Here is a 57282-nt window from a genome sequence, read left to right on the forward strand (position 1 = left end):
CGGCGCACAGCTCCGGGCTTTGCCGTGATGGGGCGTGATTCTGCGCGACGACACGACAAAACCTGTCGCGAACGATCCAGCGCCAGGCAACCAATTGTCTGTTCCTTGATCTGAGCAGGCCGTGGCCAATTGCCATGACCTGCCCGTGCCGCCATTCTATGGCGGCAAGCCTAGACAAGGACGTTTCCTTTGCCGTTCGCCACCACCCGCGCCACCCTTAGCCGCCAATGGGCACTTCTGCGCCAGTTGCCCAGCCGCTCCCCCGGGACCACCAGCGCAGAACTGGTGTGGCGCCTGCGTGACGTGGGCTTCAACGTCAGCAAGCGCACCGTCGAGCGCGACCTCAACGAGCTGTCGCTGATCTTCCCGCTGGAACGCAACGACAAGAGCATCCCGTTTGGCTGGCACTGGTCGGCCAATGCCGGCAGCGAGCTGCGCGGCAATTTCGACCTGCAGGGGTATTTGCGCAGCGATACGTTGCAACCGGCCCAGGATGAGGGCGTGGAACTGCAAGCCTGGGTCAGCGACCCGCTGGCGCGGCAACTGCGCGAAGCGCCGCTGACCGGCGATATGCAACTGACGGCGCTGGAGCAGGGGCACCGGCTAAGGGCAACAGTGATCGATGGCTGGCCGTTGCGCTGGTGGCTGCTGAGCCAGGGGGAAGGGTTGGTGGTGGAGTTGCCACTGGCGTTGCGTGAGGAAATTGGCCGGACCCTGGCCAATGCGGCGGCGCAGTACCAGGTGTAGTGGCCTGTAGCGGCCCTATCGCGGGGCAAGCCCGCTCCCACGGTATTCGTAGGAGCGGGCTTGCCCCGCGATAGGGCCGGCCCAGGACGACTACCGCTGCATGCCCCAACGCCGCACGGTCAGCCGCTCCAGGGTATTGAACACCAGCCCCTCCACCAGCAACCCAATCAGGATCACCACGGCCAACCCGGCAAACACTTTGTCGGTATACAGCTCGTTGCGGTTCTGGAAGATGTACCAGCCCAACCCGCCCTTGCCGCTGCTGGCGCCAAACACCAACTCGGCGGCGATCAAGGTGCGCCAGGCGAAGGCCCAGCCGATCTTCAGCCCCGACAGGATCGACGGCAGCGCCGCCGGCACCAGGATATGCAGCACCAGGCGCAAGCCGCGCAGGCCGTAATTGCGCCCGGCCATGCGCAGGGTTTCGGACACGCCGAGAAAGCCCGCGTAAGTGTTCAGCGCCAGCGCCCACAGCACCGAATGCACCAGCACGAAGATCAGGCTGTTGTCGCCCAGCCCGAACCACAGCAGCGCCAGCGGCAGCAGGGCGATGGCCGGCAGCGGGTTGAACATCGAGGTCAGGGTGCCCAGCAAGTCGCGCCCCAGTTGGGTCGACACCGCCAGGCTGGTCAGGCCGAAGGCCAGGACGATCCCCAGTACGTAGCCCTTGAGCAGCACCACCAGCGACACGCCGACCTTGGCGAATATCTCGCCGCTGAGCAGCCCCTCCGCCAACGCCGTAGCCGTCTGCACAAAGCTCGGCAGCAGCAGGTCGTTGTCGGTGAAGCACGCCACCAGCTCCCACACCACGGCCAGCAGCACCAGGATCATCGCCTTGCGCAGCCAGCCCTGCTGCCACAGGCGCTGGGCCAGCGGCAGATCACGTTCCAGCGGCACCCCGGGCAGGGGCTGCAACTGCACTTCGTATTCCTGGCGAACAGCTGTCGTCGTCATGCCAAGGCTCCTGTTCAGTAGGCGATGCGGATGTCGTTGAAGCCAAGGTCGCTGGCCTGTGCCGGCGCCTCGTCTTCGTCGAACAGCAAGCGGTGGATGCGCCGGGCACTGGCCTGGAAGTCGCTGCCGCCCAGGCTGCCGAGATCGTACTGGTGGCTGTGCACTTCGGCCCGCACCCGGCCCGGGTGCGGCGACAGCAGCAGGATGCGGTTGCCCACCACCAGCGCTTCTTCGATGGAGTGGGTGACGAACAGCAAGGTGAAGCGCACTTCCTCCCACAGCAGCAGCAACTCTTCCTGCATCTTGCGCCGGGTCAGGGCATCGAGCGCGGCAAAGGGCTCGTCCATCAGCAGGATCTTCGGCTGGGTCGCCAGCGCCCGGGCAATCGCCACCCGGGCCTTCATGCCGCCGGACAGGGTGTGTGGATAGGCATCGGCGAACGCCGCCAGGCCGACCTTTTCCAGATAGTGCAAGGCGCGCTCCTCGGCCTCGGCGCGCTTGAGCTGGCCGGACACCAGCAGCGGGAACATCACGTTCTGCTTCACCGTCTTCCACGGCGGCAGCTGATCAAACTCCTGGAACACCACGATACGGTCCGGCCCGGGGCCGCGTACCGGCTGGCCTTGCAAAAGGATCTGCCCTTCACGGGGCTCGATGAACCCGGCCACGGCCTTGAGCAAGGTGGACTTGCCGCAGCCGGAGGGGCCGAGCAGCACGAAGCGGTCGGCGCGGTCGACTTCGAAACTGACCTGGTGGGTGGCCCGCACCACGCGCTGCGCGGTGCGGTATTCGAGGCTCAGGTTGTCCACCGCCAGCAGCGGTGGGGTGGCGACACGGCTCAGGTTGCTGGCCGTGTGGCCTGGCAATGGGGCGGTCATGGTCGGTCAGCTCCCCTGCAACGGGCGTTCATCCTGGAAGAAGTAGTCCTTCCACGACGCCGGCTTGTTCTTGATCGCACCGACGCGGTAGAGGAAGTCGGCCAGCTTGTAGGTGTTCTTCGGGGTCACGGTGAATTCGTACTGCGGGTTGTCGATCAGCTTGATCAGCGCGTCGCGGTCGATTTTGGCCTTGGTCACGCGGATGTAGGTGTCGGCGGCGGCCGCCTTGTCCTTCTGGGCAAAGTCGGCGGCTTCGGCCAGGGCATCGACGAAGGCTTTGTAGGTCTTGGGGTTGTCCTTGCGGAATTTCTCGGTAGCGAACAGCAGGGTCGGCGAGTTGGGGCCGAGCAGGTCATAGCTGTTGAGCACCACGTGGACATTCTTGTTGGCCAGCACCTGGTCCTGGAACGGCGGGTTAGAGAAGTGCCCGTTGAGCTCGGTGCCGCCAGCCAGCAATGCGGCGGTGGCATCCGGGTGCGGCACGGCCAGGGTGTACTTGTCGAGGCGGTTGTACTCCTTGTCGCCCCACTGCTGCGCGGCGGCATATTGCAGGAAGCGCGATTGCACCGAAACACCCACCGCCGGCACGGCGATACGGTCCTTTTCGCTGATGTCGGCGATGGTCTTCACGTTGGGGTTGCTGCTGACCAGGTAGTACGGGAAGTTGCCCAGCGAGGCCACGGCCTTGACGTTCTGCCGGCCTTTGGTGCGGTCCCACACGGTGAGCAGCGGGCCGACGCCGGCGCCGGCGATATCCACCGAGCCGGACAGCAATGCGTCGTTGATCGCCGCGCCGCCCGAGAGCTGGGCCCAATCGACGGCGATGTCGATGCCCTGCTCCTTGCCGTGCTTTTCGATCAGTTGCTGGTCACGTACCACGTTGAGCAGCAGGTAGACGATGCCGAACTGCTCGGCGATGCGGATCTTGCCCTCGGCGTGGGCCACGGTCGGCGCCGCGAGGCTGCCTACAACCAGACTGGCGCCCAGGCCGATGCTTGCCGCCAGGCGGCTGATGGATTTGCGCATGATGTTTTTCCTCAGTCGTCAGTACGGGGCGTCGCCCTGGATGGTGGTGCGGTACAGCTTGCGCCGCAGGTGCGCGGGGCAGCCGGTGGCCAGGTGGATCAGCGAGCGGTTGTCCCAGAACACCAGGTCATGGGGCTGCCACTGATGGCGGTAGATGTTCTGTTCGAGCACGCTCAGGGCGTACAGCTGCTGCAGCACGTCGCGGCTTTCGTCATCGGGCAGGCCGACGATGCGGGTGGTGAAGCCTTCGCTGACGAACAGCGCCTGGCGCCCGTTCTCCGGGTGGGTGCGCACCACCGGGTGGATGACTTCCTGCACCTGGGCCAACTGCTCGGCGCTCAAGGTCGGGCGCCAGTTGCCTTCGAACTTGGTCTCGGCATAACGCGCGGTGTAGGAGTGGGCGGCGTCACGGCCCTTGATGACCTTGCGCAGGGCATCGGGCACGGCGTCCCAGGCCTTGTGCATGTCGGCGAACAGGGTGTCGCCGCCCTCGCTGGGCAGCTCCTGGGCATGCAGCATCGAACCCAGGCTCGGCAGTTCCTTGTACGACAGGTCCGAATGCCAGAACTTGCCGGCATCGCCCAGGCCGATGTTGGCACCGCCCTCGATGATGTTGGACACGATCAGGATCTCGGGGTGGCCGGCCAGCAGGAACTGTTTGAGCACGTGGATCTGCAGTTCGCCGAAGCGGCGGCTGAAGGCGATCTGTTGCTCGGGGGTGATGCGCTGGTCGCGGAACACCAGTACGTGGTGGTCCAGGTGGGCGCGATGGATTCGGTTGAAATCCTCGGCGTTGACCGGTCGGGTCAGGTCGAGGCCGACGATCTCGGCGCCGACGGCACCTGTGAACGGGCGGATTTCGAAGGTTTGCGGCAAGGCGCTGTCGATGGTCGACAAGGCGTTCGAGGCGGCTGGCATTGTTCACTCCCACGCAAGTGCGCGACTTCCAAGGCGCGCAACGATCAGAAACGCACGGGGATTGCCCGTGTGGGTTCGAGTCGTGCGGCGCGCCGATTGGTCGGCAGGTACGCAGTGGCAGTGACTATAAAGTCATAAGAACAATAATTTAAATACCTTTAATGCATATGCATATGAGGCTGTGCCGTGCCCGCGGGCCAACACGCCCGGCGAACTTTGCCTATGCTGCTGGCTACCCAAAGGAATCTTGATGACGAGGGACGACGCCATGTTCTACGTGCAACGCGACGCCGACGGCCAGTTGCTGCGGGTAGAAGCAGCCCCCTATCACGGCTACACGGAAATGCTGTCCGCCGACCAGGCGGAAGTCCAGGCATGGCTCGCCGAGGACGCCGTCGAGAACAGCCTGCAGCAGCTCAAGCAGAGCGACCTGGACATGATCCGGGTGCTGGAGGACCTGATCGAGGTGCTGACCGCCAAGGGCGTGTTCAGCATCACCGACCTGCCCCCAGGCGCCCAGGCCAAGCTGCTGAGCCGCTCCAGCGCGCGCAAGGCCCTGGGTGGCCTGAACAACCTGATCGAGGAGGATGAGCACGGCGGGCTGATCTGAGGCTTGCCAGCGCCCTGCCCGGCGCTGGGCTCAACGCCAGGGCGCCGGCCGCCCCACCCGTTGCCCCTGAATGCCCTGTACGCCCATCTCGCACAGCACCTTCAACTCCCCCTGGGTTTCCACCTGTTCGGCTATCAGTGGCAGGTCGATGCTGTGTGCCGCCCGTTGGATGGCCTCGATGAACAGGCGCTTGTGCTGCTCGTGGTCGATGTTGCGGATGTAACCACCGTCGACCTTGAGATAGGCCAGGCCCAGGTTGGCCAGGTTGCCGATCATGCTGAAGCGCCCGCCAAAACGCTGCAGGGCCAGGCTGAAACCCAGGCCGTGCAGGCGCCGGGTGAACTGCTCCAGCACGGCCTGTTCGGGCAACTGCTCTTCGCCAATTTCGAAGGTCAGCCGCGGCCCCAGTGCGCGGTGCTGGCCCAACAGCGCGTAGACGCGCTGCAAGGCCTGGGCATCGGCCAGGGTCGCGGCTGACAGGTTCAGCGCCAGCGCCGCGTGGTGCCGTGGCAGATGCTTGAGTACCCGCTCCAGCATCAGCGCATCGAGCCGCGCCATCCAGCCGAAGCGCTCCAGCCAGGGCAGGAAGCACCCGGCGGCCAACGGCTCGCCCTGGCCGTCCTGCAGCCGTGAGGTCACTTTGAAATGCAGGATGCGTTGCGGTGCCTGGCAGTCCACCACAGGCTGGAAGAACAGCTCGAACTGCCCTTTGCTCAGGGCCTGGTCGAGGCGGCTGTGCCAGGCTTGCTGGCTGCCGACGGCCTGGGCTGCCGGCCCCTGTTCCAGGCATATCCAGCTCGGCGTGGCTTGGCTCTCGGCCCGGGCAAGGGCCTCATCGGCCTGGGTGAGCAGGGCCTGTGGCTCATCACCCGGGGCATAGCTGACCAGGCCGATACAGGCCACCGGGGCAACATCGCTGGCACCGGTCTCGTGCAGGCTTTGCAGGCTGGCTTCCAGGGCCTGGGCCAGCTCGATCGCCTCGTCATGCACCAGGCCCGGCGCCAGCACGGCGAACTCGCCCCCGCGGCTGCGGGCGATCAGGTCATGGGTTTGCGGGTAGCGGGCGCAGGCCCGACGCAGCTGTTCGCCCACCGCCTGCAGCAACTGGTCGCTGCGCTGGCCACCCAGGCGCGCGTTGAGGCCGGTGAGATCCTGCACGCGCAACAGCAGCAGGTAACCGGCGCGGGCCTCCTCCAGGTTGCTGACCTGGGCACTGAGCTGCATCTCGAAGTATTGGCGGTTGGCCAGGCCCGTGAGGCTGTCCTGGTAAGCCTCATTGCGCAACTGCTCGCTGCGCTCGGCCTGCTCGCGGAACAAGGCTTCGAGCTTTTCGACCATCTGGTTCATCGCCTGCACCACCCGGCGCAGCTCAGGCGTGCGCGGCAGTTCTGGCAGGCTGAGGAATTCGCGCCGGGCAATGGCGTGGGACTGCGCCACCATGTAATCCAGCGGCCGCAGCTGGCGGCGCAGCAGCAGCGCGCCAAGCACCGCACTCAGCACGCCGCACAGCAACAGCCAGCCCAGGCTGCCCAGGGCGCTCTGCCAGAGCTTGGCCAGGGCGAACATCGGATGGCTGATCACCTCGACCCGCGCCGCCTGCTGCCAGCCACGGCTGACGATCGCATCGCCACCGGCCGGTTCCAGGTTGGCCAGCCGGATGAACCAGGCCGGCACACCTGCGCTGTCGGGTACGGCGTGGCGCTCGACCAGCACGGCGTTGGTGCCCTGCTCGATGACCTTGATGCTGGCGTAATAACCGCTGTCGAAGATCGAACTGACCATCAGCTCGACCATTGCCGGGTCGTCGATGTTCGGCGTCAGCGCCAGCGCCAAGGCGGTCGCGGCATCCTGGGCATGGGCGCGCAGCTGGTTGATGTACTGGCTGCGCGAGCTCTCCAGGCTGACCATGAAACTGCCGCTGAAGGCGACCACCAGGAGCAGGCAAATGGCAAGCAGCAATTGTTTGAACAGTGACATCTGTGCTCCTTCAGTAAACCGGCTCGGCCGGGAAGCCCTCGGCCTGCATTTTCTTCAGCAACCCCTGCCAGCGCGACAGGCGCTTGGTATCGCCGACCTTCTTGTTGCCGCCCGCCCCCGTCAGCCACAAGCCCTCGCCGTTGAAAGCGTACACCGGCAACAGGTCAGTACGCTGGCTGGCCGGCTTGATCGCGTCCATCAGGCTGTCGAGCACCAGTGGCTGGGCCTGTGGGCTTGAATAATAGGTCAGGACCATGTGTGCCCGGTTCTGCCGCAGGGCCTTGACGTAAGTGATGCGCAGTTTGTCGGCGGGAATGCCCAGGCGCCGCAGGCTGAAGTACTTGGCGATGGCGTAGTCCTCGCAGTCGCCGGCCCCCTTGATCAGCGACTGGACCGGCGTGGCCCAATAGTCGATTTCGCGCCACAGGTCGATGTCCTCGACATAGCGCAGCTGCGTGTTGAAGAACAGGTTGACCGCTTGTAGCTGGCTCAACTCGCTGCCCTGCTGGTGGCTCGCCAGCAGGCGCTGCCAGGCGTCGATGCGCCCCTTGCCGGCGCCAAGGGGCCCGTAGAGGGCCTGGGCACGGCTGCTGATCTGCGCGAAGTCCCAGTCCGCCTGCGTAGCGCCCAGCAACAAGCAGCCCAGCAGTGCGGCAGCACCGATTCGGCGTACAGTCCTTGTAATGGCCCAAGGTATCGCCACTGCGAACACCCGTTCAGAATCAGTTGGAAGCCGCGATGGTGCGGGCAGGTATGGCAAAAGACAATGGCAGGTTGTGGCCCGTTTGCCAGCCGTCGGCAAACCTGCTTCGTACGGGCTGCGGTCTTTTCGCCGACTTCCCAAGGCCTGCGACTTGCTTCACGATAGCCGCGTTTCTTCACCGGCTGCAGGCCTCGCCAAGCAAGCGGTTTGACAAGACCCCCGTTCCCTCACTAGGGTTATTGGATCCAATTTTCATGTTGCCGAGGCAAAACCCGCGTGGCTGAGAAACCCAAACTCCTGAGCACCGTGCTGGGCAGCGAGCAAGTCCCTGCGCACCTGGCCCGCAGTGTGATCGAAGAACGCCTGCGCAGCGCCATCCTCGATGGCCGCCTGCCCCCAGGCACCGCCTTGCGCCAACAGGAACTGGCCTCGTTGTTCGGCGTCAGCCGAATGCCGGTACGCGAAGCCTTGCGCCAGCTCGAAGCGCAGTCGCTGCTGCAGGTGGTGATGCACAAGGGCGCGGTGGTCGCACCGCTGATCGGCGAGGACGCCGTGGACACCTATGCCCTGCGCGTCATCCTCGAGACCGAGGCCCTGCGCCAGTCGATCCCGCGGCTCGACGCCGATGACATTGCCCTGGCCCGCAGTTACATCCAACAGCTGGAAAACGAAGCCCGCCACGCCGAGATCGGCCGCCTCAACCGGCTGTTCCACATGACGCTCTACAGCAAGGCGGGGAACCAGAAGCTGCTGCGCCTGATTGAAATCGAGCTCAATGAAGAAGAACGCTTCCTGCGCTTCCACCTGTCGTCCATGGGGCTCGGCAAGCTCACCCAGGACGACCACATCGCCCTGACCGATGCCGCCAGCGACAAACTGGTGGACGAAGCCGTCAGGCTGCTGGAAGCGCACCTGAACAATGCCGCCCGGACCATCAGGAAATACCTCGACAGGCAAACTGCCGGCTGATCCAGCGGCAGGTGTCCGGCAAGAGGAACGCCCGTGCACGAGCACACTCCACAGGCAGGGACTCCTGCGCAACTGCCCAGCATTCGCCTGATCTGCCTGGCCAGCGATCGCCAGCAGCTTATCCAGTACCGCACCTGGTCCCGTGCCTTGAGCGACCCCATCGAACTGGTCGCCGTCGACATCAGCGCCACCGTGCCCGCTGATGAACTGGCCGCCCCACAGTCCCTCCCTTCGCTGGCCCGGACCCTGGCCAGCCGCCTGCAACCCTTCCTGGCTCACCCCCACGCCCTGTTTGCCCAGGATCACGCCGCACACCTGGCGCTGGCCCTGACCTACCTGGCACAGCGCAGCAACCCTGGGCAAACCCGACGTTTGTTTGTTTCCAGCTGTGACAGCCCTGACGCCACCGAAGGTGGCCTAACCGAGCACCTCCAGGTGCCGGTGACCGCGTTCTATCCCCCCGACACGCTGACCGCCATGCTTGGCTGGCAGCGCCTTGCCCGCCGGGAGCTCGAGCTTGTCGAGCTGCCGGCCCACAGCCGGCCTGGCGAGCAACGCCTGATCAGCATCCTCAATGCCCACCTTGGGCTTCTCTGTTTCGCCTGACCCCACCTGTTTTCACGCCCGTTATCACGGCACCTGCAGCGCCCGGTCCATCGCAGACCATGGCGGTGCCAGCCTTTTGAGCACACTCTACACACTGCAGCGGCCGCTGATCTTCAGCGGACCTGGCCGTCTGCAGCCACTTCCACCCGCAGAAGGAGCCTGCCACCGGGGCCAGGACCGCAGCACGATCAGCCGCCCCTTAACAGTTCAACGTCTTCAACACCCATTCATCAGTGCTCCGAGTGAAGCATTCACTCCTTGTTTGTTTTTCTGATAGTTAATTATCGGAAGGAGCACCTTATTGCCAAATTAAAACTTTCAAATAAGTTTTAACGCACTCGCTCAACTTGCAAATAATCAAACTTCAAAATAATTAAAAAAACAATTGCAGCAAACTTTGTCATTGCTTTAAGTTCTGTCTCACCCCGTGCAACAGTGCGGCGGAAACCGTGAACAGAAGCCCGCAACACCCCATGCGGCCTAGGCTTATTGATCTGCAGCGAAACTTTATTCGGGGCACTTGCTCGCCCTGAATATAGTGAGCACGGACAACTTGCCACACTTAAACCAACATCCAATGGAGCCTCCATGAGCACATTGAAGCGCACACTCGACCATAAAAAACATGCACTTTCCCAACACCCGCTGTTCTCCGAAATCGACTCGTTGGCAACCTTGCGACGGTTCATGGAAACCCATGTATTCGCGGTATGGGACTTCATGTCGCTGACCAAGCGCCTGCAGCAGGAACTGACCTGCGTCAGCCTGCCCTGGCTCCCCCCTGCCGACCCGGCCGCTGCACGGCTGATCAACGAGATCGTGCTCGGCGAGGAGTCGGACGACCGCCTCGACCACGGCCACTACAGCCATTTCGAGCTGTACTTGGACGCCATGCGCGAAGTCGGCGCCAGCACCCAGGCCATCGAGCGCTTCATCAGCCTGCAACAGCAAGGCGTCGATGCGCTCAGCGCCCTGGTGCGTTGCGAAGCCAGCGACGCCGCGCAGCGCTTCGTCCGCGATACCCTCGAAGTGGCCCTGCATGCGCCTGCCCACCGCGTGGCCGCGGCCTTCCTGCATGGCCGGGAAAGCGTCATCCCGACCATGTTCCAGCAGATCCTCGACGAGTGGGGCATCGGCAGCGAACAGGCCCCGACCTTCCGTTACTACCTGCAGCGCCATATCGAAGTCGACTCCGAGGACCATGGCCCCGCCGCGGAGCAGCTGCTGGCCCGCCTGGTCGAGCATGACCCGGTGCGCCAGGAGGAGGTGCATGCCGCCGCCATCGCCGCCGTGGACAGCCGCATGGCCCTGTGGGATCGCCTGCGCGCCGCGCTGCAGGCGCCGGTCGCCGAGGTCAACCCATGAACGCCGTGGACTACCGCTCCTTCGCCGACGCCTGGGAGGCACGCGCAACCATCCGCACCCGCCCCCGGCGCCGGCTGGAGGACGACCAGCGGTTGATCTACCCGCTGAGCCGCCAGCCGCTGGTGCTGGGTGCCACCTTCCAGCGCGAATGCCCGCAGCTGCGCGACTTCGTGCTGGTGCAGAGCCTCTACAAGTTCATCAACGACGTGGTGATCTTCGAGACCGAGATCGTCGACCGGACCGCCCGGCGCATCGCCAAGGATCGCTTCGCCGTGCGCTTCCCGTTCGCCTGCCGCTACGACGCGATGACCGTGGTGGTCGACGAGGACTACCACGCCCTGGTGGCCATGGACTTCCTGCAGCAGACCATCGCCCTGACCGGCATCGCACCGATCGCCCTGCCCCAGGAGATCGAACTCAGCCGGGCGATCCCGGCGGCGCTGGAGCAGGTGCCCGAAGCGCTGCGCGACGCGTTGGAGCTAGTGTGCGTGGGCATCGCCGAGAACACCCTGACCGACGATGTCGCGGCGTTCGCCCGGGATGATTCGGTCAAGCCGTCGGTCAAGGGGCTGATGGCCGACCACCTGCTCGACGAAGGCCGCCATTCGAGCTTCTGGGCCCGCCTCACGCGGATCTACTGGCAGGCCGCGCCAGAGGCCGAACGGCAAGCGATCGCCAAGGTGCTGCCGGTGTTCCTCGGCCAGTACCTGACCAACGACATCCAGCAGGCCTTCGACTTCGCCCTGATCGCCGCGCTGCCGGTGGACGAGGCGGTGCGCGAGGCCCTGCGCGAGGAGGCTCGGGGCCTGGCCTACCCGATCAACCACCAGCACCCGCTGCTGGGCAACATCCTGCGTTTCCTGCGCAGCAGCTCGATGCTCGAATCGGCCTGCGTGCAGGACGCGCTGCGCGACTACCTGCCCTGAGGAACCGATCATGAGACGCCTCGACATACTCCTGGTGGGCACCAGCCCCGCCATCGGCGCCTTTGCCCGCCTGCTCGACGAACATGGCCATGGCACCACCACGGCGGACAGCCCGCAGGCCCTGCGCCAGCAACTGTCGCCCGCCACCGGGCTGGTGGTGGAGGACGGCAGCCTGGCCCTGGCCAGCGGCGACTGGCAGGCGCTGGGCAGCACGCCATTGCTCAGGCTGCGCCTGGGCGCCCGCTTGGGCGAAACCTTGCCGCACCTGGAAACCCTGTGCTGGTGCGGCAGTGCCAGCGCCCAACGCCTGATCGAGCGGCTGCCGGTGCCAGCGCCGGAATCGGGCAATGGCCAGCAACTGTACCAAGACAGCTTGCAGGCCTTGTGCGATCAACTGGCCCTGCACGTCACCCGCTTTGCCCGCAACCCGCAGCACCTGCAGGAGGCGCCAGCGGTCAGCCCCGGCGCCAGCGAACACGAGCACGGCCTGGGCTGGCTGGAGGCGTTGGCCTACCGGCATCCGTTCAACCGTGCGCTGCGTGCCGACCTGCTGGAGCAGGCCCAGGGCAGCCTGGTCGGGCAGCTGGAGCGGAGCCTGCGCCGGCACGCCGCATCCCCGGCATTGCATGACGCTGGCCAGCGCCATAGCTATCGCCAGCTGCACGCCCGCACAGCCGCCATCCAGCAAGCCCTGCTACCGCTGCTGGCCGGCGCCCACGCGTCCCCGCCGGTGGTGGCGGTCTGCATGGGCAAGTCGCCCGAGCTCTACGCCAGCCTGCTGGCGGTGCTGGGTTGCGCCGCCATCTACCTGCCGCTGGACCCGGCCACGCCAGCGGCGCGGCGCCAACGCATCCTCGACGATGCCGGCGCCTGCGTGCTGCTGCATGACGGCCAACTGCCTGCCGCCATCGCCCACCTGGACGTGCGTGACATAGCGCCCTTGGAGGGCCCTGAGCTGCCAAGCCTGGTACTGGGCGAAGCGCACGTCGGGCAACCCTGCGTGGCGATCTACACCTCCGGCACCACCGGCCAGCCGAAGGGCGTGCTGCTCAGCCAGGGCAACCTGACGCATTTCATGGCCTGGTACCGCGAGCACGTGGCGCTGGATCGGCACAGCCGGGTACTGCAGTTTTCCACCATCGGCTTCGACGCCTCCTTGCTGGACATCCTGCCGACCTTCGCCTGCGGTGCCGAACTGGTGCTGCCTGGCGAAGACCAGCGCCGCGACCCGCGGCAACTGCTGGCACTTATCCACAGCCATGAAATCACCCATGCGTTCCTGCCGCCGGCCCTGTTGAGCATCCTGCCGCGCGACGGACACCTGGGCCTGCAGCACCTGATCACCGGGGGCGATGTCTGCGAACCCGAAGTGATCGCACGGCTGGCCGGGCAGTGCCGGATGCACAACATCTACGGCCCGACGGAAACCACGGTGCTGGCCACCACGCGGGTAATGGCGGCGGATGACAGCAACCGCAACCTCGGGCTGCCGATCGCCAACACCCAGGTGCTGATCCTCGATGAAGCCCTGCGCCCGGTGCTGGAGCAGGCCCCCGGCGAGCTGTACATCGCCGGGCCCGGCGTTGGCTTGGGTTACCTGAACAATCCGCTGCTGACGGCCGAGCGCTTTGTCGAACTGGGCTTGCCCGATGGCCGCTCGCTCAGGGCCTACCGGACCGGCGATATCGGCAAATGGACCGCCCAGGGCATCGAGCTGTGCGGGCGACGCGACAACCAGGTGAAGATCCGCGGCTTTCGCGTGGAGCCCGAGGAGATCGAGCACTGCCTGCGCGACGCCCGCCTGTTCGCCCAGGTGGCGGTGGTGATCGACCCCCAGCGGCGGGTGCTGGCCTTCCTCGCCCACCCGCAAAGCGCCGAGGCCCTGGCGCTGCTGCGCGAGCACGCCGAAAGCAGCCTGCCCGACTACATGCGCCCGATGTTCTACCAGGTGCTGGAGCAGATGCCCTACACCGCCAATGGCAAGGTTGACCGCCAGGCGCTGCTGCTGCGGCCACTGGCCTTGCCGGCGCAGCAGCGCCTGCAACCGCAGACCGCCACCGAGCATCAGTTGCGCGAGGCGTGGAGCGAATTGCTGGAACTGCCCGAGGCCGATATCGCCATCGACGACAGCTTCTTCAACCTGGGGGGCCACTCGATCCTGCTGTCGCGCCTGCTGCTGGAAGTGCGTGAACGCTTCGGCCAGGGGGTGGCGATCAACCGCTTCATCGAGCAACCGACCGTGCAACGCCTGGGCGCGCTGCTCGACGGTGTCGAGGCCGTGCAGCAAAACCCTCTGGCCCGCCCTGAACAGGACGCGCAGCGCGAACTGGGCCTGCGGGTGCTGCCGGTGGAACGACTGGGCGATGTGCACAAGGTGATCGTCACCGGCGCCAACAGCTTCGTCGGCGTGCACCTGGTCGAGGCGCTGCTGGACTGGGGCGCCAGCGAAGTGGCCTGCCTGGTACGCAGCGCCAGCGGCCTCACGGCTAGCGAACGCTTCGCCCAGGCGCTGCGCGACAACCAGCTGGAGCTGGACATGGCCCGCGTGCGGGTGTTCGAAGCCGACCTGCGCCAGCCGCGCCTGGGGCTGGCCCAGGCCGACTACGACTACCTGGACCAACACTACGGCGCGCTGCTGCACAACGCAGCGCAGGTCAACCATGTGCTCGACTACCAGGCGCTGGCCGCCGACAACATCGAGCCGCTGTTCGAGTGCCTGCAGTTGTGCGAGGGCCGGCGCAAGAAAATCTTCAACTTCGTCTCGACCCTGTCCGCCTGCAGCGCAGTGGACAGCGCCGGCCAGGTGCTGGAGGCCGAGCCTGCGGCGACCCCGCCGCTGTACATCCGCAACGGCTACAACCTGAGCAAATGGGTCGGCGAGCGCATCCTGCAGCGCGCCCGCGCGCAAGGGGTGTGGGTCAACCTGTTCCGCCCCGGCAACATCACCTTCGACAGCCGCACCGGCGTCTGCCAGCCCCACAGCAACCGCCTGATGCTGATGCTCAAGGGCTCGCTGCAGTTGGGCCAGGTGCCGCGTCTGGAGATCGATTTCGACCTGATGCCGGTGGACTTCCTCGCCCGTTTCATCGCCTTCCACAGCAGCCGCCACCAGCCCGGCGAATGCGTGTTCAACCTGCACAACCCCGAGCCGCTGCGCTGGAGCGATTACCTGGCGTCGTTCCGCGAGCAGGGCCATGCCTTCGAGCTGGTCAGCGTCGAGCACTGGCAACAGCGCCTGCGCCGAATCGACCGCGACAACGCGCTGTATGACGTCCTCGGTTTCTACCTGGACGGCTTCGGCGAAGACATCGGCGACATCGGCGGCATTGCCCACGACAACGCCCGCGCCGGCGTGCGGCGCATGGGCAGCCATTACCCGAGCAAGAGCCCGGCGCTGCTGCGCCGGGGCTGCCGCTACCTGGCCGACATCGGCTTCATCTGACCTTTATCCACAACCGGAGCAACACGACATGCAAGCACTCAAGCCCGATACCCTGATCCGCAACCCCGAAGGCTGCCGCGTGGTGTCCAGCGTGGACATCGCCGCGCCCGCCGCCAGCGTCTGGAACATCGTCGGCAACTTCGCCGGCTTCCCGGTGTTCATCCCGGCGCTGGCGCACATCGACATGACCGGCAGCGGCGTGCGTTCGGTGCGCAAGAAGCTGTTCAAGGACGGCAACGTGGTGATCGAACAGCTCAACGCCCGTGATGAGCAGGCCATGCACATGACCTGGAGCCTGATCTACACCAGCCTGAACATCGGCAACCTGTGGGCGGCGATGGCCGTGGAGGCGCTCGATGCCGGCCACAGCCGCGCCACCTGGACCATCCAGGCCGAACCCCAGCAAGGCGGTCCCGAAGCGCTGCCAGGCTTCCAGGCGTTCCTGCAGGGCTTTGCCGATGAGGCGATGAACAATGTGAAAAACCTGCTCAGCTGACCCCGCCCAACGACAAAAAGCCGCGTCCCCCGGGGGCGCGGCTTTTTGTCGTTGAGCAACCCTGCCGGCGGCTTACAGCACCACGCGCAGGCACTGCCCGGCGTGATACAGCGAGAACCCCGACTCATAGAACGCCGTGCGCAACGATGGCGCACTCACCCCTTTCATCGGCGAGAACGGGATCGGCAGGCTGTCCGGATCGTCCTTGAGCAGGAACTCGGCGAACGCCCGGCCAATCACCGTACCGGTGGTGTTGCCACGGCCGTTGTAGCCAGTCACCGCCACCAGCCCCGGCGCCGGCTCGAACAGGCGCATCAGGTGGTCGGGGGTGAAGTCGATGCAGCCGGTCCAGTGCATTTCCCACTCGACCTTGCCCAGCTCCGGGTAGTAGTGGCTCTGGATGCGGTCGGCCCAGCTGCGCACGAACCACGCAGGCTTGTTGTCGACCCGGCCCAGGCTGCCAAGCAGCAGGCGGCCCTGGTCGTCGCGGCGGATGCTGCTGAGCACGGTGCGGGTGTCCCACGAGCCCTGGCCATGGGGCAGGACCTTGTCGGCGGCCGCGCCCTGCAAGGGCTTGGAGGCCACCTGGTAGTAGTAGCCACGGAAGAACTGCTTCTGCAGGTTGCTCCAGTCGCCTTCGGTGTAGGCGCCGGTGGAGATCACCACTTTGTCGGCGCGCACCGCGCCGCGCGCGGTCTTCACCCGCCAGGCAGCGCCGTCGCGCTCCAGGCCCTCGACAGCGGATTGCTGGAACAGCTTGCCGCCCAGGCGGGCCACGGCGCCCGCCAGGCCCTGGGTGTAGCCCATGGGGTTGATGGTGCCGGCGCGGCGGTCGAGCAGCGCGGCGGAAATCTTGTCGGTACCGCAGTATTCCTGGCATTGCGCGCCGGTAAGCAGCTCGACATCGGCGCCACGGCGCGACCATTGCTGGTGGCGGGCTTCGAGGTCGGCGATGCCGGTGGCGTTGTGCGCCATGTGCAGGGTGCCTTTGTGCTGTGCCTGGCAGTCGATACCCAAGCGCTCGATCATGGCGAACACCTCGCCCGGCGCCTCGCCCAGCACCTTGTTCAGGCGGCTGCCTTGCTTGTGGCCGAGGGTGGCCTCGACATCATCGGGGCGGATCCAGGTGCCGGCGTTGACCAGGCCGACGTTGCGCCCGGAACCGCCGTGGCCGATCTTCCAGGCCTCCAGCAGGATCACCGACTTGCCTTGCTCCAGCAGGTGGATCGCCGCGGACAACCCGGTGATGCCGCCGCCGATCACGCAGACATCGGCCTTGTGCTCGCCGGCCAGGGCCTGGGCGGCGACGGTCGGCTGGGTGACGTGTTCCCACAGACATTCTTGACGCAGTTCGGACATGGCCCGGCTCCAGCAAAATTTTATTCTTGTTGCGGCCCTATCGCCGGCAAGCCGGCTCCCACAGGAATCGACGCGGTCCCTGTGGGAGCCGGCTTGCCGGCGATCCGGGGGCGACGCCCCCGGCCATACAGCATCAGTCGAACACGATACCCTGCGCCAGCGGCAGCTCGCGCGAGTAGTTCACGGTGTTGGTCTGGCGACGCATGTAGCCTTTCCAGGCATCGGAGCCGGACTCACGGCCACCGCCGGTCTCTTTCTCGCCACCGAACGCCCCGCCGATCTCGGCGCCGCTGGTGCCGATGTTGACGTTGGCGATGCCGCAATCGCTGCCCGAAGCACTCTGGAAGCGCTCGGCCTCACGAATGTCAGTGGTGAAGATGCACGACGACAGGCCCTGTGGCACTTCATTGTTCAGGCGCAGGGCCTCTTCGAAGTCGTCGTAGGCCAGCACGTAGAGGATCGGCGCGAAGGTCTCGTGGCGCACCACGTCGCTCTGGGCCGGCATCTCGGCGATGGCCGGGGTCACGTAGTAGGCGTTCGGGTACTGCTCGGCCAGCTGACGCTCGCCACCGAATACCTGGCCGCCTTCATCGCGGGCCTTGGCCAGCGCGCCTTGCATGGCGTCGAACGACAGCTTGTCGATCAGCGGGCCGACCAGGTTGTCCTTGCGTGGGTCGCCGATGCGCACCTTGGCGTAGGCGGCCTTGACCCGGGCAACCACTTCATCCTTGATCGAGCGGTGCACGATCAGGCGGCGCAGGGTGGTGCAGCGCTGGCCGGCGGTGCCGACGGCGGAGAACAGGATGCCGCGCACGGCCAGGTCCAGGTCTGCGCTCGGGGCGAGGATCATGGCGTTGTTGCCACCCAGTTCGAGGATGCTGCGGCCGAAGCGTGCCGCCACCCGTGGGCCCACTTCACGGCCCATGCGGGTGCTGCCGGTGGCGCTGACCAGCGGCACGCGCGGGTCGTCGACCAGGGCTTCACCGGCTTCGCGGCCGCCGATCACCAGCTGGCTCAGGCCGGCCGGCGCATCGCCGAAGGCTTTCAGGGCTTTTTCGAACAGCGCCTGGCAGGCCAGGGCGGTGAGCGGGGTCTTCTCGGACGGTTTCCACACCACCGAGTTACCGGCCACCAGGGCCAGCGCGGTGTTCCACGCCCACACGGCGACCGGGAAGTTGAAGGCGCTGATCACGCCGACCACGCCCAGCGGGTGCCAGGATTCACGCATGTGGTGGCCCGGGCGCTCGGAGGCGATGGTCAGGCCGTACAGCTGGCGCGACAGGCCGACGGCGAAGTCGCAGATGTCGATCATTTCCTGCACTTCGCCCAGGCCTTCCTGGGTGATCTTGCCGGCTTCGATCGAGACCAGCTCGCCGAGGTCGGCCTTGTGTTCGCGCAGCACTTCACCGAACAGGCGCACCAGCTCGCCACGGCGCGGGGCCGGCACGCTGCGCCAGGCTTCGAAGGCCTGCTGGGCCTGGTCGATGCGGGCAATGGTGTCGGCCTTGCCGAGCAGTTTCACCGAGGCGATCTGGCTGCCGTCGATCGGGGTGTGAACAGGGTAGTCGCCCTGGGTGTAAGCCGTGGCGGCAACGCCAAGGCGCTCGAGCAATCCAGCAACCATTGTGCTTCTCCTTTCATCGTGTGAAGGGTTGGAAAATGACGTGGGTCAGTATTAATCCGATTACACAAGTGCAACAAACGACCTTTATTCCGCATATCATTCCGGCAGGTAATGATTCGAGCCGCAGAGACCGCTATGTCCAAACGCCTGGTACCGTCCATGACCGCCCTGCAGTGCTTCGAGGCTGCGGCGCGCCACCTGAGCTTCACCCGCGCCGCCGAAGAGCTGCACCTGACCCAGAGCGCGGTCAGCAAGCAGGTCGCGCAACTGGAGGAGATGCTGCGCCACCATCTGTTCCTGCGCATCCGCCGGCGCCTGCAGCTCACCCCCGCAGGCTCGTTGTACCTGGCCGAGGTCAACAAGATCCTCACCCAGGTCGACATGTCCAGCCGCTACGTGCAGACCTACGGCACGCAGACCGAAGTACTCAAGGTAGCCACTCAACCGAGTTTTGGCGTGCGCTGGCTGATCCCGCACCTGAAAGGCTTCGGCAAGCGCCACCCGAACATCCACCTGGACATCCGCAACGAGATGGAGCCGTTCGCCCTGCTGCAAGGGTCGGCGGACGTGGTGTTCTTTTACGGCCAAGGCACCTGGCCGGGGGCGACCTGCGTGGAGCTGTTCGGCGAGGAGGTGGTGCCGGTGTGCGCGCCGGAGTTGCTTCAGGGGCGCACGCTGGCGGACGCCGGTGCGCTGGCAGACCTGGTGCTGCTGCAGAGCGCCTCACGCCCGGAGGCGTGGCATGAGTGGTTCCTGGAACAGGGGCTGCACACCGACAACAGCTACCACGGGCCGCGTTTCGATACGTTCTATATGGCGTTGAGCGCGGCACAGTCAGGGTGCGGGGTGGCGCTGGTGCCGCGCTATCTGGTGGCCAGGGAGCTGGCCGGGGGCAGCCTGGTGATGGCCTGGGACCATGCGATGAAGAGCAATGGCGCGCATTACCTGGCGTATGCCGAGCATGCGGCGGAGGTGCCGAAGGTGCGGGCGTTGGTCGAATGGGTTCGCGAGCAACTCTGAAGCCATCGCGGGGCAAGCCCGCTCCCACGCTATGTCAGACCGTGGGAGCGGGCTTGCCCCGCGATGGGGCCCTCAAGGTCGATCAAAAAAGGAATGAAACACTCACTTTTTTTCGCTTGTACGGCAACTCCATTCCCAGCTTTCATGTAAGCGTCCGAACCTAACCAGGAAGCTTGCGATGCCCGCCCACGATTTCGTCAGCCCCGACAGCATCCGCGCGCAGTTCTCTGCCGCCATGTCGCTCATGTACAAACAGGAAGTGCCCCTGTACGGCACGCTGCTTGAGCTGGTGAGCGAGATCAACCAGCAAGTCATGGCCGAGCAGCCCAAGGTGGCCGAGGCCCTGCGCTGGACCGGCGAGATCGAGCGCCTCGACCAGGAGCGCCATGGCGCCATCCGCGTCGGCACCGCCGAAGAACTCGCCACCATCGCCCGGCTGTTCGCGGTGATGGGCATGCACCCGGTCGGCTACTACGACCTCAGTTCGGCCGGCGTGCCGGTGCATTCCACCGCCTTTCGCGCGGTGCACGAACAGTCGCTGCACGTCAGCCCGTTCCGCGTATTCACCTCGCTGCTGCGCCTGGAGCTGATCGACAACCCGCAATTGCGCGAACTGGCCCAGGGCATCCTCAAGCAACGGCAGATCTTCACCCCGCGAGCGCTGGAGCTGATTGCCCAGTGCGAACGCGACGGTGGCCTGAACGCGAGCGACGCCGAGCACTTCGTCAACGAAGCCCTGCACACCTTCCGCTGGCACCAGGACGCCACGGTCACCGCCGAGCAGTACCAGCAGCTGCACGATCAGCACCGCCTGATCGCCGACGTGGTGGCGTTCAAGGGCCCGCACATCAACCACCTGACCCCACGCACCCTGGACATCGACGCGATCCAGGTCGGCATGCCGGCCAAAGGCATCCCGCCCAAAGCCGTGGTCGAAGGCCCGCCCACCCGTCGCCACCCGATCCTGCTGCGCCAGACCAGCTTCAAGGCATTGCAGGAAAAGGTCGCCTTCAGCGATGCCCAGGGCAGCCACACGGCGCGCTTCGGCGAGATCGAACAGCGCGGCGCGGCGCTGACGCCCAAGGGCCGCCAGCTGTACGACCGCCTGCTCGACGCCACCCGCGCCGCCCTGGGCGGCGTGCCGGCCGAGGCCAATGCCGAACGCTACAAGGCGCTGCTGGAGGCGCAGTTCGCCGAGTTCCCGGATGACCTGGCGCAGATGCGCGAGCAGGGGCTGGCGTACTTCCGCTATTTCGCGACCGATAAGGGGCTGGCCGCGCGCGGCCAGGCGGATCGCCCGACCACCCTGCAAGGGCTGATCGACGCTGGCCACGTGCATTACGAGGCGCTGGTGTACGAGGATTTCCTGCCGGTGAGTGCGGCGGGGATCTTCCAGTCCAACCTGGGCGACGAAGGCCAGGCAGAGTACGGCAGCAATGCCAACCGCGAGGCATTCGAGGCGGCGCTGGGGCTGGCCGTGCAGGATGAGCTGGGGTTGTATGCGCAGAGCGAGCGGCGGTCGTTGCAGGCGTGTGCGCAGGCGCTGGATCTGGGCTCGATGTAAAGCTTCAGAATGCATCGCGGGGCAAGCCCGCTCCCACAAGTGCACTCAGGCCTGTGGACTACCCCCCAAGGGTTGGATTGGTGTCCAACTTCATGGGGGCAGTCCACTGCGTGGGAGCGGGCTTGCCCCGCGATGGCTTCAGCGCCCTACGCGGAACCGATCCACTTCCTGGCGCAACTGCCCCGCCAACCCTTCCAGCTCGCGGGCGGTATTGGCCAGTTCATTGGCCACATCACGCTGCTCACTGTTGGCCTGGGCAATGCTCTGCAGATTCCGGCTAAGCACCGTCGCGGTGCTGCTCTGCTCCTGGGTCGCCGTGCTGATCACCGCGAACTGCTCACCCGCCGTGCGGCTCTGCTCGTCGATGCGCGCCAGGGCCTCGGCCACCTTGTCGTTGCGCGCCAGACCTTCCTGCATCAGCTGGTTGCCCTGCTCCAGGGTGCTGATGGCATGGCCGGTCTGCTGCTGGATGCTGGCGATCATCCCGGAGATCTCATCGGTGGCCTGGCGGGTGCGCGCGGCCAGGCCACGTACCTCGTCGGCCACCACGGCAAAGCCACGGCCCTGCTCGCCGGCACGGGCCGCCTCGATGGCGGCGTTGAGCGCCAGCAGGTTGGTCTGTTCGGCGATCGCGGTAATCACCCCGACGATGCCGCCGATCTCCTGCGAACGGGCACCCAGGGTGTCCATTACCGTCGCGGTACCGCCCAACGCCTGGGCAATCTGCTTGAGCGAGGCCGAGGCCTGGTCCATCGCATTGCGGCCGATGCGGGTCTGCTGGGCGTTGTCGCGGGCCATGCGTTCGGTGCCGGCCATGTTGTCGGCGATGTTCATCGAGGTGGCGCTGAACTCCTCCACCGCGCCGGCCATGCTGGTGATCTCGCCGGACTGCTGCTCCATGCCCTCGCAGGCACCGGATGACAGGCCCGACAGCGAACGGGCGCGGCCGCTGACTTGCTCGGAGGCCTCGCGGATATGCTCGACCATGGTCGCCAGGGCATCGGCCATCTGGTTGAACCCGCGCGCCAGCTGGCCGATCTCGTCATGGCTGGTGACGCTCAGGCGGGCATCGAGGTTGCCGGCCCCCAGCGCCTCGGCCTGGCGCACCAGGTCGCCCAGCGGGCGCAGCTTGCGGCGTAGCAGCCAGAGTGTGGCGACCACGGCCAGCAACATGGCCAGCAGGCTGCCGATGGCCAGGCGCAGGCCGACACTCCAGGTCACCTCACGGATTTCTGCCTGCGGCATGCTCGCCACCACGGTCCATGGGCCCTCGGCGAACGGCATGGCGACACTGAACTGCGGCACGCCGGCGCTCTCCCAGAAGCGCCCCTCGCCGGCCTTGAGGCCTTTGATGGCTTGGGCCGCGGCCTCGCCGTCACGCACCTCGGCCGGCGGCACCAGCCACTTGCCCTGCTCGTCGAGCAGCGCCAGCGAGCCGGTCTGGCCGATACGGAAGCGCTTGAGGTTGGCGAACTGGGCGTTTTGCGCGTCGGTGTAGTCGAAGCCGACGAACAGCACCGCGATCACCCGGCCGCTGCCGTCACTGACCGGCACGTAGCGGGTCATGTAGTTGCGCTCGAACAGCACGGCGCGGCCGACGTAGGTCTGCCCGGCCATCAGCTTGGCGTAGGCCGGGTGCTGGCGATCGAGCTGGGTGCCGATGGCGCGGCTACCGTCCTGTTTGGTCAGCGAGGTGCTGATGCGCACGAAGTCGTCGCCGCTGCGCACGAACAGGGTGGCGACGCCGGCGGTCATCTGCTGGAACTCGTCGACCTGGCGGAAATCGTTGTTCAGCAGGTGTTCGCCCAGGTACAGCGCCGGGGTGGCGACCCCGGCCACGCTGACCGTCTCGCCTGCATGCAGGGCCAGGCCGGTGGCGAAGCGGCGCTCGAACAGCCCGCTGAGGCGCTGGGTGTTGTCCCTGAGCGAACCGTGGAAGGTGTCCAGCTGGTCGGCCAGCAGCCGCGCTTCGCTGCCCAGGTGGGCCTGGCGGGTGGTGAGGTTGGCGTCGTCCAGCGAACGCAGGGCGAACAGGGTACTGCCGGTGATCACCAGCGCCAGCACGATGGCGAGGGCGATACCGAGCTGCGAGGCGATACGGGCACGCGGTTGAGACATGGGAGAGCTCCTGGCAAGAGGCCGGGATCATCCTGATCACGCTGACCACCCGCTTCCTATCGACGGGGAATCGCGCCCTCTTCCGGGACGCTGGTGCCAATGGATCGGCGTCGCGGGGGAATACTTGAGTGTCGGGCCGGGGTATTCGCAAACCTTTGCGTTCGGTGTCGGCCCCTTCGCGGGTAAACCCGCTCCCACAGGGCTTTCGCCTATTCCTGTGGGAGCGGGTTTACCCGCGAAGAGGGCCGGCCTAGGCACTCAGGTCGTCGAGAGGATGTGAACATCCGGCAAATCCATCGCAGCCGCTTCTTCCTGCAGGAACGCACTCAACCGCCGCAAACGCTCCCCGCCCGGCCGAGTACGCGGCCACACCAGGTAATAATCCAGCCCGCTGGCCACCGCCGTCGGCCAGGGCAGGCTCAGGCGCCGCTGAGCCACATCCTCGGCCACCATCAGCAGGTCGCCCATGGAGATCCCGTACCCACGGGCAGCGGCGATCATGCCCAGCTCCAGGGTGTCGAATACCTGCCCACCCTTGAGCGACACCTTGTCGGTGAGCCCCATGCGCGCCAGCCAGGCGCGCCAGTCACGTTTGTCGGGGGTGGGGTGCAGCAGTTCGATGCCGGCCAGCCGCCGCTCATCCCAGGGCGCATCGTCGAGCAGGTCCGGCGCACCCACCGGGATCAGCAGCTCGCTGAACAGCCGGCGGACCTCCCAGTCGGCCGGGAAGTTGCCGTCGCTGAGCAGCACCGCACAGTCGAACGGTTCCTGGTTGAAATCCACGTGGTCGACGTCCATCCAGGCGCTGGTCAGTTGCACTTCGTTGCCCGGCTGCAGGTGGCGAAAGCGGCTCAGGCGCGCCAGCAGCCAGCGCATGGTCAGGGTGGACGGCGCCTTCATGCGCAGGATGTCGTCTTCGCCGCGCAAGGTCTCGCAGGCTCGCTCCAGCGCGGCGAAGCCGTCGCGTACGCCGGGCAGCAGCACCCGCGCGGCCTCGGTCAGTTGCAGGCTGCGGCCGCTGCGCACGAACAGGCGGCAGGCGAAGTGCTCTTCCAGCGTGCGGATATGCCGGCTGACCGCGCTCTGGGTGATCGACAGTTCGACACCGGCGCGGGTGAAGGAGCTCAGCCGCGCGGCGGCTTCGAATGCGCGCAGCGCATACAGCGGGGGGAGCTGGCGGGACATGGCGTACCTGGCATGCGGGGCCGTGGAGGCAGTGCATTGGATCATACATACATGAGTCAGACTCATGGCAGTGATCGCATTTATCCTTTTGTGCAAAGCTGACCGAAGCCTCAGAATCGACCGCTCGCTCATTGCCCCACCCACAAGGACAAGCCCATGCACGTCGCGCCCACTACCGAACTGAAGGCTTTGCTGCGCCTGGCCGGGCCGCTGATCGCCTCGCAGTTGGCGCACATGCTGATGGTGCTCACCGACACCCTGATGATGGCCCGCATCAGCCCGCAGGCGCTGGCCGGTGGCGGGCTGGGGGCGGCGAGCTATTCGTTCGTGTCGATCTTCTGCCTGGGGATAATCGCCGCGGTCGGCACGCTGGTGGCGATTCGCAAGGGCGCCAACGACATCGAAGGCGCCACCCGCCTGGCCCAGAGCGGCCTGTGGCTGGCCTGGGGCCTGGCCCTGGCGGCAGCGCTGGTGCTGTGGAACCTCAAGCCGGCGCTGCTGCTGTTCGGCCAGCAGCCGGAGAACGTCGACGCGGCCATGCAGTTCCTCACCCTGCTGCCGCTGGCCCTGCCCGGCTACCTGACGTTCATGGCCCTGCGCGGCTTCACCAGTGCACTGGGGCGCTCCACGCCGGTGATGGTCATCAGCCTGGTGGGCACCGTGCTCAACTACCTGCTCAACCATGCGCTGATCGAGGGCATGTTCGGCCTGCCCAAGCTGGGCCTGATGGGCATCGGCCTGGTCACCGCGGTGGTGTCGATGGGCATGGCCATCGCCTTGGCGCTGTACATCCGCTGGCACAAGGCCTATGCCGCCTACCCACTGCGCAAGGGCCTGATGCGCCCTTCGCTGCCGGCGCTGCGCGAGCTGTGGCGCCTGGGCCTGCCGATCGGCGGTACCTACATGGTCGAGGTCGGGCTGTTCGCCTTCGCCGCGCTGTGCATGGGCGTGCTTGGCAGCACGGAACTCGCGGCGCACCAGATCGCCCTGCAGATCGTCTCGACCGCGTTCATGGTGCCGACCGGGCTTTCGTATGCGGTGACCATGCGCGTGGGCCTGTACTACGGCGCCGGCGACTTGCTGGCGGCGCGCAGTGCCGGGCGTGTCGGGATCGGTTTCGGTGCCACGCTGATGCTTGGCTTTGCCGCGCTGTTCCTGTTGCTGCCGGACAACCTGGTGGGCTTGCTGGTGAACCGTGACGACCCGGCCTTTGCGCCGATCTTCCAGCTGGCGGTGCAACTGGTGATGGTGGCGGCCTGGTTCGAGCTGTTCGACGGCGTGCAGACCATCGCCATGGGCTCGATCCGCGGCTTGAAGGATGCCCGCACCACCTTCCTGATCGGGGCGGTGTGCTACTGGCTGGTGGGCGCGCCGAGTGCCTGGTTGTTCGCCTTCACCCTCGGCGGTGGGGCGCCGGGGATCTGGTGGGGGCTGGCGCTGGGGTTGGCCTGTGCCTCGGTGGCGCTGACCTTTGCCTTTGAGTGGCGAATGAAGCGGATGATTGGCAAGGCGGGGATGGTGCAGAAGGCTACCGTCTCGGCCTGATCTTGCGGCCTCTTCGCGGCGGTGCGGCGAAGAGGCCTTAGAGGACTTCCGCCAACTTGGGCTCCGAGGCCTGCAACAGGTACTCGATCAACTCCGCCACCGGCAGCGGCCGGCTGACCAGGAAGCCTTGCACCTGGTCACAGCCGAACTCACGCAGCAATGCCATCTGCTCCTCGCTCTCGACCCCTTCGGCCACCACTTCCAGGTTGAGGTTGTGCGCCAGGTTGATCATCGCGTGCACCAACTTGCGATTCTCTTCGCGCTGCTCCATGCCGCCGACGAAACTGCGGTCGACCTTGAGCAGGGTGATCGGCAGGCTGTTGAGGTGCACGAACGAGGAGAAGCCCGTGCCGAAGTCATCCAGCGAGAAACGCACACCGAGGCGCCCGAGGGCATCCATGGTCTGGCGCACCAGCTCATTGCGGCGCATCACCGCCGTTTCGGTCAGCTCGAACTCCAGCCAGCGCGCATCGACGCCATGCTCGACGATCAGCCGGCTCAGGGTGGCCAGCAACTGGCTGTCCTGGAACTGACGGAAGCTCAGGTTGACCGCCATGTGCAGCGGCGCCAGGCCGCGTTCGCGCAAGGCCTGCATATCGCTAAGGGCACGGGAGATCACCCAGTAGCCCAGCGGCACGATCAGCCCGCTCTGCTCGGCCAGCGGCACGAACTCGCTGGGCGGCAGCAGGCCGCGCTCCGGGTGGTTCCAGCGCACCAGGGCCTCAAGGCCGACGATACGGCCGTCGGTGAGGTTCAGACGTGGCTGGTAGTGCAGCTCCAGCTCGTCGCGGCGCAGGGCGCGGCGCAGCTCGCTTTCCAGGTCGGCGAGGCTGCGGGCGTTGCGGTTGATGCGCTCGTTGAACACATGGAAGGTGCAACCCTGGCTGCCCTTGGCCTGGCGCATGGCGATGTGCGCATGCCACATCAGCGGGTCGGCGCCGGCCTGGGCGCGGGCGTGGGCAATGCCCAGGCTGCAGCCGAGCAGCAGGCTTTCGCCGTCGATCCAGTACGGTTCGGTCAGGGCCTCGGTGATGCGTTCGGCGATCCATTCGGCGCGGTTGGCGTCACGCCGGGTGTCGATCAGCAGGGCGAACTCGTCACTGCCCAGGCGCGCCAGCTGGTCGGTGGCTTCGAGCTGGCTCTTGAGCCGTGCCACCACCTGCAGGATCAGGCGATCGCCGCCCTGATGGCCGAGGGCATCGTTGACGTGGCGGAAGTTGTCGAGGTCGAGGTGGCCCAGGGCCAGGCCGCGGCCTTCGTTTTCGGCCAGGCGCGTGGTCAGCAAGGCCTGGAAGCCCTGGCGGTTGGCAATGCCGGTCAGCGGGTCCTGCTCGGCCAGACGTTGCAGGGTGGCGACCAGTACGCCGCGCTCGCGCACATGGCGCAGGGAGCGACGCAGGGTGTCGGTGCAAAGCTGCGCCAGCACCAGCCAGTCGCTGACGCCCACCGGTGTAGCCGCAGGCTCCTGCTCTAGCAGCAAGATGGTCGGCAGCTCGCAGCGCCCGGGGGCTGGCTGCAGCTCGGGGGTGGCCAGCACCACGGCCTGGCGGTCGTTGGCGAACAGGCTGTCGACCGCCGCCCAGTTCGGCGCGGTCAGCAGCACCGCACTCCCACCCAGAGGCTGCAGGCATTCGCGCAAGCGTGCGGCCCATTCCGGCTCATCGGCCAACAGCAGCAAACGCAGGGGTTCGGCGGGCGTGGACAAGCGGGCTCCTTAGGCGTGGACGGTGGAACGGCGGGGGGCGGTGTATCCTACCGCAACAAATGAAAATGATTTTCACTTTTAGTCATGGCCGTCCTTGACCAGTGCCCCGTCGCATTTTGACGTGCATCCTGCGCGAAACCCGCGCAACCGGCAAACAGGATTTCGGGGATTTACATGGCGGTTGGCAGTATCGCCCTGCCAAGCCGTGAAAAACCCCGCCCGGCGGGCGGTAAAAGGTTGACTCACACGTCAGACGGTCGCGCCACAAACCCTGGATGCCTGTTAGAATGCGCGGCTATTTTCTGGCGACCCCCGGTTTCTAGCATGTCCCGACTCAATCCCCGGCAACAGGAAGCCCGAGACTACGTTGGCGGCCCTCTTTTGGTGCTCGCTGGTGCAGGCTCCGGCAAGACCAGCGTGATCACGCGCAAGATTGCCCACCTCATCCAGAACTGCGGCATCCGTGCCCAGTACATCGTGGCGATGACCTTTACCAACAAGGCCGCCCGCGAGATGAAGGAACGGGTCGGCACCCTGCTGCGTCCGGGGGAAGGCCGAGGGCTTACGGTGTGCACCTTCCACAACCTGGGCCTGAACATCATCCGCAAGGAGCACGAGCGCCTGGGCTACAAGCCGGGGTTCTCGATCTTCGACGAGTCCGACATCAAGGCGTTGCTGTCGGACATCATGCAGAAGGAATACGCAGGCGACGACGGCATCGACGAGATCAAGAACATGATCGGTGCCTGGAAGAACGACCTGATCCTGCCGCCCGAGGCGCTGGAAAAGGCGCGCAACCCCCGCGAGCAGACCGCCGCCATCGTCTACACCCACTACCAGCGCACGCTCAAGGCGTTCAACGCGGTGGACTTCGACGACCTGATCCTGCAACCGGTCAAGCTGTTCCAGGAGCACCCCGAAGTGCTCGAGCGCTGGCAGAACCGCGTGCGCTACCTGCTGGTGGACGAATACCAGGACACCAACGCCAGCCAGTACCTGCTGGTGAAGATGCTGATCGGCATGCGCAACCAGTTCACCGTGGTGGGCGACGACGACCAGTCGATCTATGCCTGGCGTGGCGCGCGGCCGGAGAACCTGATGCTGCTCAAGGAGGACTACCCCTCCCTGAAGATCGTCATGCTCGAACAGAACTACCGCTCCACCAGCCGCATCCTGCGCTGCGCCAACGTGCTGATCGCCAACAACCCCCATGCGTTCGAGAAACAGCTGTGGAGCGAGATGGGCGTGGGCGACGAGATCCGCGTGATCCGCTGCAAGAACGAGGAAGCCGAGGCCGAACGCGTGGCCATGGAAATCCTCACCCTGCACCTGCGCACCAACCGCCCGTATAGCGACTTCGCCATCCTCTACCGCGGCAACTACCAGGCCAAGCTGATCGAACTGAAGCTGCAGCACCACCAGGTGCCGTATCGCCTGTCGGGCGGCAACAGCTTCTTCGGCCGCCAGGAGGTCAAGGACCTGATGGCCTACCTGCGCCTGCTGGTGAACCCGGATGACGACAACGCCTACCTGCGGGTGATCAACGTGCCGCGCCGCGAGATCGGCTCGACCACCCTGGAAAAGCTCGGCAACTACGCCACCGAGCGCGGCGTGTCGATGTACGCCGCCAGCGAGGAGCTGGGCCTGGGCGAGCACCTGGACGCCCGCTACACCGAGCGCCTGCAGCGCTTCAAGCACTGGCTCGACGGGGTGCGCCACAAGGTCGCGCTGGAAGACCCGATTGCCGCGCTGCACGAGATGATCCGCGACATCGACTACGAGAACTGGATCCGCCAGCAGACCGCCAGCGACAAGGCGGCGGAGTTCCGCATCAGCAACGTCTGGTTCCTGGTCGAAGCGCTGAAGAACACCCTCGAGAAGGACGAAGAGGGTGACATGACCATCGAGGACGCCATCGGCAAGCTGGTGCTGCGCGACATGCTCGAGCGCCAGCAGGAAGAGGAAGAGAACGCCGAAGGTGTGCAGATGATGACCCTGCATGCCTCCAAGGGCCTGGAATTCCCCTACGTGTTCATCATGGGCATGGAGGAGGAGATCCTCCCCCACCGCTCGAGCATCGAGGCCGACACCATCGAAGAGGAACGCCGCCTGGCCTACGTGGGCATCACCCGCGCGCGCCAGACCCTGGCCTTCACCTTCGCCGCCAAGCGCAAGCAGTACGGCGAAATCATCGACTGCACGCCGAGCCGGTTCCTCGATGAACTGCCGCCGGACGACCTGGCCTGGGAAGGCCTGGACGATGCGCCTGTCGAAGTCAAGGCCGCGCGGGGCAACAATGCGCTGGCCGATATCCGGGCCATGCTCAAACGCTGATCAACCATTACTCTTTAACTTTGCCGCTATTTGCGGCCACCTTTGCTACATCGAGGAAAACAAAGTGGAAGCACTGCATCAGAAGATTCGCGAAGAAGGCATCGTGCTTTCCGATCAGGTTCTCAAAGTCGACGCGTTTCTCAACCACCAGATCGACCCGGCGCTGATGCAGCTGATCGGTGACGAGTTCGCCCGCCTGTTCGCCGACTCGGGCGTGACCAAGATCGTCACCATCGAAGCCAGCGGCATCGCCCCAGCGGTGATGACCGGCCTGAAGCTCGGCGTGCCGGTGATCTTCGCCCGCAAGCACCAGTCGCTGACCCTGACCGAGAACCTGCTGACCGCCTCGGTGTACTCCTTCACCAAGCAGACCGAGAACACCGTGGCCGTCTCGCCGCGCCACCTCAACAGCAGCGACCGCGTGCTGGTGATCGACGACTTCCTGGCCAACGGCAAGGCGTCCCAGGCGCTGATCTCGATCATCAAGCAGGCCGGCGCCACCGTGGCCGGCCTTGGCATCGTCATCGAGAAGTCGTTCCAGGGCGGCCGTGCCGAGCTGGACAGCCAGGGCTACCGCGTTGAATCGCTGGCGCGGGTCAAGTCGCTGGAAGGCGGTGTGGTTTCGTTCATCGAGTAAGGCCACACACCTATCCTGTGGGAGCGGGTTTACCCGCGAATACGATGTCGGATCCACCATCGCATTCGCGGGTAAACCCGCTCCCACAGGGTTCCGTGCAGCCCGGCATCATCGAGTCGCCGCCAACCCCGCCAGCAACAACCGCTGGTACAGCTCTTCCTTCAGCCCCTTCGGCTGATCCAGTTGCATGCGCACAAGGTGCGCCTCATACCCCTCAGGCCCTGGCGCATCCAGTGCCGCCTTGCCCAGCTCCAGCACCTCGCTCAGCTTGAACTTGCTCTTCAACCAGTTCAGCGCCCGCAGCAGGTCGCGCTCCTGGGCCGTGAAGTCGCTGCCCAGCGGGTACTCCGGGAACAACCGCCCATGCCGCGCACGGATCGCCTCCAGGCGCTCGGGGGTGTTGTCGCGGTAGCGCTGGTCGAGCTCGAAGCCCTTTGCCAGCTTGCCCGCCGCCTTGGCCTGCGCCATCAGCTCAGCCTGGAAGCGTGAATCACTGATCGCCAGCAACCGCGCAATCACCTCGCTGTCGGTTTGCCCGCGCAGGTCGGCGATGCCGTATTCAGTGATCACGATATCGCGCAGGTGCCGGGGAATCGTGCAGTGGCCGTAGGTCCAGTACAGGTTGGAGCTGACCTCCCCACCCGCCTCGCGCCAGCTGCGCAGCAGCAGGATCGAGCGCCCGCCCTGCAGCGCATGGCCCTGGGCGACAAAGTTGTACTGCCCGCCCACACCGCTGAGCACCCGGCCATCCTCCAACTGGTCGGCCACACCGGCGCCGAGCAGGGTCATGCCGAACGCCGTGTTGATGAAGCGTGCGTCGCGACGCTGGCGGCGCTTCAGGTCTTCCTGGCCGTACAGCTCGTTGATGAAGCTGATGCGGGTCATGGCGAACTGCGCGCGCTGCGCCAGCGGCATCTCGCGCAAGCGCTGGTAGAACGCCTGCGGGCCGAGGAAGAAACCGCCATGCACCAGCACGCCCTGCTCGTCCGCCGGGCGTCGCACCACACCGGCCTCGGCCAGGGCCAGCAGGCCGTTGACGAACATCTCGCTGCAGCCGTACAGGCCCTGGGCGAAGCTATCCAGGCCCCCTTCCCGTTCGATCAGTACCTGCCACGGGCCGATATCCAACGCCTCGAGCAGGGCCCGGTAACCGTCGTTGTAACCCTGGCGCGCCAGCAAGGCGGCCGCCACGGCATCGCCCATGGCGCCGATGCCGATCTGCAGGGTGCCACCGTCGCGCACCAGGCTGCTGGCGTGCAGGCCGATGCAGTGGTCCTGGGTGGAGACCGGCATGTTCGGCGTGGAGAACAGCCGGCGTTGCTCGGGCTCATCGATCAGCAGATCGAAGTCGGTAACGGCCAGCTCCGAGTCGCCGGGCATATAGGGCAGTTCGCTGTGTACCTGACCGAGCAGCAGAATGGTTTCGCCGGCCGCGCGGCGCTTTTCGATCATCGGCAGCAGGTCGAGGGTGATGTCGGGATTGCAGGCCAGACTGAGGTGATCCGGGCGTTCAGGCGTGGCCGCCACCAACTGCGCAACCAGGTTCAGGCCCTTGGCGTTGATGTCGCGGGCGGCGTGACTGTAGTTGCTGCTGATGTAGTCCTGCTGTGCCGAGACGCTGTGCAGCAGGCTGCCCGGCTGCATGAAGAACTGCTCGACGCGGATGTTCGGCGGGAGGCTGTCGGCGCGCAGGTCGGCGACGTAGGTGAGCTCTTCGTAGTCGGCGAACACGCGCTCGACGAAGGGTTCGAGGAAGCGCCGTTGCAGGCCATCGCCCAGGGGTGGGCGGCCGAGGGACAGGGCGGTGTAGATGGTCAGGCGGCGCTGGGGCAACTCGCGGATGCGGGCGTACAGCGCGTTGACGAAGGCGTTGGGTTTGCCAAGGCCCAGGGGCAGGCCCATGTGGATGTGAATGGGCAGGCGGCTCAGGACCTCGTCCACTGCCTGGTCGATGGGACAGCGCTGCATCGGGGCCTCCAGCGAGATCTGCGGGTTCAGGGGTTGGACATGAACCTTAGACCATTGGTTGCCTGCACCGACCTCTTCGCGGGTAAACCCGCTCCCACAGGACCTCCGCTCAACCTGTAGGAGCGGGTTTACCCGCGAAGAGGTCGGTGCAGACGACACAAAAACAAAAGCCCGCCATCGGAGGCGGGCTTTACGCAGATCAGTCAGGCCTACAGCCCGGACATCTTCTTGATCGCACCTTTGAGGTCATCATCCGAGCAATCCGCGCAGGTGCCCTTCGGTGGCATGGCGTTGATCCCGGTGATGGCCTTGGCCAGGATGCCGTCGAGGCCGCCCTGGTGGTCGGCGCGTTCTTTCCAGGCCGCGGTGTCGCCGATCTTCGGCGCACCCAAAAGGCCGCTGCCATGGCAGGCATTGCAGTGCTTGGCGATGATGTCGTCCGGCGTCTTGGCACCGCCGCCGCCAGCGCTGGCGACCACTTCCATGCCCTTGCATTCCTGGCCCTGGACGCAGACTTGCCCAACCGGCGCCAGGCGCTTGGCGATCTCGTCGTTGGTCGCAGCGGTTGCGCTCATTGCCCAAAGGGCGAATACGGCTGCTGGTACGGCCAGCATCTTCTTGATTTGGTTCACACGTACACCCTCATGGTGGCTAATCACGCTCGCGGCCACGGAATAGCGAGCGTTGAAAAGTATAGCGGCACTCCTGAAAGCGTGGAACGACCACACTCGGGGAAAGGGTATTGGCGAATCAATGCACTGCGCTGGATCAAAAGTTCGACGGGGTGGCCGCGCTGATCAACCGAGCAGGCTCTGCGAACGGGTTGCGAAAACGGTGCGGGCGGGTGCTTTCGAAGTAGTAGCTGTCGCCGGCTTCGAGGATGAAGATCTCGGTGCCGACCACCAGTTCCAGGCGGCCTTCCAGGAGGATGCCGGTCTCTTCGCCGTCATGGGTGAGCATCTCTTCGCCGGTATCGGCGCCGGGCGGGTAGACCTCGTTGAGGAAGGCGATGGCACGGTTGGGGTGCGACTTGCCGACCAGTTTCATGGTCACCGCGCCGTCGGAGATGTCGATCAGCTCGTGGGCCTTGTAGACGATCTGCGTCGGGCTTTCCGGGGCCAGTTCGACCGAAAAGAACTCGACCATGGACATGGGGATGCCACTGAGCACTTTGCGCAGGGAGCTGATGGAGGGGCTCACGCTGTTTTTCTCGATCATCGAGATGGTGCTGTTGGTCACCCCGGCGCGTTTGGCGAGTTCGCGCTGGGACAGGCCCTTGAGCTTGCGGATGGCTTGCAGTCGTTCACCGACGTCCAAAGCGTGGGCCTCCAGGAAGGGGTCAGGTGGGGAAATGTGTGAACGATATGATGGCAATGCCGTTCAGTATTTACAACACACCGCCCCGCAGCCTGTCCGCTTCGGCGCCTTATTCGCCGATATAGTCCCGCGGCACGCGCTTCAAGTTGCAGAAGATTTGATAAGGGATGGTACCGGCCTGCAGCGCCACGTCACTGGCCAGCACCTGTTTGCCCCACAGCTCGACCGGGCTGCCGACGGTGGCCTCGGGCACCTCGGTGAGGTCGATGCAGAGCATGTCCATCGACACCCGGCCGATCAGCTGGGCGCGCTTGCCGGCGACCACCACGGGCGTGCCGGTGGGGGCCTGGCGCGGATAGCCGTCGGCATAGCCCATGGCGACTACGCCGACCCGGGTCGGGCGAGGGCTGACGAATTTGGCGCCATAGCCCACCGGCTCACCGGCCGGCAGTTCGCGCACGCTGATCACCCGCGATTGCAGGGTCATCACCGGTTGCAGGCGGGCGGCCTGGGCCTGCTCCACCTCGAACGGGGTGGCGCCATACAGCATGATGCCCGGGCGCACCCAGTCGCTCTTGATGCTCGGCCAGCCCAGCACTGCCGGCGAGTTGCGCAGGCTGCACTCGGCGCTGAGGCCCTGGCGGGCAGCTTCGAACACCGCCACCTGCTGCTCGGTGGCCGTGGCGTCGAGTTCGTCGGCACGGGCGAAGTGGCTCATCAGCACGATGCGCGACACCTTGCCGCTGGCCAGCAGGCGCTGGTAGGCGTTGTGGTAGTCCTTGGGATGCACGCCGACGCGGTGCATGCCGGTGTCCATCTTCAGCCAGATGGTCAGCGGCTTGTGCACCTGGGTCTGTTCCAGCGCTTCGAGTTGCCACAGCGAATGCACCACGCACCACAGGTCGTGCTCGGCGATCAGTGCCAGCTCGCTGGCCTCGAAGAACCCTTCGAGCAGCAGCACCGGCGCCTTGATGCCGGCCGCGCGCAGCTCCAGGGCTTCCTCGATACAGGCCACGGCAAAACCGTCGGCCTCGGTTTCCAGGGCCAGGGCGCAACGCACCGCGCCATGGCCATAGGCGTCGGCCTTGACCACGGCCAGGGCCTTGGCACCGGTCAGCTCACGGGCCAGGCGGTAGTTGTGACGGAGGGCTTGGAGGTCGATCAGGGCACGGGCGGGACGCATGGCGGCAGCCTTCTGGCAGTTCTGGTTATGTAGAAATCCCCGGCGCGGCAGATGGGGGTAGGTACCCACCGCGCCGGGGTGAGGGAACAGGTCGATCAGTGTTTGCCCCTTCGCGGCTGAAGCCGCTCCCACAGAAATCGCGCTCTCTGTGGGAGCGGCTTTAGCCGCGAAGAGGCCGGTACAGGCGCCCGCTTACTGGTGCGCCGGCGCCGGCTGGCCCTGGCTGGCTGCTTCGCGGCTGTTGCCGTAGCGCGAGATGTCCAGGCCTTCGGCGCTGATCTGCGGCTTCTTGCGGGCAATCAGGTCGGCCAGCAGGCGGCCGGAACCGCACGCCATGGTCCAGCCCAGGGTACCGTGACCGGTGTTGAGGAACAGGTTACGGAACTTGGTGGCACCGACGATCGGCGTGCCGTCCGGGGTGGCCGGGCGCAGGCCGGTCCAGAAGCTCGCCTGGCTCAGGTCGCCGCCGCGAGGATAAAGGTCGTTGACGATCATCTCCAGCGTTTCGCGTCGACGCGGGTTCAGCGACAGGTCAAAACCGGCGATCTCAGCCATGCCGCCAACACGAATGCGGTTGTCGAAACGGGTGATCGCCACCTTGTAGGTTTCGTCGAGGATGGTCGAGGTCGGCGCCATGTCGCCATCGGTGATCGGCACGGTCAGCGAGTAGCCCTTGAGCGGGTAAACCGGGGCCTTGATGCCCAGCGGCTTGAGCAGTTGCGGCGAGTAGCTGCCCAGGGCCAGCACGTAGCGGTCGGCGGTTTCCAGCTTGCCGTCGATCCACACGCCGTTGATGCGGTCACCGGCGAAGTCCAGGCGTTGGATGTCCTGGCCGAAGCGGAACTCGACGCCCAGCTTGACGGCCATGTCGGCCAGCTTGGTGGTGAACAGCTGGCAGTCGCCGGTCTGGTCGTTAGGCAGGCGCAGGGCGCCAGCGAGGATATCCTTCACCCCGGCCAGGGCCGGCTCGACGCGGGCAATGCCGTCGCGGTCGAGCAGCTCGTAAGGCACGCCGGACTGCTCCAGCACGGCGATGTCCTTGGCCGCGGCATCCACCTGGGCCTGGGTGCGGAACAGCTGGGTGGTGCCCAGGCTGCGGTTCTCGTAAGCGATGCCGGTTTCGGCGCGCAGCTCGTCGAGGCAGTCGCGGCTGTACTCGGACAGGCGCACCATGCGCTCCTTGTTCACCGCGTAGCGGCTGGCGGTGCAGTTGCGCAGCATCTGCGCCATCCACAGGTACTGGTCGACGTCGCCGGTGAGCTTGATGGCCAGTGGGGCGTGGCGCTCCAGCAGCCACTTGATGGCCTTGAGCGGCACGCCTGGCGCGGCCCACGGCGAGGCATAGCCGGGCGAGATCTGGCCTGCGTTGGCAAAGCTGGTTTCCATGGCCACCGCCGGCTGGCGGTCGACCACCGTGACTTCGAAACCTTGCCGGGCCAGATAGTAGGCACTGGCGGTTCCGATCACACCGCTACCTAGTACCAGTACTCGCATTGTTCATCCCTCGCACGCGGCTCGCCGCAGTCTTTTGTTGATATGGCATGGATGCGCGCATTGTATGAAGGACAGCCCAGTGCAATTCACTATATAAACGCCTATATTTGGCGAGAATTCTCGGCAAAATCGCCTTTGACGGAGGGGCATCCCCTATGAGAACCCAGCACCAGAGCAAGCGTGAACTGGACAAGATCGACCGCAATATCCTGCGCATCCTGCAGAATGACGGCCGTATCTCGTTCACCGAACTGGGCGAGAAAGTCGGGCTGTCGACCACCCCCTGCACCGAGCGCGTGCGCCGCCTGGAGCGCGAGGGGATCATCATGGGCTACAACGCCCGGCTCAATCCGCAGCACCTCAAGGGCAGCCTGCTGGTGTTCGTCGAGATCAGCCTGGACTACAAGTCCGGCGACACCTTCGAGGAGTTCCGCCGCGCCGTGCTCAAGTTGCCCCATGTGTTGGAGTGCCACCTGGTGTCGGGCGATTTCGACTACCTGGTGAAGGCGCGCATCTCGGAAATGGCCTCGTACCGCAAGCTGCTGGGCGACATCCTGCTGAAGCTGCCGCATGTGCGCGAGTCGAAGAGCTACATCGTGATGGAAGAAGTGAAAGAGAGCCTGTGCCTGCCGATCCCGGATTGATTCGTCTTCGGCTCGCCGGGGCCGCTTCGCGCCCCATTCGCGGCACAAGGCCGCTCCTACAGGAAACCGCGATCACTTGTAGGAGCGGCCTTGTGCCGCGAATGGGGCGCGCAGCGGCCCCGGCAATCTCGAATGGGTATCGCGTGCTCAGACCAGCACTTGCCGGGTGGTGGCGATGAACTGGTGCACCAGCTGTTCGGCGGCCGGGTCGATCGGCTGCTCAGGCCCGCGGCCACGCGGGCAGGCCAGGCGCGGAGTGGTGCCGAACAGGCGGCAGATCATCGGGCGCTCTTCGTAGACGGTGCAGCCGTCGGGGCCCAGGTGTACGCAGTTCAGGTGCTCCAGGGCCACTTCCTGTTCGGCCGGGGTCTTGCGCGGCAGGCGGGCCATTTCTTCGGCCGAGGTGGTGACCGGGCCGCAGCAATCGTGGCAGCCGGGTACGCACTCGAACGAGGGAATAAGTTCGCGCAGGAAGTGGATCTTGTGGCGGTTGCAGGACATGACCGAGGACAGAGCGAGGAATGAGGTTGAATTATAAGCCCAATCGCGGGGCAAGCCCGCTCCCACGACTACATAGCGGCGTGGGAGCGGGCTTGCCCCGCGATTGGCCAGTTGCCTATCCTCCACCTTTCGCCTCAGCCCCGGGAATCGACAGATGATCCATAGCGCGCAGCACGCCGCCTCCTACTACGCCGCCAGCAGCGCGCCACACCCGGACCACGCGTTCCTGCAAGGCGAGCACAGCGCCGACGTGTGCATCGTTGGTGGTGGCTATTCGGGCCTGAACACTGCCATCGAACTGGCCGAGCGCGGCCTGTCGGTGATCCTCCTGGAAGCCCGCAAGCTGGGCTGGGGCGCCAGCGGGCGCAACGGCGGGCAACTGATTCGCGGGGTCGGCCATGGCCTGGAGCAGTTCCTCCCGGTGATCGGCGAGGACGGTGTGCGCAGCATGCGCCTGATGGGCCTGGAGGCCGTGGAGATCGTCCGTGAGCGGGTCGAGCGCCACGCCATCGACTGCGACCTGACCTGGGGCTACTGCGACCTGGCCAACAAACCCGCCGAGCTTGCCGGCTTTGCCGAGGACGCCGAAGAACTGCGCAGCCTGGGCTATCGCCATGAACTGCGCCTGGTGCAGCCCGACGACATGCATTCGGTGGTCGGCTCCGACCGCTATGTCGGCGGCCTGATCGACATGGGCTCAGGGCACCTGCACCCGCTCAACCTGGCGCTCGGCGAAGCAGCTGCCGCCAGCCGCCTGGGCGTGCAGTTGTTCGAGCAATCGGAAGTCACCCGCATCGAATACGGCCCTGAAGTGAAAGTGCACACTGCCCAGGGCCGGGTCCGCGCCAAGACCCTGGTGCTGTGCTGCAACGCCTACCACAACGACCTCAACCGCGAACTGGGCGGCAAGGTGCTGCCGGCCGGTAGCTACATCATCGCCACCGAGCCGCTGGGCGAGGAACGTGCACGCCAGTTGCTGCCGCAGAACATGGCGGTGTGCGACCAGCGCGTGGCCCTGGACTACTACCGGTTGTCCGCCGACCATCGCCTGCTGTTCGGCGGTGCCTGCCACTACTCCGGGCGCGACCCGCGGGACATCGCCGCCTACATGCGGCCGAAGATGCTCAAGGTGTTCCCGCAACTGGCCGACGTGCGCATCGACTACCAGTGGGGCGGGATGATCGGCATCGGCGCCAACCGCCTGCCGCAGATCGGCCGCCTGGCCGGGCAGCCGAACGTCTATTACGCCCAGGCCTACTCCGGGCATGGGGTGAACGCCACCCACCTGGCCGGGCGTCTGCTCGGCGAAGCCATCAGCGGCCAGCAGAGCGGGCGTTTCGACCTGTTCGCCAAGGTGCCGCACCCGACCTTCCCCGGCGGCAAGCTGATGCGCTCGCCGCTGTTGGCGCTGGGGATGCTTTGGTACCGACTCAAAGAGCTGGTGTGATTACTTTTTCAACCCGCGCAGCCTCTTTTACTTTTTCAACCTGCGCGGTCTCTTTTGTAGGAGCGGCCTTGTGTCGCGAAAGGGCTGCGCAGCAGCCCCAGCCATTGCCGCGTCAACGCTGAAATCCTGGGGCTGCTGCGCAGCCCTTTCGCGACGCAAGGCCGCTCCTACACAACCGGCACTCAGTCCTTCCAGAACGGCTTGCGCGCCTCTCGGCATGCCTGCTCCCAGGTCAGCCCGATATCGCGCAGTTGGTAGTCCTCCAGCTGCAGCAAGGCCCTGCGGGTGCGCCAGCGATGCAACATGAGCCCCCAGCGCCCGAGCCCCGTCGGAGCGCTGTAGACCCTGGGCCGCTGCCCCGCCTCCAGTTCCGTGGCCAACAGTTGCAACCGTACATCGCTCATGCCACCCATTACCGCACCCTCCAGATCACGTCATAGCGTGCAGAAAGCATGCGCGTGCGGGCCATGAGCAATACAGATCCAACACAGTTTTATTATTTCCATACAGAATTGGCGTCAGGCCGGCTGAATGGAGTATTTTCCTACGATCTGTATCGGTCCCGCCCCACAAGATACTCAGGAGTATGCCGTGACCCTCTACCTCAACCTGGCCGAACTGCTCGGGTCGCGCATCGAGCAGGGCCTGTACCGGCCGGGCCAACGCCTGCCCTCGGTCCGCGCCCTGAGCACCGAGCACGGGGTCAGCCTGAGTACCGTGCAACAGGCCTATCGCCTGCTGGAGGACAACGGCCTGGTGTCGCCACGGCCCAAGTCCGGCTACTTCGTCGCCGAGGACCGCAACCTCCCTGCCCTGCCGGACATCAGCCGCCCGGCGCAACGGCCTGTGGATATCTCCCAGTGGGAACAGGTGCTGGAACTGATACGCGCCACCCCGCGCCCGGACGTAATCCAGTTGGGCCGCGGCATGCCGGATGTCGACAGCCCCACGCTCAAGCCGCTGCTACGCAGCCTGGCGCAGCTCAGCCGGCGCCAGGACATGCCCGGCCTGTACTACGACAACATCCACGGCAATGCCCAACTGCGCGAGCAGATCGCCCGGCTGATGCTCGATTCCGGCTGCCGCCTGGGCCCGGCCGACCTGGTGGTGACCACCGGCTGCCACGAGGCGCTGTCATGCAGCATCCGCGCGGTGTGCCAACCCGGAGACATCGTCGCGGTCGACTCGCCGAGCTTCCACGGCGCCATGCAGACCCTCAAGGGCCTGGGCATGAAAGCGCTGGAGATCCCCACCGACCCGATCACCGGCATCAGCCTCGAAGCGCTGGAGCTGGCCCTGGAGCAGTGGCCGATCAAGCTCATCCAGATCACCCCCAACTGCAACAACCCGCTGGGCTACATCATGCCCGAGGCGCGCAAGAAGGCCTTGCTCACCCTCGCCCAGCGCTACGACGTGGCGATCCTCGAAGACGATGTGTATGGCGACCTGGCCTACACCTACCCGCGCCCACCCACCATCAAGTCGTTCGACGACGATGGCCGGGTGCTGCTGTGCAGTTCGTTCTCCAAGACCCTGGCACCGGGCCTGCGTATCGGCTGGGTAGCGCCGGGGCGCTACCTGGAGCGGGTGCTGCACATGAAGTACATCAGCACCGGCAGCACCGCCTGCCAGCCGCAACTGGCGATTGCCGACTTCATCGCCGAGGGCCATTACCAGCCCCACCTGCGGCGCATGCGCAGCCAGTACCAGCGTGGCCGCGACCAGATGTGCGACTGGGTGACCCGTTATTTCCCGCCGGGCACCCGCGCCAGCCGGCCCCAGGGCGGCTTCATGCTGTGGGTGGAGCTACCGGAAAGTTTCGATACGTTGCGCCTGAACCGGGCTTTACTGGAGCAGGGCGTGCAGATCGCCGTGGGCAGCATCTTCTCGGCCTCGGGCAAGTACCGCAATTGCCTGCGCATGAACTTCGCCGCGCGGCCGACGCCGCAGATCGAAGCCGCGGTGCGCAAGGTGGGGGAAACCGCCCATCGTCTACTGGCGGCCGAACAGGCTGCCGGGTAACGTTGCGCCGCCCGCCACTGTCCAACCCCATAAGCCCCTGTCGCACAGGACCATTCACCCTTGAGACGCCAGCCAGCCCTGCCCCTGCTGCTGGTGCTGCTGCTCGGCCTGTCAGGCTGCGCCAGCACCGCTACACCCCGTGATGTCAGCCAGGCGCTGCCGGCCAGTGAGTCGGCGTTCGGCCGCTCGGTGCAGCGCCAGGCCGCGCCCTACGAGGGGCGTTCGGGTTTTCGCCTGCTGCCCAACAGCAATGAGGCCTTCCGCGCCCGCGCCGAGCTGATCCGCAACGCCCAGGCCAGCATCGATCTGCAGTACTACATCGTCCACGACGGCCTCAGCACCCGCGCCCTGGTGCACGAACTGCTGCGCGCCGCCGACCGCGGCGTGCGCGTGCGCATCCTGCTGGATGACACCACCAGCGATGGCCTGGACACCATCATGGGCACCCTGGATGCCCACCCGAACATCCAGATCCGCGTGTTCAACCCGCTGCACCTGGGCCGCAGCACCGGCGTGACCCGCGCCGTGGGCCGGCTGTTCAACCTGTCACGCCAGCACCGACGCATGCACAACAAGCTGTTCCTGGTGGACAACAGCATGGCCATCGTCGGCGGGCGCAACCTGGGCGACGAATACTTCGACGCCGAGCCCAACCTCAACTTCACCGACATCGACCTGTTGGGGGTAGGCCCGGTGGCCGAGCAACTCGGGCACGGCTTCGACCAGTACTGGAACAGCGCCCTGAGCCGGCCGATCGGCGATTACCTGTGGTGGCAGCCCGATGCCGAAGACCTGCGCGCCAGCCGCCAGCGCCTTGAGGTGTCCCTGGCCGAGGCACGCATCAAGCGCAAAGCCCTTTACGACCGGCTGATGGCCTACCAGGCACAGCCACGTCTGGACGTATGGCGCAACGAGCTGATCTGGGCGCACAGCCAGGCGCTGTGGGACGCGCCGAGCAAAGTGCTGGCCGATGACGAACCCGACCCACAACTGCTGATGAGCCAGCAACTGGCGCCAGACCTGAACAGCGTGCGGCACGAGCTGATCCTGGTGTCGGCCTACTTCGTGCCGGGTGAGCCTGGGCTTTTGTACCTGACCAGCCATGCGGACGCCGGCACCTCGGTCAAGCTGCTGACCAATTCGCTGGAGGCCACCGACGTGCCGGCGGTACACGGCGGTTACGCGCCCTACCGCCGCGCCCTGCTCGAACATGGCGTGCAGTTGTACGAGATGCGTCGCCAGCCCGGCGACCGCAGTGCCCGGCGCGGCCTGAGCCTGCACGGCAGCTCCGACTCAAGCCTGCACAGCAAGGCGATGGTGTTCGACAGGCGCAAGACGTTCATCGGCTCGTTCAACTTCGACCCGCGTTCGGTGCTGTGGAACACCGAGGTCGGCGTGCTGGTGGACAGCCCGGAGTTGGCCGAGTACACCCGCGACCTGGCGGTACAAGGCATGGCGCCGGCGTTGAGCTACCAGCCAAAGCTGGTGGGCGGCAAGCTGGTGTGGGTCACCGAGGACAATGGCCAGCGGCATATGCTGCTGACCGAGCCTGGGGGGATATGGCGACGCTTCAACGCCTGGATCAGCAAGGCGGTGGGGCTGGAGAAGATGTTGTAGTTGAGGGCCTTATCGCCGGCAAGCCGGCTCCCACGGGAAACCGTACACCCTGTGGGAGCCGGCTTGCCGGCGATAAGGCTGCGCAGCAGCCGCACAATCGATCAGGCAGAAGCTGGCTCGAAGGCATCCTTGCGCCGGGTCAGCACCACCAACCCCGCGGCCCCCACCGCCATCAGCAGCAGCAACGCATGCCCACTGACCCACTGGCTACCCGCCCCGGCCAGCAGCGGCCCGAGCAGGCAACCGATGCCCCACAGCTGCGCCACGTGGGCATTGGCCCGCACCAGCTCATCATCGCGATAGCGCTCGCCGATCAAGACCAGCGATAGAGTGAACAACCCTCCCGCACTGGCCCCGAACAGCACCCACAAGGGCCAGATCAGCGGCGTGTGCAGCAGCAGCGGAATGGCCAGGCTCGAGACCAGCAGGGTCAGCGCACAGCCACTGAACAACGTGCGTCGCGACATGCGATCAGCCAGCGCCCCGATCGGCAACTGCAGCACCGCATCGCCCACCACCACGGTGCTGACCATGAACAGCGCCACTTCCGTGGTGAAACCCTGCTGCAGGCAATACACCGGCAGCAGGGTTAGGATCATGGCCTCGAAAGCGGCGAACAGCGCAATGGCCCAGGCAATGACCGGCAGCCGTCGGCAGAAGGCGAACAGGTCGAGGAAGGTAACGCTGCACGCCTCGGTGCTGGGTGCGCCGCTACGGCCCAGGAGGATCAGCGGGGCAACCAGCAGCAGCCCGGTCGCCGCCCAGAAACCGAAGTCATCGTTGGAACCGAGAAAACCCAGCACCATCGGCCCGGCCAGCTGGCTCAGGGCGTAGCTGCTGCCATACAGCGCCACCAGCCGCCCGCGCCATTGCTCGACCACCAACTGGTTGATCCAGCTTTCGCCGAGGATGAACACCACGGTCAGCGACATGCCGATCAGCAGGCGCAGCGCCAGCCACAGCGGGTAGCTGGGCAGCAACGCCACCAGGCCGATCGACAGCGCCCCGCCCCACAGGCACAGGCGCATGGCGGCCGGTACGCCAACCCAACCGGCCAGGCGGCTGGCCACGGCGGCGCCGACCAACACGCCCAGCGCCGGCATTGCCGCCATCACGCCGATGGCGAACCCGCCGTAACCCCAGCCCTCCAGGCGCAAGGACACCAGCGGCATGCTCACGCCGAGCGCGAGCCCGACACTGAGCACCGACGCCAGCACGGCAAAATAGGTTCCCCAACGCATGGTGGCCTCCCGGGCAGTTGAATCAGGCAGAAAGCATCGCGGGGCAAGCCCGCTCCCACGTAACCAGGCGCTGATGATGCATCATCAAACCCTTGGCGGCGTGGGAGCGGGCTTGCCCCGCGAAAAGGCGTTACCGGATTACAGCTTGATCCAGGTCGCCTTCAGCTCGGTGTACTTCTCCAGCGCGTGCAGCGACTTGTCACGGCCGTTGCCCGACTGCTTGAAGCCACCGAACGGCGCGGTCATGTCGCCGCCGTCGTACTGGTTGACCCAGACGCTGCCGGCACGCACGGCGCGGGCGGTCTTGTGGGCCTTGGAGATGTCCGAGGTCCAGATGCCGGCTGCCAGGCCGTATGGGGTGTCGTTGGCGATGGCGATGGCTTCTTCGGCGGTGTCGAAGGTGATAACCGACAGTACCGGGCCGAAGATTTCTTCCTGGGCGATCTTCATGGCGTTGGTCACGCCGTCGAAGATGGTCGGCTCGACGTAGGTGCCGCCGGTCTCTTCGAGGATGCGCTTGCCGCCAGCCAGCAGCTTGGCGCCGTCCTGGTGACCGGCGTCGATGTACGACAGCACGGTGTTCATCTGCTGGGTATCGACCAGCGCACCGACGGTGGTTGCCGGGTCCAGCGGGTTGCCTGGTTTCCAGGCCTTGAGGGCCTCGACCACCATGGGCAGGAACTTGTCCTTGATCGAACGCTCCACCAGCAGGCGCGAACCTGCGGTGCAGACCTCACCCTGGTTGAAGGCGATGGCGCTGGCTGCGGCCTCGGCGGCGGCTTGCAGGTCCGGGGCGTCGGCGAAGACGATGTTCGGGCTCTTGCCACCGGCTTCCAGCCAGACGCGCTTCATGTTCGACTCGCCGGCGTAGATCATCAGCTGCTTGGCGATCTTGGTCGAACCGGTGAACACCAGGGTGTCGACATCCATGTGCAGGGCCAGGGCCTTGCCCACGGTGTGGCCATAGCCTGGCAGCACGTTGAGCACGCCCGCCGGGATACCGGCTTCGATCGCCAGCTGGGCGATGCGGATGGCGGTCAGCGGCGATTTTTCCGACGGCTTGAGGACGATGGAGTTACCGGTGGCCAGGGCCGGGCCGAGTTTCCAGCAGGCCATCAGCAGCGGGAAGTTCCACGGTACGATGGCACCGACCACACCCACCGGCTCACGGGTAACCAGGCCGAGCTGGTCGTGCGGGGTTGGCGCGACTTCGTCGTAGACTTTGTCGATGGCTTCGGCGTTCCAGTGCAGGGCACTGGCCGCACCTGGCACGTCGATGCTGGAGGAGTCGCCGATCGGCTTGCCCATGTCGAGGGTTTCGAGCAGGGCCAGCTCTTCGACGTGCTTGCGCAGCAGGTCGGCGAAGCGGATCAGCTTGGCCTTGCGCTTGGCCGGAGCCAGGCGCGACCAGACGCCGGATTCGAACACGGCGCGGGCATTTTCGACAGCGCGGTTGGCATCGGCCAGGTCGCAGCTGGCAACCTTGGCCAGGAAGCGTCCGTCCACCGGGCTCAGGCAGTCGAAGGTTTCACCGGATGCGGCATCGGTGTATTCGCCGTTGATGAAGGCGCGGCCTTCGATCTTCAGTTGCTGGGCACGCTGTTCCCAGTCCGCACGAGTCAGGGTGGTCATAGGAAACTCCTCTCTTGTTAAGGTGCAACGCCGCACTGAGGACTCACGGGCGCTGTCAGAAATTCTGGCCGGGTGACGAGGCACACGGGCACCTGCCACCCTAAACCAGGGCGGGCAAACTATCAATATATTTGACACGAACGGCTCAAATGCCTACTGATGTTCATTTTATTAAACAACAACAGGGTAACCACCATGAGTATCGCCAGCATCGTCGACTTCGCCCAGGTTCTGACCGAGGCCGAACGCTACCGCCCGGCGGCGGAGAAAATCCTCAAGGGCGAGCCTGACCAGGCTGTCTACAACCAATATGCCAGCCCGTGCGGGCAGTTCGCCGCAGGCGTCTGGGAAGGTGAAGTAGGCCAGTGGACGGTGAACTACACCGAGCATGAATACTGCGAGATCGTGCAAGGTGTGTCGGTGCTGCGCGACCAGGAAGGCAATGCCAAGACCCTGCGTGCCGGCGATCGCTTCGTCATCCCGGCGGGCTTCAAGGGCACCTGGGAGGTGCTGGAGCCGTGCCGCAAGATCTATGTGATGTTCGAGCAGAAGTAACGGACACCTGCTCCGACCTCATCGCCGGCAAGCCGACTCCCACTGACCCTGTGGGAGCCGGCTTGCCGGCGATGAGGCCAGTACAGGACACGAGGCTTGCAGCTTTGTCGCAGGCATAAAAAAACCCGCCACCTTACGGTTGCGGGTTTTTTCAGGTTGCCGATCAATTACTTGATCTTGGCTTCCTTGTACACCACGTGCTTGCGGACGACCGGATCGTATTTCTTGATCTCGATCTTGTCCGGAGTGGTGCGCTTGTTCTTGTCGGTGGTGTAGAAGTGGCCGGTACCGGCACTCGAAACCAGACGGATCAATTCACGCATGATGTTCTCCCTTAAACCTTGGCGCCAGCTTTGCGGATGTCGACCAGAACGGCATCGATGCCGCGCTTGTCGATGATACGCATGCCTTTGGCGGAAACGCGCAGACGCACGAAACGCTTCTCGGATTCAACCCAGAAACGGTGGTGCTGCAGGTTTGGCAGGAAACGACGACGGGTTTTGTTGTTTGCGTGGGAAATGTTATTCCCGGTTACTGGACCCTTACCAGTAACTTGACAGACTCTCGACATGCCTCAGCCCTCTAAAACCACATGCCCAACCCGGCATGGGTTGGCCGCTTAATCTCTCAGTCATTGGCGCCAGGCGCCGTGTTTCCGAGGGTCTTATCGACCGGAAGCGCTTACGCGACAGGCCGAGCCCCTAGAAAAGAGCGCTGCTTTATACCAGAAAGACTCAGCCGCAACAACAGAAGATGTGTCTTCAGGTCGTGCCGAGTGCGCCCGGGCAGCATAACGACTGGGGCGCCAAGGTGTCGACCGCCCGTCGCCGAATTAATGCGAAAGGGTGTGGTCATTTGCCCGTGCCCACACTAGGGTAGGACTTTTCCAGACTGCACCGGCAGATGGTGCCACAAACCCGCCAAGGAGCCACCATGCGTGCCGCCGCCCTTTCCCTGTTGTTCACCACGCTGTGCGCCGCCGGCCTCGCCCAGGCCGCGCCGCTGTCGGTGTGCACCGAAGCCAGCCCGGAAGGCTTCGACGTGGTCCAGTACAACTCGCTGACCACCACCAATGCCTCGGCCGATGTGCTGATGAACCGCCTGGTCGAGTTCGATGCAGGGCTTGGCAAGGTCGTGCCCAGCCTGGCCGAGCGCTGGACGGTGTCGCCGGACGGCCTGATCTACGACTTCACCCTGCGCCAGGGCGTCAAATTCCACACCACGCCCTACTTCAAGCCCAGCCGCGAGCTGGACGCCGAAGACGTGCTGTTCAGTTTCCAGCGCATGCTCTACCCCGCCCACCCGTGGCACAAGACCGCTGCGGGCGGCTACCCGCATGCCCAGTCGCTGCAGCTGGGCAGCCTGATCAAGTCGATCGAGGCCCCACAGCCCAATACCGTGCGCTTCACCCTCTCGCACCCGGATGCCACCTTCCTGGCCACCCTGAGCATGGGCTTCGCCTCGATCTACTCCGCCGAGTACGCCGACAAGCTGCTCAAGGCCGAGACCCCGGACAAGCTCAACAGCCAGCCTGTGGGTACCGGGCCGTTCGTCTTCCAGCGTTTCCAGAAGGACGCCGTGGTGCGCTACCGCGCCAACCCCGACTACTTCGCCGGCAAACCGTCGGTCGACCCGCTGATCTTCGCCATCACCACCGACGCCAACGTGCGCCTGCAGAAGCTCAAGCGCGGCGAATGCCAGGTGGCCCTGTCGCCCAAGCCGCTGGACATCGCCGAGGCCGGCAAGGACGGCAACCTCAAGGTGGCGACCACCCCGGCGTTCATGACCGCGTTCGTCGCCATCAACAGCCAGCACCCGCCGCTGGACAAACCCGAGGTGCGCCAGGCGATCAACCTGGCCTTCGACAAGGCGGCCTACCTGAAGGCCGTGTTCGAAAACACCGCCACCGCCGCCAACGGCCCTTACCCGCCGAACACCTGGAGCTACGCCAAGGACCTGCCGGGCTACACCATGGACCAGAAGAAGGCCAAGACGCTGCTGGCCAAGGCCGGCCTGGCAGATGGTTTTGCCACCACGATCTGGACCCGCCCGTCGGGCAGCCTGCTCAACCCCAACCCCAGCCTGGGCGCGCAGATGCTTCAGGCAGACCTGGCCAAGGTCGGCATCAAGGCCGAGATTCGTACCATCGAGTGGGGCGAGTTGATCCGCCGCGCCAAGGCGGGCGAGCACGACCTGCTGTTCATGGGCTGGGCGGGTGACAACGGCGACCCGGACAACTTCCTCAGCCCGCAGTTTTCCTGCGCGGCGGTCAAATCCGGGACCAACTTCGCGCGGTTCTGCGACAGCCGCCTGGACCAGCTGATCAACGCCGGGCGCACCACCAACGACCAGAGCGTGCGCAGCCGCCTGTACCAGCAGGCCCAGGCACTGATCCAGCAGCAGGCGCTGTGGCTGCCGCTGGCGCATCCGACGGCGGCGACCTTGCTGCACAAGGGTGTCGAGGGGTATCAGGTGAGCCCGTTCGGGCGACTGGATTTCAGCAAGATCGCCGTAAACCGTTGAGGCCTCATCGCGGGGCAAGCCCGCTCCCACGATACCGTCGTGGGAGCGGGCTTGCCCCGCGATTGCTGTCAGCCTGCCAGCCACCCATGCTCGGCCATGGACAGTGGTTCGCCATCTCCGACGATGACATGGTCCATCACCCGTACATCGATCAGCGCCAGCGAGCGCTTGAGCATCTGCGTCAGGTGCACGTCGTCCTGGCTGGGCTGGCAATGGCCTGACGGATGGTTATGGCACAGGATCAGCGCCGCCGCGTTGTGCAACAAGGCCCGGCGCACCACCTCCCGCGGGTAGATGCTCGCGCGGTCGATGGTGCCGCGAAACAGGATCTCGAACGCCAACGGCCGGTGCTTGGTATCCAGGAACAGGCAACCGAATACCTCGCTGGCCTCATGGCGCAGCATCGACTTCAGATAGCGCCGCACCGATGTCGGCGACTCCAGCGCCGACGCACGCTCAATGCCTTCGTCCAGATACCGCCTGCCGATCTCCAGCAACGCCTGCAGCTGGGCGTATTTCACCGGCCCCAGGCCCGGCTCACGCATCAATCTGGCGCGATCGGCCTCGAGGAACGGCCTGAGCCCGCCAAACTTCGCCAGCAGCCCGCGCGCCAGGTCCAGCACATTACGCCCAGCGACCCCCGACCCCAGCAACACCGCCACCAGCTCGGCATCCGACAGCACCGCCGCGCCACGCTGCAACAACTTCTCCCTCGGCCGCTCGTCGGCCGGCCACTCCCTGATGTTCATCCCCCCTCCTCGCCTGCCACTACGGCCCGTTTGGGCGCTGTGTTAATCTAGTTCGCTTCGAAAATGCGACGATCTGCCGCAGGCAGTCACCGTCGCCGCCCGCTTTCACTGGAATAAGGCAAGGCCTATGCAGCGGTTGTATCGCAAGCGCATCGTTCTCGGCGTGGGTGGCGGCATCGCCGCCTACAAGAGCGCCGAGCTGATTCGCCGACTCCTGGAACACGGCGCGCAGGTGCGCGTGGTCATGACCCGTGGTGGTGCCGAATTCATCACCCCGCTCACCCTGCAGGCGCTGTCCGGCCACCCCGTGCACATGGACTTGCTCGACCCCGCCGCCGAAGCGGCCATGGGCCATATCGAACTGGCCAAATGGGCCGACCTGGTGCTGATTGCCCCGGCCACCGCCGACCTGATGGCGCGCATGGCCCAGGGCATGGCCGACGACCTGCTGACTACGCTGGTGCTGGCCACCGACGCTACCGTCGCCGTGGCGCCAGCGATGAACCAGGCCATGTGGCGCGACCCGGCAACCCAGGACAACCTCGAACTGCTCAAGCGCCGTGGTATCCAGGTGTTCGGCCCGGCCTCCGGCAGCCAGGCCTGTGGCGACGTGGGCCTGGGCCGCATGCTCGAAGCCACCGACCTGGCCTGGTGCGCCGCCGAGAGTTTCAAGCGCCAGGCACTGACCGGCAAGCACGTGCTGATTACCGCCGGGCCGACCCAGGAGAACATCGACCCGGTGCGCTACATCACCAACCATAGTTCAGGGAAAATGGGCTTTGCCCTGGCCGAGGCGGCCGCCGAAGCCGGGGCCCGGGTGACCCTGGTCACCGGCCCGGTACACTTGCCGACCCCGGACCGGGTCAGCCGCATCGACGTGGTCAGCGCGCGGGACATGCTCGCGGCCTGTGAAGCAGCCATGCCCTGTGACCTGTTCATCGCCTCGGCCGCGGTCGCGGACTACCGCCCGGAAGTCGTCGCCGCACAGAAGCTCAAGAAGGATCCCACCACCGGCGACGGCATGCTGCTGCAGATGGTGCGCAATCCCGATATCCTTGCGACCATTGCCGGCCGCGCCGATCGCCCGTTCAGCGTGGGCTTTGCCGCCGAGACCGAGCACCTGCTCGACTACGCCACGCGCAAGCTCAAGGACAAGAACCTCGACCTGATCGTCGCCAATGATGTGGCCAACCCCAGCATCGGCTTCAACAGCGAGGAAAACGCCCTGACCGTGATCGACCGGCAGCAGCATCAAACCCTCTTCGCGCAGACCAGCAAAGGCAAGATCGCCCGCCAGCTGGTTGCCTTCATCGCCGAACGGCTCAACCAGGTTCAATAAGTTACATGCACGCTCTTCAAGCCAAGATCCTCGACCCACGCCTGGGCACCGAATTCCCCCTGCCGCAGTACGCCACCCCCGGCTCTGCCGGCCTGGACCTGCGCGCCCTGCTCAAGGAGGACACCGTCCTCGAGCCTGGCCAGACCCTGCTGATCCCCACCGGCCTGTCGGTGTACATCGGCGACCCGGGCCTGGCGGCGATGATCCTGCCGCGCTCGGGCCTGGGCCATAAGCACGGCATCGTGCTGGGCAACCTGGTCGGCCTGATCGACTCGGACTACCAGGGCGAGCTGATGGTCAGCTGCTGGAACCGCGGCAGCACGCCGTTCACCATCACCGTCGGCGAGCGCATCGCGCAGCTGATCCTGGTGCCGGTGGTGCAGGCGCATTTCGACATCGTCGAGCAGTTCGACGAGACCCAGCGCGGCGCTGGCGGCTTCGGCCACTCAGGCACTCGCTGAGGCAACAGCAGACCGTTCGGGCCATGGATGGCGAACTCTCTGGCGAAACCGCCGTCCAAGCGTTCAGTTTGCGCCTGCCCAGAAGCCTTTGACTTATGGAGTCCCCAGAGATGAACGACATGGCCCACCTGGTCCCCGCACTGCCCGACAGCATCTTCCGCGCCTATGACATCCGCGGCGTGGTCGGCAAGACCCTGCACGCCGAAACGGCCTACTGGATCGGCCGCGCCATCGGCGCCCAAACCCTCGCCCAGGGCGAACCACAGATCTCGGTCGGCCGTGACGGCCGCCTGTCCGGCCCGATGCTGGTCGAGCAACTGATCAAGGGCCTGGTCGAGGCCGGTTGCCAGGTCAGCGATGTCGGCCTGGTGCCGACCCCGGCGCTGTACTACGCCGCCAACGTGCTGGCCGGCAAGTCGGGGGTGATGCTCACCGGCAGCCACAACCCGTCGGACTACAACGGCTTCAAGATCGTCATCGCCGGCGACACCCTGGCCAACGAACAGATCCAGGCCCTGCTGACCCGCCTGAAGACCAACGACCTGACCCGTGGCGATGGCCATGTGGAAAAAGTCGAGATCCTCGAGCGTTACTACCAGCAGATCGTCGACGACGTGAAGCTGGCCAAGCGCCTGAAGGTGGTGGTCGACTGCGGCAACGGCGCCGCTGGCGTGATCGCCCCGCAATTGATCGAGGCGTTGAACTGTGAGGTGATCCCACTGTTCTGCGAGGTCGACGGCAACTTCCCCAACCACCACCCGGACCCGGGCAAGCCTGAGAACCTGGAAGACCTGATCGCCAAGGTGAAAGAGACCGGCGCCGATATCGGCCTGGCCTTCGACGGCGACGGCGACCGCGTGGGCGTGGTGACCAACACCGGCAGCATCGTCTACCCCGACCGCCTGCTGATGCTGTTCGCCCAGGACGTGCTGTCGCGCAACCCGGGCGCCGAGATCATCTTCGACGTCAAATGCACCCGCCGCCTGACCCCGCTGATCGAACAGCACGGTGGCCGCGCGCTAATGTGGAAGACCGGCCACTCGTTGATCAAGAAGAAGATGAAACAGACCGGCTCCTTGCTGGCCGGCGAGATGAGCGGTCACATCTTCATCAAGGAACGCTGGTACGGTTTCGACGACGGTATCTACAGCGCCGCGCGCCTGCTGGAGATTCTCAGCAAGGCCGGGCAAAGCGCCGAAGACCTGTTTGCCGCGTTCCCCGATGATATTTCCACGCCGGAAATCAACATTGATGTGACCGACGAGGGTAAATTCAGCATCATTGATGCTCTGCAACGCGACGCCGACTGGGGCGATGCCAACCTGACCACCATCGACGGTGTGCGGGTCGACTACGCCCACGGCTGGGGCCTGGTTCGCGCCTCCAACACCACACCGGTGCTGGTGCTGCGCTTCGAGGCCGACAGCGCGGCAGAACTCGACCGTATCAAGGCTGTATTCCGCACGCAGTTGCTGCGGGTCCAACCAGGCCTGCAACTGCCGTTCTGACGACTATCCGTTCCTTACCTGGAGCCCTGCATGACCCTCGATCGCGATGCCGCTTCCCATGTAGCCGAGGTTTTGTCCGAAGCACTGCCTTACATTCGCCGCTTCGTCGGCAAGACCCTGGTGATCAAGTACGGCGGCAACGCGATGGAAAGCGAGGAGCTCAAGACGGGCTTCGCCCGTGACATCGTGCTGATGAAAGCCGTGGGCATCAACCCGGTGGTCGTGCATGGCGGCGGCCCGCAGATCGGCGACCTGCTCAAGCGCCTGTCGATCGAGAGCCACTTCATCGACGGCATGCGCGTCACCGACTCGGCGACCATGGACGTGGTGGAAATGGTCCTGGGCGGCCAGGTCAACAAGGACATCGTCAACCTGATCAACCGCCACGGCGGCAGCGCCATCGGCCTGACCGGCAAGGACGCCGAGCTGATCCGTGCGCGCAAGCTCACCGTCAGCCGCCAGACCCCTGAGATGACCCAACCGGAAATCATCGACATCGGCCATGTAGGCGAGGTCGAGAGCGTCAACACCGACCTGCTGAACATGCTGGTCAAAGGCGACTTCATCCCGGTGATCGCGCCGATCGGCGTGGGCAAGAACGGCGAGTCGTACAACATCAACGCCGACCTGGTCGCCGGCAAGGTCGCTGAAGCGCTGAAGGCCGAGAAGCTGATGCTGCTGACCAACATCGCCGGCCTGATGGACAAGCAAGGCCAGGTACTGACCGGCCTGACCACCGAACAGGTCAACGAACTGATCGCCGACGGCACCATCTACGGTGGCATGCTGCCGAAGATCAAGTGCGCGCTGGAGGCGGTGCAGGGCGGTGTGAACAGCTCGCACATCATCGATGGCCGCGTGCCCAACGCGGTACTGCTGGAGATCTTCACCGACAGCGGCGTGGGCACCTTGATCACCAATCGCAAGCGTCACTGATCCAGCTGTAACCCTGTTGCGGGGCAAGCTCGCTCCCACCTTGGCACCTCAAGGTGAGAGCAGGCTTGCCCCGCGATGCTTTTACTGGCCATCGCGGCCGGATCGCTACACCGCCCGCAGTGCATTCGATCGGATATACAAAAAAGATGGCCTTGAGCCATCTTTTTTCATTTTTCGCCATCAATTTACTGGTTAAGCTGTCGCATCAACGTGGCAGAATGCAGCCCTGTTGCAAATAGTTTTTATTTACCTGGAGAACACGCGTGAAATACGCATCACATGGACTCGTGCTGGCAGCCGCCCTGGCTGTCGGGTCCCTCGCTGGCTGTGCCACTGAAACCTCCACCGCTGTTGCCGTGCAACAGGTCGAAAGCGTCAACCGCCCTTACAGCGGCGTGCGCACCCCGATTGCCGTGGGCAAGTTCGACAACCGCTCCAGCTACATGCGCGGCATCTTCTCCGACGGCGTCGATCGCCTGGGTGGCCAGGCCAAGACCATCCTCATCACCCACCTGCAGCAGACCAACCGTTTCAACGTGCTGGACCGCGACAACATGGGCGAGATCCAGCAGGAAGCTGCCATCAAGGGCCAGGCTCAGCGCTTGAAAGGCGCCGACTTCGTGGTCACCGGCGACGTCACCGAATTCGGCCGCAAGGAAGTCGGTGATCACCAGCTGTTCGGCATCCTCGGCCGCGGCAAAACCCAGATCGCCTACGCCAAGGTTGCACTGAACATCGTCAATATCAGCACCTCGGAAGTGGTCTACTCCAGCCAGGGCGCGGGTGAATACGCCCTCTCCAACCGCGAGATCATCGGCTTCGGCGGCACCGCCAGCTATGACTCGACCCTCAACGGCAAGGTCCTCGACCTGGCCATGCGCGAAGCGGTCAACAAGCTGGTTGGCGCCGTCGAAGGCGGCCAGTGGAAGCCACAAGCCCAGTAACACCTGGATTGCGACAAGGAAGACGTACGATGACCATCATCCCCCAAGGCCGGCGCACCGTCGCCGCCCTGCTGCTGGGCAGCGCGCTGCTGGCCGGCTGCAACTCGCACAAAACGCTGTATCAGTGGGAAAGCTACCAGCCCCAGGTGTACAGCTACCTCAAAGGTGACGCCAAGGAAGAGCAAATCACCGCCCTGGAGCGTGATCTGGAGAAGATCAAGGCCAAGAACGGCGCGGTACCGCCGGGTTATCACGCACAGCTGGGCTTGCTGTATTCCAGCCTCGGCAAGGATGACCAGATGATCCAGCAGTTCCGCACCGAGAAGGCGCTGTTCCCTGAGTCGACGGCCTACATGGACTTCCTGATGAAAAACGCCAGCAAAGGGGCCAAACAGTGATCAAGCGCCTGACCCAACTGATCGTCGGTGCCTGTGTGCTGGCGTTGTTCGCTGGTTGTGCCGAGCGCAAGACCATCGACTATTCGGCTTACAAGCAGAGCCGTCCAAAATCGATCCTGATCCTGCCGCCACTGAATGAATCGCCAGACGTGAAGGCGACCTACAGCATGCTCTCCCAGGTCACCTACCCACTGGCCGAAGCGGGTTACTACGTGATGCCGGTGGCACTGGTGGACGAAACTTTCCGCCAGAACGGCATGACCACGCCGGCCGACATTCACCAGTTGCCGACCGGCAAGCTGCACGAGATCTTCGGCGCCGACGCGGGCCTGTATGTCACCGTCAGCGACTACGGTACCCGCTACATGATCCTCAGCAGCGCGACCATCGTCACCGCCAACGCCAAGCTGGTCGACCTCAAGACCGGCGCCACCCTGTGGACCGGCAGCGCCACCGCGTCGAGCGAGGAAGGCCGGCAGAACCAGGGCGGCCTGATCGGCATGCTGGTGGCTGCGGCGGTCAACCAGATCATCAGCAGCGTGCAGGATGACGCCGGTTACCCGATTGCCGGCATGACCAGCGCGCGCCTGCTGTCGCCTGGTCCTAACGGCGGGATCCTGTACGGGCCTCGTTCGCCAAAGTACGGTACGGATTGACAGAGTAAAGGCGACCCAGGGGTCGCCTTTTTTCAGCTCCGTGCAGCGTGCTGACCAGCAGGAAAGGTCCTACCAAACCAGCGGACGCATACTACAACCGCTGTCTTTATCGCCTGCTTATCATTGCCGCTTCCAACAAAGGAGATGCAGCTATGACGCAGAAAGCCTTGGTCAAATACGGCAGCGATGTATCCGCCGGCACCTACTCGTGTGCAGATTGCGGCCACAAATACTCCAACCAGAGCAAGACCTCGCTTCCACCTTGCCCCCACTTCAAGCCTGCTACCCACCCACTGCGTGGCTGGAAGATCTTGAGCGGCCAGGGCGACGCGGTGCAGGACCCTTACCCGAACGGCCGTTGAATGCGCGGAAATAAAAAAGGCGACCCTGAGGTCGCCTTTTCTTTGCACCTTCGCGTCAGATGCCGTACTTGGCGCGATACGCCTCGACCGCCGGCAAGTGCTGCTTGAGCTGCGGATCGTCGGCCAGGAACTCCAGCACCTGGGTCAGCGACACGATGCTGACCACCGGAATGCCGAAGTCGCGCTCGACTTCCTGAATCGCCGACAGCTCGCCGTTGCCGCGCTCTTCGCGGTTCAGTGCGATCAGCACGCCAGCGGCCTTGGCCTGCTGGGCGTTGATGATCTGCATCACTTCACGGATGGCGGTACCGGCGGTGATCACGTCGTCGATGATCAGCACGTCACCGGCCAGCGGGGCGCCAACCAGGCTGCCACCTTCGCCGTGGTCCTTGGCTTCCTTGCGGTTGAAGCACCATGGCACGTCGAGCTGATGGTGCTCGGCCAGTTGCACCGCCGTGGCTGCCGCCAGGGGGATGCCCTTGTACGCCGGGCCGAACAGCACGTCGAACGGGATCTTGCTGTCGACGATGGCCGCCGCGTAGCAACGCCCCAACTGCGCCAGGGCGGAAGCTGTGTTGAACAGGCCGGCATTGAAGAAGTACGGGCTGGTACGCCCCGATTTCAGGGTGAATTCACCGAAGCGCAGAACGCCGCGATCGATGGCAAAACGAATGAAGTCGCGCTGATACGGCTGCATAAAAGGTCCCGGACACCACGGATTTAGCTAAATGTGTTGAGCTCGGGTATCATACACGCACGAGATTTTTGGGGCCATTTATGCGGATCATCAGTGTGAACGTGAATGGCATTCAGGCTGCAGCCGAGCGTGGATTGCTCAGCTGGCTGCAAGCCCAGAATGCCGACGTCATCTGTCTTCAGGATACCCGCGCCTCGGCCTTTGAACTCGACGACCCAGCTTTCCAGCTCGATGGCTATTTCCTTTACGCCTGCGACGCGGAGGTGCCCACCCAAGGTGGCGTGGCACTGTACTCGCGCATGCAGCCCAAGGCAGTCATCACCGGCCTGGGCTTCGAGACAGTTGACCGTTACGGGCGCTACCTGCAGGCAGATTTCGAC

General features: G+C 65.3%; 51 protein-coding genes and 2 pseudogenes (1 of these 53 only partly in view). 28 read left to right on the plus strand and 25 right to left on the minus strand.

Features of this window, described 5'->3' with window-relative positions:
- Positions 1-189: 189 nt before the first annotated feature.
- The gene (locus LOY51_RS26135; RefSeq protein ID WP_125466023.1) at positions 190-747 is read left to right on the plus strand and encodes a WCX domain-containing protein; all 558 of its coding nucleotides are present in this window, start codon (positions 190-192) and stop codon (positions 745-747) included.
- A gap of 90 nt (positions 748-837) precedes the next feature.
- Here LOY51_RS26135 and LOY51_RS26140 read toward each other — a convergent pair whose 3' ends face one another.
- The 4 genes from LOY51_RS26140 to LOY51_RS26155 are packed head-to-tail and all read right to left on the minus strand — an operon-like array spanning position 838 to position 4523.
- Positions 838-1701, minus strand: a complete 864-nt coding sequence (locus LOY51_RS26140) for an ABC transporter permease (protein WP_258643709.1) — start codon at positions 1699-1701, stop codon at positions 838-840.
- Between the two features lie 14 nt (positions 1702-1715).
- A complete protein-coding gene (locus LOY51_RS26145; protein WP_125466025.1) occupies positions 1716-2579 on the minus strand; it encodes an ABC transporter ATP-binding protein in 864 nt (287 codons plus the stop codon).
- Between the two features lie 6 nt (positions 2580-2585).
- Entirely contained in the window at positions 2586-3605 is a 1020-nt protein-coding gene (locus LOY51_RS26150) for an ABC transporter substrate-binding protein (RefSeq protein ID WP_125861065.1), read from the minus strand.
- 18 nt (positions 3606-3623) lie between these two features.
- Complete coding sequence (locus LOY51_RS26155; RefSeq protein ID WP_125861067.1) at positions 3624-4523, minus strand: TauD/TfdA dioxygenase family protein; 900 nt, start codon at positions 4521-4523, stop codon at positions 3624-3626.
- Positions 4524-4791: 268 nt separating this feature from the next.
- On the opposite strand from LOY51_RS26155, the gene LOY51_RS26160 reads away from it, so the two are divergent.
- Positions 4792-5133, plus strand: coding sequence for a tryptophan synthase subunit beta (locus LOY51_RS26160; RefSeq protein ID WP_110992037.1), 342 nt, complete (start codon positions 4792-4794; stop codon positions 5131-5133).
- 30 nt (positions 5134-5163) lie between these two features.
- Here LOY51_RS26160 and lapD read toward each other — a convergent pair whose 3' ends face one another.
- Both lapD and lapG read right to left on the minus strand, forming a co-directional pair.
- Positions 5164-7110: a cyclic di-GMP receptor LapD gene (gene lapD, locus LOY51_RS26165; RefSeq protein ID WP_258643711.1), complete on the minus strand. Its 1947-nt coding sequence runs from the start codon at positions 7108-7110 to the stop codon at positions 5164-5166.
- A 10-nt stretch (positions 7111-7120) separates the two neighbouring features.
- Entirely contained in the window at positions 7121-7813 is a 693-nt protein-coding gene (gene lapG, locus LOY51_RS26170; RefSeq protein ID WP_125466029.1) for a cysteine protease LapG, read from the minus strand.
- 276 nt (positions 7814-8089) lie between these two features.
- On the opposite strand from lapG, the gene LOY51_RS26175 reads away from it, so the two are divergent.
- The 6 genes from LOY51_RS26175 (at position 8090) to LOY51_RS26200 (ending at position 15617) form a co-directional block, all read left to right on the plus strand.
- A complete protein-coding gene (locus tag LOY51_RS26175; protein WP_125861071.1) occupies positions 8090-8782 on the plus strand; it encodes a GntR family transcriptional regulator in 693 nt (230 codons plus the stop codon).
- 33 nt (positions 8783-8815) lie between these two features.
- Positions 8816-9388 (plus strand): hypothetical protein, encoded by a 573-nt coding sequence (locus LOY51_RS26180; protein ID WP_125861073.1) that lies wholly within the window; start codon positions 8816-8818, stop codon positions 9386-9388.
- Positions 9389-9976: 588 nt separating this feature from the next.
- Positions 9977-10753 carry a DUF3050 domain-containing protein gene (locus LOY51_RS26185; RefSeq protein ID WP_125861075.1) on the plus strand — a complete coding sequence of 259 codons (777 nt, stop codon included), beginning with the start codon at positions 9977-9979 and terminating at the stop codon, positions 10751-10753.
- Positions 10750-11679: a diiron oxygenase gene (locus LOY51_RS26190; RefSeq protein ID WP_125466034.1), complete on the plus strand. Its 930-nt coding sequence runs from the start codon at positions 10750-10752 to the stop codon at positions 11677-11679. The genes LOY51_RS26185 and LOY51_RS26190 overlap by 4 nt, the downstream gene beginning before the upstream one ends.
- A 10-nt stretch (positions 11680-11689) precedes the next feature.
- Complete coding sequence (locus LOY51_RS26195; protein WP_258643715.1) at positions 11690-15121, plus strand: amino acid adenylation domain-containing protein; 3432 nt, start codon at positions 11690-11692, stop codon at positions 15119-15121.
- Between the two features lie 28 nt (positions 15122-15149).
- Positions 15150-15617 carry an SRPBCC family protein gene (locus LOY51_RS26200; protein ID WP_110992030.1) on the plus strand — a complete coding sequence of 156 codons (468 nt, stop codon included), beginning with the start codon at positions 15150-15152 and terminating at the stop codon, positions 15615-15617.
- Between the two features lie 72 nt (positions 15618-15689).
- Here the strand turns inward: LOY51_RS26200 and amaA are convergent, their stop codons facing one another.
- Positions 15690-16976, minus strand: a complete 1287-nt coding sequence (gene amaA, locus LOY51_RS26205) for an L-pipecolate oxidase (RefSeq protein ID WP_125466037.1) — start codon at positions 16974-16976, stop codon at positions 15690-15692.
- Between the two features lie 133 nt (positions 16977-17109).
- Positions 17110-18600 carry an L-piperidine-6-carboxylate dehydrogenase gene (amaB, locus tag LOY51_RS26210; RefSeq protein ID WP_110992028.1) on the minus strand — a complete coding sequence of 497 codons (1491 nt, stop codon included), beginning with the start codon at positions 18598-18600 and terminating at the stop codon, positions 17110-17112.
- 135 nt (positions 18601-18735) lie between these two features.
- On the opposite strand from amaB, the gene LOY51_RS26215 reads away from it, so the two are divergent.
- Both LOY51_RS26215 and hglS read left to right on the plus strand, forming a co-directional pair.
- Positions 18736-19620: a LysR family transcriptional regulator gene (locus tag LOY51_RS26215; RefSeq protein ID WP_258643720.1), complete on the plus strand. Its 885-nt coding sequence runs from the start codon at positions 18736-18738 to the stop codon at positions 19618-19620.
- A 178-nt stretch (positions 19621-19798) separates the two neighbouring features.
- Positions 19799-21184 carry a 2-oxoadipate dioxygenase/decarboxylase HglS gene (hglS, locus tag LOY51_RS26220; RefSeq protein WP_258643723.1) on the plus strand — a complete coding sequence of 462 codons (1386 nt, stop codon included), beginning with the start codon at positions 19799-19801 and terminating at the stop codon, positions 21182-21184.
- A gap of 138 nt (positions 21185-21322) precedes the next feature.
- Here the strand turns inward: hglS and LOY51_RS27325 are convergent, their stop codons facing one another.
- The 3 genes and pseudogenes from LOY51_RS27325 to LOY51_RS26230 form a co-directional block, all read right to left on the minus strand.
- The gene (locus LOY51_RS27325) at positions 21323-22192 is read right to left on the minus strand and encodes a methyl-accepting chemotaxis protein (RefSeq protein ID WP_374046965.1); all 870 of its coding nucleotides are present in this window, start codon (positions 22190-22192) and stop codon (positions 21323-21325) included.
- Positions 22190-23302: pseudogene (locus LOY51_RS27330) on the minus strand (Cache 3/Cache 2 fusion domain-containing protein); the annotation flags it as partial. The gene LOY51_RS27325 and the pseudogene LOY51_RS27330, both read right to left, overlap by 3 nt.
- A gap of 258 nt (positions 23303-23560) precedes the next feature.
- The gene (locus tag LOY51_RS26230) at positions 23561-24487 is read right to left on the minus strand and encodes a LysR substrate-binding domain-containing protein (protein ID WP_125466041.1); all 927 of its coding nucleotides are present in this window, start codon (positions 24485-24487) and stop codon (positions 23561-23563) included.
- A 156-nt stretch (positions 24488-24643) separates the two neighbouring features.
- On the opposite strand from LOY51_RS26230, the gene LOY51_RS26235 reads away from it, so the two are divergent.
- Entirely contained in the window at positions 24644-26032 is a 1389-nt protein-coding gene (locus LOY51_RS26235; protein ID WP_258643727.1) for a NorM family multidrug efflux MATE transporter, read from the plus strand.
- Between the two features lie 37 nt (positions 26033-26069).
- Here the strand turns inward: LOY51_RS26235 and LOY51_RS26240 are convergent, their stop codons facing one another.
- On the minus strand, positions 26070-27737 hold the full coding sequence (locus LOY51_RS26240; RefSeq protein WP_258643729.1) for a putative bifunctional diguanylate cyclase/phosphodiesterase: 1668 nt from the start codon (positions 27735-27737) through the stop codon (positions 26070-26072).
- A 324-nt stretch (positions 27738-28061) separates the two neighbouring features.
- Here LOY51_RS26240 and rep point away from each other — a divergent pair, with 324 nt between their 5' ends.
- Positions 28062-30071 carry a DNA helicase Rep gene (gene rep, locus LOY51_RS26245; RefSeq protein ID WP_125861091.1) on the plus strand — a complete coding sequence of 670 codons (2010 nt, stop codon included), beginning with the start codon at positions 28062-28064 and terminating at the stop codon, positions 30069-30071.
- A gap of 64 nt (positions 30072-30135) precedes the next feature.
- The gene (xpt, locus tag LOY51_RS26250) at positions 30136-30708 is read left to right on the plus strand and encodes a xanthine phosphoribosyltransferase (RefSeq protein WP_125466045.1); all 573 of its coding nucleotides are present in this window, start codon (positions 30136-30138) and stop codon (positions 30706-30708) included.
- Between the two features lie 108 nt (positions 30709-30816).
- On the opposite strand, the gene LOY51_RS26255 is transcribed toward xpt, so the two are convergent.
- From LOY51_RS26255 to dadA, 5 genes are all read right to left on the minus strand, one after another.
- Entirely contained in the window at positions 30817-32676 is a 1860-nt protein-coding gene (locus LOY51_RS26255; protein ID WP_258643731.1) for an acetyl-CoA hydrolase/transferase C-terminal domain-containing protein, read from the minus strand.
- A gap of 209 nt (positions 32677-32885) precedes the next feature.
- Positions 32886-33290 carry a c-type cytochrome gene (locus LOY51_RS26260; RefSeq protein ID WP_110992137.1) on the minus strand — a complete coding sequence of 135 codons (405 nt, stop codon included), beginning with the start codon at positions 33288-33290 and terminating at the stop codon, positions 32886-32888.
- 154 nt (positions 33291-33444) lie between these two features.
- On the minus strand, positions 33445-33993 hold the full coding sequence (locus tag LOY51_RS26265; RefSeq protein WP_110992018.1) for a cupin domain-containing protein: 549 nt from the start codon (positions 33991-33993) through the stop codon (positions 33445-33447).
- Positions 33994-34102: 109 nt separating this feature from the next.
- On the minus strand, positions 34103-35176 hold the full coding sequence (alr, locus tag LOY51_RS26270; protein ID WP_125466047.1) for an alanine racemase: 1074 nt from the start codon (positions 35174-35176) through the stop codon (positions 34103-34105).
- A 192-nt stretch (positions 35177-35368) separates the two neighbouring features.
- Entirely contained in the window at positions 35369-36670 is a 1302-nt protein-coding gene (gene dadA, locus LOY51_RS26275; RefSeq protein WP_125466048.1) for a D-amino acid dehydrogenase, read from the minus strand.
- 155 nt (positions 36671-36825) lie between these two features.
- On the opposite strand from dadA, the gene dadR reads away from it, so the two are divergent.
- Positions 36826-37314 carry a transcriptional regulator DadR gene (dadR, locus tag LOY51_RS26280; protein ID WP_003258963.1) on the plus strand — a complete coding sequence of 163 codons (489 nt, stop codon included), beginning with the start codon at positions 36826-36828 and terminating at the stop codon, positions 37312-37314.
- 147 nt (positions 37315-37461) lie between these two features.
- Here dadR and LOY51_RS26285 read toward each other — a convergent pair whose 3' ends face one another.
- Positions 37462-37815 carry a YkgJ family cysteine cluster protein gene (locus tag LOY51_RS26285; protein ID WP_125466049.1) on the minus strand — a complete coding sequence of 118 codons (354 nt, stop codon included), beginning with the start codon at positions 37813-37815 and terminating at the stop codon, positions 37462-37464.
- Positions 37816-37969: 154 nt separating this feature from the next.
- Here LOY51_RS26285 and LOY51_RS26290 point away from each other — a divergent pair, with 154 nt between their 5' ends.
- Positions 37970-39262, plus strand: a complete 1293-nt coding sequence (locus tag LOY51_RS26290; RefSeq protein WP_258643735.1) for an NAD(P)/FAD-dependent oxidoreductase — start codon at positions 37970-37972, stop codon at positions 39260-39262.
- Positions 39263-39444: 182 nt separating this feature from the next.
- Here LOY51_RS26290 and LOY51_RS26295 read toward each other — a convergent pair whose 3' ends face one another.
- Positions 39445-39675 (minus strand): DUF1127 domain-containing protein, encoded by a 231-nt coding sequence (locus LOY51_RS26295; protein WP_125466051.1) that lies wholly within the window; start codon positions 39673-39675, stop codon positions 39445-39447.
- Positions 39676-39853: 178 nt separating this feature from the next.
- On the opposite strand from LOY51_RS26295, the gene LOY51_RS26300 reads away from it, so the two are divergent.
- Positions 39854-41284 carry an aminotransferase-like domain-containing protein gene (locus tag LOY51_RS26300; protein ID WP_189654504.1) on the plus strand — a complete coding sequence of 477 codons (1431 nt, stop codon included), beginning with the start codon at positions 39854-39856 and terminating at the stop codon, positions 41282-41284.
- Positions 41285-41344: 60 nt separating this feature from the next.
- Entirely contained in the window at positions 41345-42901 is a 1557-nt protein-coding gene (locus LOY51_RS26305; RefSeq protein WP_258643737.1) for a phospholipase D family protein, read from the plus strand.
- A gap of 101 nt (positions 42902-43002) precedes the next feature.
- Here LOY51_RS26305 and LOY51_RS26310 read toward each other — a convergent pair whose 3' ends face one another.
- Entirely contained in the window at positions 43003-44142 is a 1140-nt protein-coding gene (locus tag LOY51_RS26310; protein ID WP_125861109.1) for an MFS transporter, read from the minus strand.
- Between the two features lie 138 nt (positions 44143-44280).
- Positions 44281-45774 (minus strand): aldehyde dehydrogenase, encoded by a 1494-nt coding sequence (locus LOY51_RS26315; protein ID WP_110992009.1) that lies wholly within the window; start codon positions 45772-45774, stop codon positions 44281-44283.
- Between the two features lie 195 nt (positions 45775-45969).
- On the opposite strand from LOY51_RS26315, the gene LOY51_RS26320 reads away from it, so the two are divergent.
- Positions 45970-46329, plus strand: a complete 360-nt coding sequence (locus LOY51_RS26320) for a cupin domain-containing protein (RefSeq protein ID WP_258643740.1) — start codon at positions 45970-45972, stop codon at positions 46327-46329.
- Positions 46330-46496: 167 nt separating this feature from the next.
- On the opposite strand, the gene rpmG is transcribed toward LOY51_RS26320, so the two are convergent.
- Entirely contained in the window at positions 46497-46652 is a 156-nt protein-coding gene (gene rpmG, locus LOY51_RS26325; protein ID WP_003253507.1) for a 50S ribosomal protein L33, read from the minus strand.
- 11 nt (positions 46653-46663) lie between these two features.
- Positions 46664-46900, minus strand: a complete 237-nt coding sequence (rpmB, locus tag LOY51_RS26330; protein ID WP_003253504.1) for a 50S ribosomal protein L28 — start codon at positions 46898-46900, stop codon at positions 46664-46666.
- A gap of 362 nt (positions 46901-47262) precedes the next feature.
- Between rpmB and LOY51_RS26335 the strand changes: the two genes are divergently transcribed.
- Positions 47263-48852: an ABC transporter substrate-binding protein gene (locus LOY51_RS26335; protein WP_258643742.1), complete on the plus strand. Its 1590-nt coding sequence runs from the start codon at positions 47263-47265 to the stop codon at positions 48850-48852.
- A 68-nt stretch (positions 48853-48920) separates the two neighbouring features.
- On the opposite strand, the gene radC is transcribed toward LOY51_RS26335, so the two are convergent.
- On the minus strand, positions 48921-49601 hold the full coding sequence (radC, locus tag LOY51_RS26340) for a RadC family protein (RefSeq protein WP_125861113.1): 681 nt from the start codon (positions 49599-49601) through the stop codon (positions 48921-48923).
- A 127-nt stretch (positions 49602-49728) separates the two neighbouring features.
- Here radC and coaBC point away from each other — a divergent pair, with 127 nt between their 5' ends.
- From coaBC to LOY51_RS26380, 8 genes and pseudogenes are all read left to right on the plus strand, one after another.
- A complete protein-coding gene (coaBC, locus tag LOY51_RS26345) occupies positions 49729-50940 on the plus strand; it encodes a bifunctional phosphopantothenoylcysteine decarboxylase/phosphopantothenate--cysteine ligase CoaBC (RefSeq protein WP_110992005.1) in 1212 nt (403 codons plus the stop codon).
- A gap of 5 nt (positions 50941-50945) precedes the next feature.
- Positions 50946-51401, plus strand: coding sequence for a dUTP diphosphatase (dut, locus tag LOY51_RS26350; protein WP_102684802.1), 456 nt, complete (start codon positions 50946-50948; stop codon positions 51399-51401).
- A 134-nt stretch (positions 51402-51535) separates the two neighbouring features.
- Positions 51536-52909 (plus strand): annotated as a pseudogene (locus tag LOY51_RS26355) (phosphomannomutase/phosphoglucomutase); the annotation flags it as partial.
- Between the two features lie 30 nt (positions 52910-52939).
- Positions 52940-53845 (plus strand): acetylglutamate kinase, encoded by a 906-nt coding sequence (argB, locus tag LOY51_RS26360; RefSeq protein ID WP_110992003.1) that lies wholly within the window; start codon positions 52940-52942, stop codon positions 53843-53845.
- 263 nt (positions 53846-54108) lie between these two features.
- On the plus strand, positions 54109-54789 hold the full coding sequence (locus LOY51_RS26365) for a CsgG/HfaB family protein (protein WP_110992002.1): 681 nt from the start codon (positions 54109-54111) through the stop codon (positions 54787-54789).
- Positions 54790-54818: 29 nt separating this feature from the next.
- Positions 54819-55187: a DUF4810 domain-containing protein gene (locus LOY51_RS26370; protein WP_258643747.1), complete on the plus strand. Its 369-nt coding sequence runs from the start codon at positions 54819-54821 to the stop codon at positions 55185-55187.
- Positions 55188-55195: 8 nt separating this feature from the next.
- On the plus strand, positions 55196-55843 hold the full coding sequence (locus LOY51_RS26375) for a DUF799 domain-containing protein (RefSeq protein ID WP_223277235.1): 648 nt from the start codon (positions 55196-55198) through the stop codon (positions 55841-55843).
- A 152-nt stretch (positions 55844-55995) separates the two neighbouring features.
- On the plus strand, positions 55996-56205 hold the full coding sequence (locus LOY51_RS26380) for a hypothetical protein (protein WP_110992000.1): 210 nt from the start codon (positions 55996-55998) through the stop codon (positions 56203-56205).
- Between the two features lie 55 nt (positions 56206-56260).
- On the opposite strand, the gene pyrE is transcribed toward LOY51_RS26380, so the two are convergent.
- Positions 56261-56902 carry an orotate phosphoribosyltransferase gene (gene pyrE / locus LOY51_RS26385; protein ID WP_125466060.1) on the minus strand — a complete coding sequence of 214 codons (642 nt, stop codon included), beginning with the start codon at positions 56900-56902 and terminating at the stop codon, positions 56261-56263.
- Between the two features lie 80 nt (positions 56903-56982).
- Between pyrE and crc the strand changes: the two genes are divergently transcribed.
- On the plus strand, positions 56983-57282 hold the 5' end (the start) of the coding sequence (gene crc, locus LOY51_RS26390; protein WP_110991998.1) for a catabolite repression control protein Crc. 480 nt of this gene lie beyond the right edge of the window; the window shows 300 of its 780 coding nt (coding positions 1-300); it begins with the start codon at positions 56983-56985; its stop codon lies beyond the right edge, outside the window.

It is taken from the genome of Pseudomonas sichuanensis (genome assembly GCF_024749065.1).
Classification (GTDB): Bacteria; Pseudomonadota; Gammaproteobacteria; order Pseudomonadales; family Pseudomonadaceae; genus Aquipseudomonas; species Aquipseudomonas sichuanensis.

Excerpts from the sequence above, each read along its gene's own strand:
- LOY51_RS26140 (WP_258643709.1), bottom strand. The coding sequence starts at position 1,701 with ATGACGACGACAGCTGTTCGCCAGGAATACGAAGTGCAGTTGCAGCCC.
- LOY51_RS26145 (WP_125466025.1), bottom strand. The coding sequence starts at position 2,579 with ATGACCGCCCCATTGCCAGGCCACACGGCCAGCAACCTGAGCCGTGTC.
- LOY51_RS26150 (WP_125861065.1), bottom strand. The coding sequence starts at position 3,605 with ATGCGCAAATCCATCAGCCGCCTGGCGGCAAGCATCGGCCTGGGCGCC.
- LOY51_RS26155 (WP_125861067.1), bottom strand. The coding sequence starts at position 4,523 with ATGCCAGCCGCCTCGAACGCCTTGTCGACCATCGACAGCGCCTTGCCG.
- LOY51_RS26160 (WP_110992037.1), top strand. The coding sequence starts at position 4,792 with ATGTTCTACGTGCAACGCGACGCCGACGGCCAGTTGCTGCGGGTAGAA.
- lapD (WP_258643711.1), bottom strand. The coding sequence starts at position 7,110 with ATGTCACTGTTCAAACAATTGCTGCTTGCCATTTGCCTGCTCCTGGTG.
- LOY51_RS26185 (WP_125861075.1), top strand. The coding sequence starts at position 9,977 with ATGAGCACATTGAAGCGCACACTCGACCATAAAAAACATGCACTTTCC.
- LOY51_RS26190 (WP_125466034.1), top strand. The coding sequence starts at position 10,750 with ATGAACGCCGTGGACTACCGCTCCTTCGCCGACGCCTGGGAGGCACGC.
- LOY51_RS26195 (WP_258643715.1), top strand. The coding sequence starts at position 11,690 with ATGAGACGCCTCGACATACTCCTGGTGGGCACCAGCCCCGCCATCGGC.
- LOY51_RS26200 (WP_110992030.1), top strand. The coding sequence starts at position 15,150 with ATGCAAGCACTCAAGCCCGATACCCTGATCCGCAACCCCGAAGGCTGC.
- amaA (WP_125466037.1), bottom strand. The coding sequence starts at position 16,976 with ATGTCCGAACTGCGTCAAGAATGTCTGTGGGAACACGTCACCCAGCCG.
- amaB (WP_110992028.1), bottom strand. The coding sequence starts at position 18,600 with ATGGTTGCTGGATTGCTCGAGCGCCTTGGCGTTGCCGCCACGGCTTAC.
- LOY51_RS26215 (WP_258643720.1), top strand. The coding sequence starts at position 18,736 with ATGTCCAAACGCCTGGTACCGTCCATGACCGCCCTGCAGTGCTTCGAG.
- hglS (WP_258643723.1), top strand. The coding sequence starts at position 19,799 with ATGCCCGCCCACGATTTCGTCAGCCCCGACAGCATCCGCGCGCAGTTC.
- LOY51_RS27325 (WP_374046965.1), bottom strand. The coding sequence starts at position 22,192 with ATGGCCGATGCCCTGGCGACCATGGTCGAGCATATCCGCGAGGCCTCC.
- LOY51_RS26230 (WP_125466041.1), bottom strand. The coding sequence starts at position 24,487 with ATGTCCCGCCAGCTCCCCCCGCTGTATGCGCTGCGCGCATTCGAAGCC.
- LOY51_RS26235 (WP_258643727.1), top strand. The coding sequence starts at position 24,644 with ATGCACGTCGCGCCCACTACCGAACTGAAGGCTTTGCTGCGCCTGGCC.
- rep (WP_125861091.1), top strand. The coding sequence starts at position 28,062 with ATGTCCCGACTCAATCCCCGGCAACAGGAAGCCCGAGACTACGTTGGC.
- LOY51_RS26255 (WP_258643731.1), bottom strand. The coding sequence starts at position 32,676 with ATGCAGCGCTGTCCCATCGACCAGGCAGTGGACGAGGTCCTGAGCCGC.
- LOY51_RS26260 (WP_110992137.1), bottom strand. The coding sequence starts at position 33,290 with ATGCTGGCCGTACCAGCAGCCGTATTCGCCCTTTGGGCAATGAGCGCA.
- alr (WP_125466047.1), bottom strand. The coding sequence starts at position 35,176 with ATGCGTCCCGCCCGTGCCCTGATCGACCTCCAAGCCCTCCGTCACAAC.
- dadA (WP_125466048.1), bottom strand. The coding sequence starts at position 36,670 with ATGCGAGTACTGGTACTAGGTAGCGGTGTGATCGGAACCGCCAGTGCC.
- dadR (WP_003258963.1), top strand. The coding sequence starts at position 36,826 with ATGAGAACCCAGCACCAGAGCAAGCGTGAACTGGACAAGATCGACCGC.
- LOY51_RS26285 (WP_125466049.1), bottom strand. The coding sequence starts at position 37,815 with ATGTCCTGCAACCGCCACAAGATCCACTTCCTGCGCGAACTTATTCCC.
- LOY51_RS26290 (WP_258643735.1), top strand. The coding sequence starts at position 37,970 with ATGATCCATAGCGCGCAGCACGCCGCCTCCTACTACGCCGCCAGCAGC.
- LOY51_RS26295 (WP_125466051.1), bottom strand. The coding sequence starts at position 39,675 with ATGGGTGGCATGAGCGATGTACGGTTGCAACTGTTGGCCACGGAACTG.
- LOY51_RS26310 (WP_125861109.1), bottom strand. The coding sequence starts at position 44,142 with ATGCGTTGGGGAACCTATTTTGCCGTGCTGGCGTCGGTGCTCAGTGTC.
- LOY51_RS26315 (WP_110992009.1), bottom strand. The coding sequence starts at position 45,774 with ATGACCACCCTGACTCGTGCGGACTGGGAACAGCGTGCCCAGCAACTG.
- LOY51_RS26320 (WP_258643740.1), top strand. The coding sequence starts at position 45,970 with ATGAGTATCGCCAGCATCGTCGACTTCGCCCAGGTTCTGACCGAGGCC.
- rpmG (WP_003253507.1), bottom strand. The coding sequence starts at position 46,652 with ATGCGTGAATTGATCCGTCTGGTTTCGAGTGCCGGTACCGGCCACTTC.
- rpmB (WP_003253504.1), bottom strand. The coding sequence starts at position 46,900 with ATGTCGAGAGTCTGTCAAGTTACTGGTAAGGGTCCAGTAACCGGGAAT.
- LOY51_RS26335 (WP_258643742.1), top strand. The coding sequence starts at position 47,263 with ATGCGTGCCGCCGCCCTTTCCCTGTTGTTCACCACGCTGTGCGCCGCC.
- radC (WP_125861113.1), bottom strand. The coding sequence starts at position 49,601 with ATGAACATCAGGGAGTGGCCGGCCGACGAGCGGCCGAGGGAGAAGTTG.
- coaBC (WP_110992005.1), top strand. The coding sequence starts at position 49,729 with ATGCAGCGGTTGTATCGCAAGCGCATCGTTCTCGGCGTGGGTGGCGGC.
- dut (WP_102684802.1), top strand. The coding sequence starts at position 50,946 with ATGCACGCTCTTCAAGCCAAGATCCTCGACCCACGCCTGGGCACCGAA.
- argB (WP_110992003.1), top strand. The coding sequence starts at position 52,940 with ATGACCCTCGATCGCGATGCCGCTTCCCATGTAGCCGAGGTTTTGTCC.
- LOY51_RS26370 (WP_258643747.1), top strand. The coding sequence starts at position 54,819 with ATGACCATCATCCCCCAAGGCCGGCGCACCGTCGCCGCCCTGCTGCTG.
- LOY51_RS26380 (WP_110992000.1), top strand. The coding sequence starts at position 55,996 with ATGACGCAGAAAGCCTTGGTCAAATACGGCAGCGATGTATCCGCCGGC.
- pyrE (WP_125466060.1), bottom strand. The coding sequence starts at position 56,902 with ATGCAGCCGTATCAGCGCGACTTCATTCGTTTTGCCATCGATCGCGGC.